General features: G+C 59.3%; 38 protein-coding genes, 1 tRNA gene and 2 pseudogenes. 21 read left to right on the forward strand and 20 right to left on the reverse strand.

The features are described 5' to 3' along the window. Positions 1–236 precede the first annotated feature (236 nt). Entirely contained in the window at positions 237–1322 is a 1086-nt protein-coding gene (locus CKW32_RS27730; RefSeq protein ID WP_095186508.1) for a DUF1615 domain-containing protein, read from the forward strand. Here the strand turns inward: CKW32_RS27730 and CKW32_RS27735 are convergent, their stop codons facing one another. Continuing rightward, positions 1323–2162 (reverse strand): DUF4349 domain-containing protein, encoded by an 840-nt coding sequence (locus tag CKW32_RS27735; RefSeq protein ID WP_095186509.1) that lies wholly within the window; start codon positions 2160–2162, stop codon positions 1323–1325. Between the two features lie 155 nt (positions 2163–2317). Between CKW32_RS27735 and CKW32_RS27740 the strand changes: the two genes are divergently transcribed. Next, positions 2318–2740 carry a PaaI family thioesterase gene (locus tag CKW32_RS27740; RefSeq protein ID WP_032886656.1) on the forward strand — a complete coding sequence of 141 codons (423 nt, stop codon included), beginning with the start codon at positions 2318–2320 and terminating at the stop codon, positions 2738–2740. A gap of 41 nt (positions 2741–2781) precedes the next feature. On the opposite strand, the gene CKW32_RS27745 is transcribed toward CKW32_RS27740, so the two are convergent. Genes CKW32_RS27745 through CKW32_RS27755 form a run of 3 tightly spaced genes read right to left on the reverse strand, consistent with a single transcriptional unit; the run spans position 2782 to position 5369 of the window. Beyond that, positions 2782–3963: an acetyl-CoA C-acetyltransferase gene (locus tag CKW32_RS27745; protein WP_095186510.1), complete on the reverse strand. Its 1182-nt coding sequence runs from the start codon at positions 3961–3963 to the stop codon at positions 2782–2784. 11 nt (positions 3964–3974) lie between these two features. Further along, the gene (locus CKW32_RS27750; RefSeq protein WP_032886654.1) at positions 3975–4634 is read right to left on the reverse strand and encodes a CoA transferase subunit B; all 660 of its coding nucleotides are present in this window, start codon (positions 4632–4634) and stop codon (positions 3975–3977) included. A 36-nt stretch (positions 4635–4670) separates the two neighbouring features. After that, on the reverse strand, positions 4671–5369 hold the full coding sequence (locus CKW32_RS27755; RefSeq protein WP_032886653.1) for a CoA transferase subunit A: 699 nt from the start codon (positions 5367–5369) through the stop codon (positions 4671–4673). Positions 5370–5501: 132 nt separating this feature from the next. Here CKW32_RS27755 and CKW32_RS27760 point away from each other — a divergent pair, with 132 nt between their 5' ends. Then, positions 5502–6407, forward strand: a complete 906-nt coding sequence (locus CKW32_RS27760; RefSeq protein ID WP_095186511.1) for a LysR family transcriptional regulator — start codon at positions 5502–5504, stop codon at positions 6405–6407. A 61-nt stretch (positions 6408–6468) separates the two neighbouring features. Here the strand turns inward: CKW32_RS27760 and CKW32_RS27765 are convergent, their stop codons facing one another. The 6 genes from CKW32_RS27765 to CKW32_RS27790 form a co-directional block, all read right to left on the reverse strand. Further along, a complete protein-coding gene (locus CKW32_RS27765; RefSeq protein WP_032886651.1) occupies positions 6469–6798 on the reverse strand; it encodes a hypothetical protein in 330 nt (109 codons plus the stop codon). 508 nt (positions 6799–7306) lie between these two features. Further along, positions 7307–8152 carry an NAD-dependent protein deacetylase gene (locus tag CKW32_RS27770; protein WP_095186512.1) on the reverse strand — a complete coding sequence of 282 codons (846 nt, stop codon included), beginning with the start codon at positions 8150–8152 and terminating at the stop codon, positions 7307–7309. A 9-nt stretch (positions 8153–8161) separates the two neighbouring features. Then, positions 8162–8602, reverse strand: coding sequence for a CBS domain-containing protein (locus tag CKW32_RS27775; protein WP_032886648.1), 441 nt, complete (start codon positions 8600–8602; stop codon positions 8162–8164). Between the two features lie 130 nt (positions 8603–8732). Then, on the reverse strand, positions 8733–10682 hold the full coding sequence (locus CKW32_RS27780; RefSeq protein ID WP_095186513.1) for a DNA topoisomerase III: 1950 nt from the start codon (positions 10680–10682) through the stop codon (positions 8733–8735). 226 nt (positions 10683–10908) lie between these two features. Beyond that, positions 10909–12531: an MFS transporter gene (locus tag CKW32_RS27785; protein ID WP_032886646.1), complete on the reverse strand. Its 1623-nt coding sequence runs from the start codon at positions 12529–12531 to the stop codon at positions 10909–10911. Positions 12532–12596: 65 nt separating this feature from the next. Continuing rightward, positions 12597–14243: a GMC family oxidoreductase gene (locus CKW32_RS27790; RefSeq protein WP_095186514.1), complete on the reverse strand. Its 1647-nt coding sequence runs from the start codon at positions 14241–14243 to the stop codon at positions 12597–12599. Between the two features lie 129 nt (positions 14244–14372). Here CKW32_RS27790 and CKW32_RS27795 point away from each other — a divergent pair, with 129 nt between their 5' ends. After that, complete coding sequence (locus tag CKW32_RS27795; RefSeq protein WP_095186515.1) at positions 14373–15266, forward strand: LysR family transcriptional regulator; 894 nt, start codon at positions 14373–14375, stop codon at positions 15264–15266. A gap of 136 nt (positions 15267–15402) precedes the next feature. Here the strand turns inward: CKW32_RS27795 and CKW32_RS27800 are convergent, their stop codons facing one another. The 3 genes from CKW32_RS27800 to CKW32_RS27810 are packed head-to-tail and all read right to left on the reverse strand — an operon-like array spanning position 15403 to position 18438. Then, on the reverse strand, positions 15403–16500 hold the full coding sequence (locus CKW32_RS27800; RefSeq protein WP_095186516.1) for a DNA alkylation repair protein: 1098 nt from the start codon (positions 16498–16500) through the stop codon (positions 15403–15405). Positions 16501–16522: 22 nt separating this feature from the next. Continuing rightward, a complete protein-coding gene (locus CKW32_RS27805; protein WP_095186517.1) occupies positions 16523–17869 on the reverse strand; it encodes a glutamine synthetase family protein in 1347 nt (448 codons plus the stop codon). A gap of 11 nt (positions 17870–17880) precedes the next feature. Further along, positions 17881–18438 (reverse strand): helix-turn-helix domain-containing protein, encoded by a 558-nt coding sequence (locus tag CKW32_RS27810; RefSeq protein WP_032886635.1) that lies wholly within the window; start codon positions 18436–18438, stop codon positions 17881–17883. A gap of 166 nt (positions 18439–18604) precedes the next feature. Between CKW32_RS27810 and CKW32_RS27815 the strand changes: the two genes are divergently transcribed. Together CKW32_RS27815 and CKW32_RS27820 are read left to right on the forward strand one after the other, a co-directional pair. Next, the gene (locus CKW32_RS27815) at positions 18605–18913 is read left to right on the forward strand and encodes an RcnB family protein (protein ID WP_032886633.1); all 309 of its coding nucleotides are present in this window, start codon (positions 18605–18607) and stop codon (positions 18911–18913) included. 76 nt (positions 18914–18989) lie between these two features. Beyond that, positions 18990–20183 (forward strand): MFS transporter, encoded by a 1194-nt coding sequence (locus tag CKW32_RS27820; protein WP_095186518.1) that lies wholly within the window; start codon positions 18990–18992, stop codon positions 20181–20183. Here the strand turns inward: CKW32_RS27820 and CKW32_RS27825 are convergent. Both CKW32_RS27825 and CKW32_RS27830 read right to left on the reverse strand, forming a co-directional pair. Further along, entirely contained in the window at positions 20146–20418 is a 273-nt protein-coding gene (locus CKW32_RS27825) for a DUF1652 domain-containing protein (RefSeq protein WP_095186519.1), read from the reverse strand. The two genes, CKW32_RS27820 and CKW32_RS27825, sit on opposite strands and share 38 nt — an antisense overlap. 103 nt (positions 20419–20521) lie before the next feature. Beyond that, on the reverse strand, positions 20522–22018 hold the full coding sequence (locus tag CKW32_RS27830; protein ID WP_095186527.1) for a PAS domain S-box protein: 1497 nt from the start codon (positions 22016–22018) through the stop codon (positions 20522–20524). 195 nt (positions 22019–22213) lie between these two features. Here CKW32_RS27830 and CKW32_RS27835 point away from each other — a divergent pair, with 195 nt between their 5' ends. The 8 genes and pseudogenes from CKW32_RS27835 (at position 22214) to CKW32_RS27870 (ending at position 33248) form a co-directional block, all read left to right on the forward strand. Further along, positions 22214–23182, forward strand: a complete 969-nt coding sequence (locus CKW32_RS27835) for a hypothetical protein (protein ID WP_032886629.1) — start codon at positions 22214–22216, stop codon at positions 23180–23182. 144 nt (positions 23183–23326) lie between these two features. Then, positions 23327–23671, forward strand: coding sequence for an FKBP-type peptidyl-prolyl cis-trans isomerase (locus CKW32_RS27840; RefSeq protein ID WP_095186520.1), 345 nt, complete (start codon positions 23327–23329; stop codon positions 23669–23671). A 15-nt stretch (positions 23672–23686) separates the two neighbouring features. Beyond that, positions 23687–24280 (forward strand): annotated as a pseudogene (locus tag CKW32_RS27845) (GNAT family N-acetyltransferase). 442 nt (positions 24281–24722) lie between these two features. Continuing rightward, entirely contained in the window at positions 24723–27428 is a 2706-nt protein-coding gene (gene mgtA / locus CKW32_RS27850; RefSeq protein ID WP_095186521.1) for a magnesium-translocating P-type ATPase, read from the forward strand. Between the two features lie 16 nt (positions 27429–27444). Beyond that, entirely contained in the window at positions 27445–28161 is a 717-nt protein-coding gene (locus CKW32_RS27855; RefSeq protein WP_032886625.1) for an MgtC/SapB family protein, read from the forward strand. Between the two features lie 281 nt (positions 28162–28442). Further along, complete coding sequence (locus CKW32_RS27860; RefSeq protein ID WP_032886624.1) at positions 28443–29072, forward strand: response regulator transcription factor; 630 nt, start codon at positions 28443–28445, stop codon at positions 29070–29072. 1 nt (position 29073) lies between these two features. Beyond that, positions 29074–32691: a transporter substrate-binding domain-containing protein gene (locus tag CKW32_RS27865; RefSeq protein ID WP_095186522.1), complete on the forward strand. Its 3618-nt coding sequence runs from the start codon at positions 29074–29076 to the stop codon at positions 32689–32691. Positions 32692–32825: 134 nt separating this feature from the next. Continuing rightward, complete coding sequence (locus CKW32_RS27870) at positions 32826–33248, forward strand: hypothetical protein (protein ID WP_032886621.1); 423 nt, start codon at positions 32826–32828, stop codon at positions 33246–33248. Here CKW32_RS27870 and dkgB read toward each other — a convergent pair. The 3 genes from dkgB to CKW32_RS28705 form a co-directional block, all read right to left on the reverse strand. Next, positions 33245–34063, reverse strand: coding sequence for a 2,5-didehydrogluconate reductase DkgB (gene dkgB, locus CKW32_RS27875; RefSeq protein WP_095186523.1), 819 nt, complete (start codon positions 34061–34063; stop codon positions 33245–33247). The two genes, CKW32_RS27870 and dkgB, sit on opposite strands and share 4 nt — an antisense overlap. Positions 34064–34234: 171 nt before the next feature. Continuing rightward, positions 34235–35299 carry a 3-deoxy-7-phosphoheptulonate synthase gene (locus CKW32_RS27880; protein ID WP_032886619.1) on the reverse strand — a complete coding sequence of 355 codons (1065 nt, stop codon included), beginning with the start codon at positions 35297–35299 and terminating at the stop codon, positions 34235–34237. A gap of 341 nt (positions 35300–35640) precedes the next feature. After that, positions 35641–35775: a hypothetical protein gene (locus tag CKW32_RS28705; RefSeq protein ID WP_256585361.1), complete on the reverse strand. Its 135-nt coding sequence runs from the start codon at positions 35773–35775 to the stop codon at positions 35641–35643. Between the two features lie 146 nt (positions 35776–35921). On the opposite strand from CKW32_RS28705, the gene CKW32_RS27885 reads away from it, so the two are divergent. Beyond that, positions 35922–36671 (forward strand): carbon-nitrogen hydrolase family protein, encoded by a 750-nt coding sequence (locus CKW32_RS27885; RefSeq protein WP_032886618.1) that lies wholly within the window; start codon positions 35922–35924, stop codon positions 36669–36671. Then, on the forward strand, positions 36672–37097 hold the full coding sequence (locus CKW32_RS27890) for a GNAT family N-acetyltransferase (protein WP_095186524.1): 426 nt from the start codon (positions 36672–36674) through the stop codon (positions 37095–37097). Positions 37098–37132: 35 nt separating this feature from the next. Here the strand turns inward: CKW32_RS27890 and CKW32_RS27895 are convergent, their stop codons facing one another. Beyond that, positions 37133–37372 (reverse strand): DNA-binding protein, encoded by a 240-nt coding sequence (locus CKW32_RS27895; RefSeq protein WP_095186525.1) that lies wholly within the window; start codon positions 37370–37372, stop codon positions 37133–37135. Positions 37373–37454: 82 nt separating this feature from the next. On the opposite strand from CKW32_RS27895, the gene CKW32_RS27900 reads away from it, so the two are divergent. The 5 genes from CKW32_RS27900 (at position 37455) to CKW32_RS27920 (ending at position 41167) form a co-directional block, all read left to right on the forward strand. Then, positions 37455–37820, forward strand: coding sequence for a helix-turn-helix domain-containing protein (locus CKW32_RS27900; protein WP_032886614.1), 366 nt, complete (start codon positions 37455–37457; stop codon positions 37818–37820). A gap of 151 nt (positions 37821–37971) precedes the next feature. Further along, positions 37972–38613 (forward strand): UvrY/SirA/GacA family response regulator transcription factor, encoded by a 642-nt coding sequence (gene uvrY / locus CKW32_RS27905; protein ID WP_032886613.1) that lies wholly within the window; start codon positions 37972–37974, stop codon positions 38611–38613. 1 nt (position 38614) lies between these two features. Next, on the forward strand, positions 38615–40438 hold the full coding sequence (gene uvrC / locus CKW32_RS27910) for an excinuclease ABC subunit UvrC (protein WP_095186526.1): 1824 nt from the start codon (positions 38615–38617) through the stop codon (positions 40436–40438). 32 nt (positions 40439–40470) lie between these two features. Continuing rightward, positions 40471–41031, forward strand: coding sequence for a CDP-diacylglycerol--glycerol-3-phosphate 3-phosphatidyltransferase (pgsA, locus tag CKW32_RS27915; protein ID WP_032886611.1), 561 nt, complete (start codon positions 40471–40473; stop codon positions 41029–41031). A 60-nt stretch (positions 41032–41091) separates the two neighbouring features. Next, positions 41092–41167: transfer RNA gene (locus CKW32_RS27920), tRNA-Gly, on the forward strand. A 249-nt stretch (positions 41168–41416) separates the two neighbouring features. Here the strand turns inward: CKW32_RS27920 and CKW32_RS27925 are convergent. Next, positions 41417–41664, reverse strand: a pseudogene (locus tag CKW32_RS27925) (acetyl-CoA carboxylase biotin carboxylase subunit); the annotation flags it as partial.

Below are 41664 nucleotides of genomic sequence, written 5' to 3' on the forward strand. Positions count from 1 at the left end.
CATCAGTTGGGGCCTTAACGAAAAAAACCATCTGCAATCCCTCGCACTGTGTATTCAGGCGAGGGACTTTGCAGGCGTTTTCCGCAGCGGGGAGTAGCGCTTATCCGGCGCTTGCGTGGGAAGTTTCCGCGGCGTTTCCCCCCCCTTCGGTCATACAGCAGGCAGGGACGCGAACCCGCGTTGGACTTACCGGTCAATATCCGCAACGCTTGGCCCATCGTCCTCAAGGAAGCCCCATGTCCCCACGCCGCCTGATCCTGTGCCTCATCCCCTTGCTGGTGCTGGCCGGTTGCTCCACTTCACGCGGTCCGCAGCAACCGGAGCGCAGCGAGGCCGAGGTGAAGGCGCAGATCGTACGTCTGCTTCCAGCCAAGGTGGCGGATCGCAATGGTTGGGCCCAAGACATCTACACCGCTTTCGACACCCAAAAGATCTACCCCAGCACCGAGAATATTTGCGCTGTGCTGGCGGTGACTGAGCAGGAGTCCACTTATCAGGTGGACCCACCCGTACCCAATATGGGCAAGATCGCCCAGGACGAAATCCTGCGCCGCGCCGGCAAAGTGCATGTGCCGGCCTTCGTGGTGCGCAGCGCGCTGCAATTGAAGTCGCCCACCGGAAAGTCCTACGCCGACCGGTTGAGTGCGGCACGTACGGAGAAAGACCTCAGCGCCATCTTCGACGACTTCATCAGCATGGTGCCCTTGGGCAATACGTTGTTTGGTGGCTTCAACCCTGTGCACACCGCTGGCCCCATGCAGGTCAGCATCGATTTTGCGCAGAAACAGGCGCGGGGTTATCCCTACACGGTGGACGGCACGATTCGTCGGGAGGTCTTCACTCGGCGTGGCGGCATGTACTTTGGCATCGCCCACTTGCTCGGTTATCCGGTGAATTACGACCAGCCGCTGTATCGTTTTGCCGACTTCAACGCGGGCTGGTATGCGAGCCGCAATGCGGCGTTCCAGGCAGCGGTCAGCCGTGCTTCAGGGGCTGAGTTGGCGCTGGATGGGGACTTGATCCGCTATGGATCACTGCTGCCGGGCACCACCGAACTGGCGGTGCGCTCCCTGGGCGCCAAGCTGGACATGCGTAACCCCAGCATCCGCAGCCAACTGGAGCAGGGCGAGCAGTTGGATTTCGAGGACACCACCCTTTACAAGCGTGTATTTGCGTTGGCTGACAAGGCTGCTGGTAAACCGATGCCTCGGGCGATCCTGCCGGGCATCGTGCTCAAGAGTCCAAAGATCACTCGCAACCTGACCACGGCATGGTTTGCCAAGCGGGTGGATGAGCGGTTTCAGCGCTGTATGAAGCGCTGATCACCTTTGTGGCGAGGGGGCCAGAGGACGCTCACTGGCCACAGGACGCCTGCCCCTCACGACAAACTTACGCCACAGCCAAACCCACAACCACACCACCGGGAACGCCAGGATCACGAACGGCAGCACATAGCTGGCGCGTTCCAAGGCATCTGCGGTGCCCTCTACCAGATTAGTCCCCAGGTTGCTGAACATCCGGCTGAAGCGTGAAGCTTGGTTAGCGCCATCGGATGAGCGGAAGTTCAAGGTGACGCGGTTGGTGTCGAGACGACGTTGCTGGCCGGCGGCAATCTGGGCAAGTTCCTGCAGGTCGTTTTCAATGCCGGCCTGTTCCTTGCTCAAGGCGATCAGGTCGCTAACGGTGATGTCCTTGCGCTTGGCCAGTTCGTCGAGACGTTGTTGCTGGGCCTGCAGGCGGGCTTGGCGGCGGTTTACATCGGCAACTGCGTCGGCCAGGTCTTCGGCGGTGGTGATGCGCTGGCCAAGTGTGCCGCCTTCAGCCGCCATGGCGACTATCGGTTCCACACCCGTTGGTGCGATGCGCAAGATGATCTCGCCACCGCTACCGTCTTCGGTGATACCCAGGATATTGCACGCGCCAAACCTCGCTGTTTCACACGCCTCACGGGTGGCCTGCATCCTCGGCGCGAGCAGGGCGCCGGGCAGGGCCAGGGTCAATTCATGCTCATAGGCCAATTGGGCACCGGCTTTGCCTTGTTCACCGTTGATCACCGTGGCGCGAGAGTTATCCTTGGGCGAGCAGCCGGCCAGGGCCAGGCCGGTCAGCAAGATCAACAGTGGCACGCGAAGCGATTTAAGGTTGCCGTCCGGATGGCGCATTGCAGTTCCTTGAGGTGTGCGGGGAAATTGGCGGCGATTAAAGCGGGTCTGGCGGATTAACGCAAAGCATCGCGCAAGATTTGCGCAGTTGATGGTGATGGCTACCGTTTGGAGCGTGGCGTACATGTCGAACCTGACGCCAAGGAAGAACTGCCATGATTGCTCGCGCCGTGCCTGAAGGTTTTGCCCCTCTGCCTCGTAGCAGCCCATTGCTCGACCTGCTTGGCCCTGCGTATTGCCGGGGGGAGGGATTGCAACTGGAAGTCGGCCTGCGCGCCGACAATCGCCACGCCAATGGGCGCGGCACGGTGCATGGCGGGGTCTTGGCAACCCTGGCGGATATCGGCATGGGCTACGCGATGGCGTTTTCCAGTGAGCCGCCGTTGCCGCTGATTACTGCGAGCATGACCGTGGATTACCTGGGGGCGGTGCAGGTGGGCGAGTGGATTACCGTGCGCTTGGAGCATCACAAGCGTGGGCGGCAGATGGCGTTTGGGACGGTGAGTTTGCAGGTGGGGGAGAAGGTTGTGGCGCGGGCGAATGCGGTGTTTGCGGTGCCTCAGTCTGACACCCAATGAAGATCTGATGTGGGAGGGGGGGCAAGCCCCCTCCTGCATTATCAGCCGCGTTCGAGGGCGAGGGCTACGCCTTGGCCGCCACCGATGCACAGCGTTGCGAGGCCTTTCTTGGCGTCGCGCTTGATCATTTCATGCAGCAGGGTCACCAGCACGCGGCAGCCTGAAGCGCCGATGGGGTGTCCGATGGCAATGGCGCCGCCGTTGACGTTGACCTTTTCGGCGTCCCATTCCAGCTCTTTGCCCACCGCCAACGCTTGAGCGGCGAAGGCTTCATTGGCTTCGATCAGGTCCAGGTCACTCAGTTTCCAGCCAGCTTTATCCAGGCATCGACGGGTGGCCGAGACCGGGCCGATGCCCATGATCGCCGGGTCGACGCCGGCGTTGGCGTAGCTGGCAATTCGCGCCAATACCGGCAGGCCGAGGGCCTTGGCTTTGTCGGCACTCATCAGCAGCACCGCTGCGGCGCCGTCATTGAGGCTTGAGGCGTTGCCGGCCGTGACACTGCCGTCTTTCTTGAACGCTGGTTTGAGCTTGGCCAGGGATTCGGCGGTGGTGCCGGCGCGCGGCTGTTCATCCACGGCGAAGGACACGGGGTCGCCCTTGCGCTGGGGGATCAGGATCGGTGTGATTTCGTCCGCAAAGCGCCCGGCTTCGATGGCCGCGCTGGCTTTTTGCTGCGATGCGGCAGCGAACGCGTCCTGGGCTTCACGGCTGATGTTGTACTTGTCCACCAGGTTTTCGGCGGTGATGCCCATGTGGTAGTCGTTGAACGCATCCCACAGGCCGTCGGTGATCATGCTGTCGACCATTTTGGCGTGGCCCATGCGCAAACCGGTACGTGCCGCGGGCAATACGTACGGGGCAAGGCTCATGTTCTCCATGCCGCCGGCGATGATCACGTCCGCGTCGCCGCAACGGATGGCTTGGGCGCCGAGGTGAAGAGCCTTGAGGCCTGAGCCGCAGACCTTGTTCAGGGTCAGGGCGGGCACGGCGTGGGGCAGGCCGGCGAGGATCGACGCCTGGCGCGCCGGGTTCTGGCCTGAGCCTGCGGTAAGTACCTGGCCAAGGATCACTTCATCCACTTGAGCCGGGTCCAGGCCGGTCTGCTCCAGCAGGCGACGGATCACGGCGGCGCCCAGTTCCGGCGCCGGGATGCTGGCCAGGGAACCTTGAAAGCTGCCCACGGCGGTGCGGGTGGCAGCAACAATCACGACGTCTTGCATGGAATCTGTCCTCACTGGAAGTGCATTTCTGGAACGTGGTCCGGGACGATCAGTTTACCGGCGGTCTTGCTCACAATCTCTTCAACGCTGACGCCTGGTGCGCGTTCCTTGAGGACAAAAGCGCCATTTTCGATTTCCAGGTACGCCAGGTCGGTCAGGACACGCTTGATGCAGTTGGCGCCGGTCAGCGGCAGGCTGCACTGGCTGAGCAACTTGGATTCGCCGTCCTTGGACGCGTGAGTCATGATCACGATGATGTTTTCCGCGCCTGCCACCAGGTCCATGGCGCCGCCCATGCCTTTGACCAATTTGCCAGGGATCATCCACGAGGCGATGTTGCCGTGTACGTCGACTTCAAACGCGCCAAGCACGGTGAGGTCGACATGGCCGCCGCGAATCATCGCGAAAGACTCGGCAGAGGAGAAAATCGATGCGCCGATACGCGCGGTCACGGTTTGCTTGCCGGCGTTGATCATGTCGGCATCGATGGTTTCTTCGGTAGGAAACGGCCCCATGCCCAGCAGGCCGTTTTCCGATTGCAGCATGACTTCCATGCCTTCGGGAATGTAGTTGGCCACCAGGGTCGGAATGCCGATGCCGAGGTTCACGTAGAAACCGTCCTGCATTTCGCGGGCGACGCGTTGAGCCATTTGTTCGCGGGTCAGAGCCATGGTTGTGTTCCTCTTATTCTTAGGGCTGGAGGCGGATTATTTGCGCACGGTGCGCTGTTCGATGCGCTTCTCGAACGTGCCGCAGATGATCCGGTCGACGTAGATGCCAGGGGTGTGGATCTGCGCCGGGTCCAGCTCGCCCGGTTCGACGATTTCCTCGACTTCGACCACGGTGATCTTGCCGGCAGTGGCGGCCAGCGGGTTGAAGTTCTGGGCGGTGTGGCGATAGATGACGTTGCCGAAGTGGTCGGCTTTCCAGCCTTTGACGATGGCGAAGTCGCCGGTGATGGATTCTTCCATCAGGTACGGACGACCATTGAATTCGCGGGTTTCCTTGCCCTCGGCGACGGGGGTGCCAACACCGGTGGCGGTGAAGAAGGCCGGGATACCGGCACCGCCTGCGCGCATTTTCTCTGCGAGGGTGCCCTGGGGGGTGAGGACCACTTCAATTTCGCCGCTGAGCAGTTGTTTCTCGAACAGAGCGTTTTCACCCACGTAGGAGGCGATCACTTTGCTGATCTGTTTTTCTTCCAGCAGCACGCCCAAGCCGAAACCGTCGACACCGCAGTTGTTGGAAACGACGGTCAGGTCGCGGGTGCCTTTGCGCTTGATCTCGTTGATGAGGTTTTCTGGAATGCCGCACAGGCCAAAACCGCCGGAGAGTACGGTCATGCCGTCTTCCAGGCCTGCCAGCGCTTCTTCATAGGACGCTACGCGTTTATCGAAACCTGCCATATGCACCTCTTTTATTGTGTGTGGTCCAGCCAGTGAACCGAGTGTTGCGCTGACGGATTGATTTGTTAAGTTGTTTTTTAAGGTTGATTGATTTAAAAAACAGCATAGTTCATTCCCCCTCGGAGCAGCGTCATGACCGTTAAGCAGATGCGGGCGTTTCTCGCCGTGGCCCAGAGCCTGAGTTTTGCCGCCGCTTGCGAGCGCTTGCATCTCTCTCAATCGGCGCTGAGCCTGACGATCAAGGGCCTGGAAGAAGGATTGGGTGGCCGTTTGTTCAGCCGTAACACCCGCAACGTTGCACTGACCCCGGAAGGTGAATCCCTGTTGCCCCTGGCGCGCCGGCTGATTGCGGATTGGGACAATGCCGACGATGAGCTGCGCCAACGGTTCACGCTGCAACGCGGTCGGGTCACGGTGGCGGCGATGCCATCGTTTGCAGGCAATTTGCTGCCGCCGATCCTGAAGATATTCCGTGCACGTTACCCCCAAGTGAATGTGACAGTGCATGACTTGATCAATGAGCAAGTGCTGGAGATGGTTCGCGACCGTCAGGTGGAGCTGGGCGTCGCATTTGAGCCGTCGGAAGGCTCGTCTTTGGCATTTACACCGTTGTACTTGGATCGCTTTATTGCCGTGGTGCCGGGTGATTCGCCTTTGGCGCAATGTGCCGAGATCGATTGGGCGACGTTGCTGGAGCAGCCGTTCATCACGTTGCAGCGACCGTCCACGGTACGAGTGATGCTGGAAGAGCACTTGGGCGCCTTGCAGATGAAACTGCCCGTGGCGCTGGAAAGCCATCAACTGGCAACGGTTGGCAAGATGGTTGCCAATGGCCTCGGCGTCAGCGCCGTGCCTGCGTTGTGTGCCCAGCAGATGGAAGAGGCTGGCGCTCATTGCATCACCTTAAACAGCCCGGTGATTGAGCGGCCGATTGGTGTGCTGACCAAGCCTGGGCATGAGCTGTCGGCGGCGGCGCAAGTGTTGTTTGATATTTTTCGGGATGAAGCGGGGAAGGGGCGGTTTCCGGCGTTGTTATAAGGCAGTAATTAAAAAGCCCGCTCGAACTAACGAGCGGGCTTTAATATTTAATGCTGAGTGATCAGCAGTATCTATCAATCACTTTTACCTGCGATTGGCCTTTAAGGTTCTGCCATTCGGTATTGAGTGTATGAAAGACCTGTTCGATAAAGTTGCGATCAGCCGCGGCCTTCTTGCCGACATAACCCTGGCCACGGCGGTACACCTTCAGGCGCGCTGCCAGTTCACGGTTATTGCGGTCAAACTCGGCTTCTTCGGTATTGGGCTCCAGGCAGTCAAGTTGCACTTCGCCCGATTTGCCAATCCACAAGATATGGTCGTCGAGTGTGTCTTTCTGCGCTGCGAACATCTCAGCCAATTCATCGATAGTTGGTTGGTTGTTCAGATTCATGTGTAAGCCCCTTGACCAGTTGGCGATCTATCAGTTAATTCCGTTAAAACTGCTTAGTTGTCTCCGGTTCTGAAAACCGGGCGTCAGTGACGGTCTGCCGAGTACGGGCAGGGTCTTGAACCTGATGCATGTAGTCTTGCTGATGAACTGCTACGCAATGGTTTCATAACGAAGACAAGCAGCGTTTGAGCTCCTTGTACCCATCCCTCCGGGGTGGGTCAGCTTCATCAATCTGCCTTGTGGGCAGTGCACATCCGGAAAAAACAGCTCGGCGGTCAGACGAGCTCTTTCAAAACGCTTGTTACCAACGCTCCCGATCCGGGAGACGTCTCGATAATGCAAGGACAAAAAGGTTACGTCAACGGTTATGTAGTGATTATTTTTACTCACTACATAAATCATTGTAGGGACGGGGAAATGCGGGATAACGTGACTTGGGCGTCACTTTTTGGAGGTTTGGTTCGATCTTCGAAGGCTTGGCGAGCATCCAGGGTGAGCGTTCCACACGTCAGATAAGCCGTTCTGCCAGCAAGGGCAGTAATACCTCGCACGATGCTTGGACCTTCATCTGCAACAACTCATCCCCACGGGTCTTGCCCAGGTTGATGGCGATCACCGGTTTGCCTTGCTCGACCATTGCCTTGCACAGACGAAATGCCGAATAGGCCATCAGCGACGATCCCACTACCAGCAACCCCTCGGCATGTTCCACCGCAGCCATCGCTGCGGCGGCCGTTGCCGTGGCGACGTTTTCACCGAAAAACACTACGTCCGGCTTCAGTCGTTGACCGTGGCAATAGGGGCATCGGGGAACTTGGAAGCGCTCTTCAAACGCAGGGTCGAGGAGGGTATCGCCATCGGGCGCTTGAACGGCATCAACGCCCGCCAGATAGGGATTCTCGGCTTCCATCAACCGTTGGATGACGTTGCGATCACTGCGCTGCTGACAGTCCAGGCATAGCACCCTGTGCAGGCTGCCATGCAGTTCGATCACGTCGTGGCTACCGGCTTGGTCATGCAGCGTATCGACGTTTTGCGTGATCAGCCCGCTGATGCGCTGGCGTTGCTGCAGCGTCGCCAGCGCCATGTGCGCCTTGTTCGGCGTGGCAATGCGTACCCTTGGCCACCCCAACATCGCGCGTGCCCAGTAACGGCGACGAGCCTGTGGCGTGGCCAGGAATTCCTGGTACATCATCGGTGCCTTGCCTCGGCGCACGCCCTCGCTGTCGCGGTAATCGGGAATTCCCGATGACGTACTGATCCCTGCACCGGTCAGCACCAGAAAGCGCCGTTCGGCCATGGCCCGGTGCAGGATGTCGAGGTGGTCTTCCTGGTGTTCCTGGCTGTCGAGCATGGGGTCTCCCTATTCGCCGCGGATGTACTGCTCCAGCTGTTTAATCAGGTCTGCCTGGTCAGCAATGGCTTCCTTCACCAGATCGCCGATGGACAGCAGGCCCAACAGCTGACCTTCTTCGACCACAGGCAGGTGGCGAAGGTGACTGTCGGTCATGATATTCATGCACTCATCGACCTTTTTGTGAGGGTCGACGCATATCACCGGCGAACTCATAACTTCATCGACCCGCGTCGTTACCGACGATAGACCTTTGAGAATGAGCTTACGTGCGTAATCGCGCTCGCTGATGATCCCCACCACCACGCCTTCCTTGACGACCGGCAAGGCCCCGACGTTTTTCTCCGACATCCGCACCAGCGCTTCAAACACGGTGTGGTCCCATTGGATGGTGTGGACGTCCTGGTTTTTAAGATCCTTGGCTTTGAGTACTTCTGCGACAGTTTTCATGGCGGCCACTCCGGTGTTGTTATCAGGTAGTCAAGGTGCCCTAAAGAATCCTAGACGGCCTGCGCGGGAGCAAGGTCCAAAGCGGCGTTAAACCCGTCGAAAAACGTCATTCGCCGGATTTTTTTGCGGTTTACCCCGCAGTTGTCGGCTTTTTGGCGCGCTTTGGTCCGGTAGCGGTCTTGCGGGGGGCGCTCTTGCGTTTCTTTTTCCACGGGGCTGTGTCTCGACCTGCGGGGCTCGCCGGACCAGTGATGGTCATGCGCATACCATTGCATCGCGCCACTTGTTTGCTCATCCAGGCCGCCTGCTTGGCGACGAACTCTTCCAGGCTCATTTCGCCGCTTTGCACCATGTCCAGCGCTTGTTCCCAGATTGCGGTGGTGCCGGGGTCGGCGATGGCGCGGGGCACTGCGTCGATCAGGCTGAACGCCGCCGGGGTAGCCGACAGCGCCTTGCCGTTCTTCACCAGGTAACCTCGATCAAGCAAACCCTGGATAATCCCGGCGCGGGTCGCTTCAGTGCCGATACCAGTGGTGTCCTTGAGTTTTTGCTTGAGGAGCGGGTCTTCCACCAGTTTGGCGACGTTTTTCATTGCCTTGATCAGGTCGCCTTCGGTAAAGGGTTTGGGCGGCTGAGTCCACAAATCCTTGAGGTTGACCTTGTCCACTGCGTAGTCCTGGCCCTGCGTCAGCGTCGGTAAGGCCTGTGGCGCAGGTGTCTCACGGCCTTTGGTCGGCGCCAACGCTTCGGGCAGGGCGCGCTTCCAGCCTGGCTCTATCACGACTTTGCCGACCGCGCGCAATGCGAAACCTGCGCAGTCGAAATCCGCCTGGGTGCGATCGTATTCATGGTTGGGCAGGAACTGCGCCAGGTAGCGCGCACGAATCAGCGTGTACACCGCGCGATGTTTACCGGTGAGTTGCCCGACGTCCTTGCCAGCGCCCGTGGGGATGATGCCGTGGTGAGCGCTGACCTTGGCGTCGTTCCAGGCCCGTGAGCGGCGTTGGGGGTCGATATGGGGCATCAGCTCGTTGACTGCCGTATCGGCACGGCCCAGTGCGGCGAGAATCTTTGGTGCGTCGCTGTGTTGGCTCACCGGCAGGTAGCCGCAGTCACTGCGCGGGTAGGTGATGACTTTGTGGGTTTCGTAGAGGGATTGGGCGATGTCCAGGGTTTCCTGGGCGCCGAGGCCGAGCTTCTTGGAGCAGATCTCCTGCAAGGTGCCCAGGTCGAAGGGCAGGGGCGCCACTTCGCGCATGCGTTCGGTTCGCAGTTTTACCAGGCGTGCGCTGGAGGCGCGGGTCATGGCATCGGCGGCTTCTCGCGCAAGTTGCGGGTTCAGACAGCGGCCTTGGTCGTCGCAGGCATCTTCGGCAGCCCGCCATTGGGCGGTGAAGGTCATGCGTTCGTGGCGCAGGTCCACATCGATGGCCCAATAAGCCACGGGGACGAAATCGGCGATGCTGCGATCGCGGTCCACCACCAGACGCAAAGTCGGGGTTTGCACCCGACCCACCGGCAGCACACCTTGATAACCGGACTGACGCCCAAGGAGCGTAAACAGGCGACTCATGTTCATACCGATCAGCCAGTCGGCGCGGGAGCGGCCCAGGGCCGAGTGATACAGGCTGAAGGTCTCTGCACCCGGCTTGAGCGCCGCCAGGGCTTTGCGAATGGAGGCGTCATCCAGTGCCGACAGCCACAAACGCTGGATCGGCCCGCGATAACGACAGTGTTCCACCAGCTCCCGGGCGATCATCTCGCCCTCGCGGTCGGCGTCGGTGGCAATCACCAACTCCTGCGCTTCCCCCAGCAGGCGCTTGACCGCCTTGAACTGGCTGGCGGTCTTGGGCTTGACCAGCATCTTCCATTTTTCCGGGACGATGGGCAGGTCGGCCAGTACCCAGCGCTTGTACTTGGCGTCATAGGCATCAGGCGGAGCGGTTTCCAGCAGATGGCCGATGCACCAGGTGACGGTGACCCCATTGCCCAGCCAGCAGCCGTCGCCCCGGCGACTGGCGCCGAGCACGGCCGCGATGTCCTTGGCCTGGGAGGGTTTTTCACAGAGGTACAGCCGCATGGTCAGCCCATTCGTTACACAGATGAATGGGGAGCAGAATGGGCAAAAGAAGGGATTTGATCAACCTTTATCTGGATGGATATACAGCAAATTATGTGAGCACTGCGAAGCCAGTGTGCGAGGGGGGTTGCTCCCGATTGTGGTCTATCAGTCACTGCAACGGTGACGGAACCACTGCTATCGGGAGCAAGTCCCCTCCCACAGGGGACCGTCGCCGTTCTGTAGATCAGTTGTTATCGATATCCACATGCCGCGTTTCTTTAAGGAAGAACAGCCCGACAATCAGGCTCACCCCGGTAATCACCACCGGGTACCACAAGCCGTAGAAAATATCCCCTGTGTACACCACCAGCGCAAACGACACGGTCGGCAGGAACCCGCCAAACCAGCCGTTACCGATGTGGTATGGCAGTGACATCGAGGTGTAGCGGATACGCGTCGGGAACAGTTCCACCATCAGGGCCGCCAGCGGGCCGTAGCACATGGCCGCGATCAGGATCAGCGCAACGATCAGTACCACCACCATGACTTTGTTGACCTGAGCCACATCCGCCGAAGTCGGGTAACCGGCCAGGGTCACGGCGCCACGCAGGGCTTTTTCGTCAAAACCGTCGATACGCACGTCGCCCACGCTCACCTGCACCGGGCTGCCGGCGGGGGCGGCGGCGCTGCTGTAGGGCAGGCCTTGCTTGACCAGGAAGGTCTTGACCTTGTCGCACGGGCTGTCAAATTTTGCCTTGCCCACGGGGTCGAATTGGAAGGTACAGGTGGCTGGGTCGGCCAGTACGGTGATCGGGGCCTGGGTACTGGCCTGGTCCATCGCTGGGTTGGTGTAGTGCGCCAGGCTCTTGAAGATCGGGAAGTACAGCAAGGTAGCCAGCAGCAGGCCGAGCATCAGCACCGGCTTGCGCCCGACTTTGTCCGACAGCCAGCCAAAGAAGATAAAGAACGGCGCGCCGATCACCACGCTGATGATCAGCAGCATGTTGGCCAATGCAGGGTCCATCTTCAGGAATTGGGTGAGGAAGAACAGCACGTAAAACTGCGCCGCGTAGAAGGTCACCGCTTGCCCGCCGTTAATGCTGAACAGCGCAATCAGCACGACCTTGAGGTTTTCCCATTTGCCGAAGGACTCGCGGATCGGCGCCTTGCTGGCCTTGCCTTCCTCTTTCATCTTCAGGAAGGCCGGCGACTCGTGCAGGCTCATGCGGATCCATGTGGAAATGCCCAGCAGTACGATGGAAAACAGAAACGGGATGCGCCAGCCCCACACTTCGAACTGGTCGCCGGTGAAGTAGCGGCAGGCCAGCACCACCAGCAGCGACAGCAGCAGGCCGAGGGTAGCGGTGGACTGAATCCAACTGGTATGGAAGCCACGTTTGCCGGCGGGTGCATGCTCGGCCACATAGGTCGCCGCGCCGCCGTATTCACCGCCCAACGCCAGGCCTTGCAGCATGCGCAGCACGATGAGAATGATCGGCGCCGCAATGCCGATGCTGGCGTAGGTCGGCAGCAAACCGACGCAGAAGGTGGCGACACCCATCAGGATGATAGTCACCAGGAACGTGTACTTGCGCCCAATCATATCGCCCAGACGGCCGAACACCAGCGCGCCGAACGGGCGCACCACAAAGCCTGCTGCAAAGGCCATCAAGGCAAAGATAAATGCCGTGGTGTCGTTGACCCCGGCAAAGAACTGCTTGCTGATCACGGCCGCCAGCGCGCCGTAGAGGAAAAAGTCATACCACTCGAACACCGTCCCAAGGGACGAGGCGAAGATGACCTTCTTGGAGTCGTTGCTGGCGCTCGCGTCTCTCGTCGAGCCCAGGGTTTGAGCGTGTTCTGACATCGGGTAGCCCTCACAGTGATTATTTATTGTTGTTCCACTGTCGGCGCCAGGTTTGGCGCCGCTATTCAGATTGCATGAACCAGTTCTTTCTCCGGGGCGAGACTCCTTGTGTTCGGCGAAAGGATCAGCTGCGCGGCCTTTTCCGCGATCATCAGCGTCGGTGAACAGGTATTGCCGGACGTAATGCGCGGCATGATCGAGGCATCGGCGATGCGCAGGCCGGGCACGCCATGCACCCGCAGTTGCGCATCGACCACGGCGTCTTTGTCGCTGCCCATGCGGCAAGTGCCCACCGGGTGGAAAATCGTGGTGCCGATACGGGCGGCGGCTTCGTGCAGTTCCTCTTCGGTTTGCAGCGAGTCACCGGGCAGATACTCCACCGGCTTGAACTGGCTCAGGGCGGGGGCAGCGACGATGCGTCGGGTCAGGCGAATCGCGTCGGCGGCCACGCGCAAGTCTTGCGGATGGCTGAGGTAGTTGGGTTGTATCAGCGGCGCATCCGCCGGGTTTGCCGAGCGGATATCAATACGGCCACGGCTTTGCGGACGCAGATCACACACCGAGGCGGTGAATGCCGGGAATGCGTGCAGCGGCTCGCCGAAGCGCTCCAGGGATAGCGGCTGCACGTGGTATTCGAGGTTGGCCGAGGTTTGTTCCGGGCCGGAGCGGGCAAACGCGCCGAGCTGACTGGGCGCCATCGACAGCGGGCCGCTGCGGTCGTACAGGTAGCGCAGTCCCATGCCCATTTTGCCCCACACGGTGCCGGCGATCTGGTTCAGGGTGCGGGCTTTTTCCAGCTTGTAGATCAGCCGCAGTTGCAGGTGATCCTGCAAGTTGCCGCCAACGCCAGGCAGTTCATGCAGCACATCAATGCCCAGAGGCTTGAGTACGCTGGATGGGCCGATGCCTGAACGTTGCAGAATGCCTGGCGAGCCCACGGAACCGGCGCACAGCACGATCTCCTTGCACGCTTTCCAACTCATCTGCTGACCGTTTTGACGCCCGACCACCGCCGAGGCGCGACCGTTTTCCAGGACCACACGGTCGACTTCGACTTCTGTCAGCACGGTGAGGTTGGGACGTTGGCGGATAGGCTTGAGAAACGCCTTGGCCGCGTTCCAGCGCACGCCGGCTTTCTGGTTGACCTGGAAGTAACCGCAGCCTTCGTTATCGCCCTGGTTGAAGTCATTGATAGCGGCGATGCCGCTTTGCGCCGCCGCCTCACGAAATGCATCCAGGATCGGCCACGACAGGCGCTGCTGCTCGACCCGCCATTCACCGCCGTCGCTGTGGAATTCCGAGCCACCGGTAAAGTGGTTTTCGCTCTGCTTGAACAGTGGCAGCACATCTTTCCAGGCCCAGCCCGGGTTACCTTGCGCCGCCCAGCCGTCGTAATCCTGGGCCTGGCCGCGCATGTAGATCATGCCGTTGATGGACGAGCAGCCGCCCAGCACCTTGCCGCGCGGGTAACTCAGGGCACGGCCTTGCAGGCCTTCCTGGGCTTCGGTCTTGAAGCACCAGTCGGTGCGTGGGTTGCCGATGCAGAAGAGGTAGCCGACGGGGATGTGGATCCAGGGGTAATTGTCGCGGCCACCGGCTTCGAGCAGGAGCACGCGGTGGGCAGGGTTGGCGGACAGTCGATTGGCCAGCAGGCAGCCTGCGGGGCCGGCACCTACTACCACGTAATCGTATTGTGCAGCTGCAATGGGCATCTGAGGCCTCGCTTGTTTTTCTTATTGGTTCCATCCTAGTTGTTAGTTTTCGTCTTAAAAATGTTAGTTTTTACCCAGCTGCTGTGCGTTTTTAAACAGCGTTGCCCTGGCTGATTGAATGGAGGCGATATGTTCGACTGGAATGACCTACGGTTCTTTCTTGAACTCCAACGCAGTGGTCGTCTGCTTACTGCCGCGCAGCGCCTGAAAACCACCCACGCCACCGTGGCCAGGCATATCGAGGCCATCGAAAAAAGCCTCGGCACCGCGCTGTTCGTGCAGCACGCCCAGGGCTACGAACTGACGCCTTCCGGCGAGGCCCTGCTCAAACACGCTGAAGCCATGGAAAACGTTGCGCTGCTGGCCGAAGACGAACTCACGCATTCCGCCGCGCCGCTGGGCAAGATCCGCCTCGGCGTGGCTGAAGGCCTGGGCGTGATGTTTCTCGCCAGTCGCATGGGCGGGCTGTTTGAACGTTATCCGGGATTGGAAGTGGAACTGGTGGCGGTGCCGCGCTTTGTCAGCATCCTCAATCGCGAAGCGGAAATCAGCATCCACCTAGAACGCCCCAGCGTCGACCAACTGGTCACCCGCAAACTCACCGATTACCGCCTGGCCCTTTACGCCAGCCGCGCTTACCTGGACCGCAACCCTGCCATCGAAAAACGCGAAGACCTCGCTGCCCATTCCTGGATCGATTATGTCGACGACCTGTTGTTCAGCCAGGAGCTGAAATTCCTCAGCAGCTTCTGCCGTAACCCCAAAGTGGTGTTTCACAGCACCAGCGTGATCGCACAACACCAGGCTGCGCGCTCCGGATTGGGCATTGCGGTGTTGCCGTGCTTCATGGCTGCCGGCGATCCGGAGCTGGTGGCGTTGCTGCCGGGGGAGGGGATCCAGCGCAGCTACTGGATCAGCTCGCGCAGGGAGCTGCACAAGTCGGTGCGGCTGCGGGTGTTGTGGGATTACGTGGTGGAGTTGTGCGCGCGGGAGCAGCGACTGTTGCTCGGCGAGTCGACCTGAAGAAACCGAAGCAAAACTGTGGGAGTGGGCTTGCTCTCGGTAGCGGTGGCCCGGTCGCCAGATGGGCTGGCTGATACACCGCTATCGGGGGCAAGCCCCTTCCCACATTGATCGGCGGTGTTGGCTAAACATCGGGTTAATCGCGCAATTCGAATTCAGCGCTGCCGAGCCTTTCTCCATTCACCATGACATGCACCCTATGCCGACCGGGATAGTGCTTGCGTGTAGTCAGTTCACGAATATGTTGCTCGCGGCGCAGGCTGTGTCGTTCTCCCGCGCCCAGCGTAAACGCCTTGAGCTTGAACACCTTGCTCGCGCTATGCCCGGCGCTTTTTACATAGTCGATGGCGTAATCCACCACCAGTTTTTGCGCACTGGCCGCGGTGGATTCCAGGCTGAACGACAGGTTAATCCGCTCGCCCAGATTGATCACCGCCGGCGTCACGCTCAAGTTATGGAGCGTCACCTCGGCCCTGGCGCCGGCGCCCATGATGGTCAGCGCACGGGTGTTGCCCTGTTTGATCAGGCTGCGCAGCGCATGACGTGCAATCCAGGCAGTGTGCGGGTTATCCAGGTTCCAGCCTTCGATCAGGTTGAGCACCCATTCCGGATGGTCCTTGGTGATGTCGTTGAGGTGATTGGCCACGGACTTGCGCACATAAAGGCTCGGATCGGCCTTTAGGTTGTCGAGGATCGAGGCGCATAACGCGGGGTTGGCCTGCACTTCGGTCAGGCGAAACGACCATGGCAAACGGGGCCGCGAGCCTTCGCTGGCCAGGCGGCGTACGTGGTCGTTGTCATCCAGGGACCACGCCTGCATCACTGCCAGGGAGCGTTCGAAGTCGTGCAGCAAGAAGTGTCTTATCGCGAACTCGGCCGAGCCAAAGGTGGTGAAGTACTTGAGCGCCGCCATGGAGCGCTCGAAGTCAGCCAGGCCGTAACTTGCCACGTAGTGCGGTAGAAACAGGCTGACAAATCCACTGTTCAGGCGTGGCGCCAGGGCGTAAAGCAGCTTGAGGCTTTTGGGGTAATCCAGGGGGATCACCGTGTGCAGGCTTTCGCTGACCCGTGCCATGCGCTGCATCACCGACAACTCGTCCAGCCCGGCGGTGGCGTGTTTGAGGAAACCTTTGGCGTCGAACGCGGGATACACCGCCGTCATTTCAGTGGCGATGTGTTGCAGGCGTTCGACGTTGAAGATTTCCTTGAGGGCCGGGGCGCTTTGGTCGGTCATCGGTGATTCCATGGCGGTTGAGTCAGAGAAACCAGCGGTATTCCCGCGCGTGGATCTCTTGCTGGAAGGCCAGGTGATCCTGGCGTTTGTTCTCGCAGTACACGTCGACAAATTCGGCGCCCAGCTTATCGCGCAATACTGGCTGATGCTGCATGGCGCGCACGGCATCAAGCATTTCCACTGGGAAGTCGGTGCCGCTGGCGCGGTCCTCGTTCAGTGGCGCGATGGGCTCCTGTTTGGCTTCCAGGCCATGTTCCAAACCGACGAGGATCGCCGCCAGCACCAAATACGGGTTGGCGTCGGCGCTGGCCAGGCGATGTTCGATGCGCAGGTTGCGTGGGTCAGACTCAGGGATGCGCACGCACGCGTCGCGGTCCTCAAACCCCCAGCAGGCGCGGGTGGCAGCGTTGACCGTGCCGCCCAGGCGGCGGAAAGCGTTGTGGTTGGGCGAGAAGATCGGCATGCAGTGGGGCAGTAATTTCAGGCAGCCGGCCACCGCATGGCGCAGCGGTTGTTGCTGATGCGCCGCCAGCAGGTTGTTGCCCGCGCCGTCGTAGAGGCTGACATGCACGTGCATGCCGCTGCCGGGAAATTGCAGGTAGGGCTTGGCCATGAAACTGGCGCGGTAGCCGTGTTTGAGCGCCACGCCCCGGGTGCTGCGACAGAACAGGGCGGCCCAGTCGGCGGCGCGCAGGCCGTCGTCGAGGTGGCCGAAGTTGATCTCGAACTGGCCGGGGCCGAGTTCGGCAGTGATCACCGTGATGTCGATGCCCTGGTCCTTGGCGGTCTGGGCCATATCGTCGAGTACATCGTTGAAGCGTGACAGCCGTTCGATATGCAGGTTGGGCTGGTCGTCGGCGTCATCGCTCAGTGGGTCACGGGCAAATTGCGGCAGGCCGTTGTCGAGTTTCTTGTCGAATAGATAGAACTCCAGCTCGAAGGCCACCACCGGGTGAATACCTTTGTGGTGCAGGCGTTCCAACACCTTGGCCAAGACTTCGCGAGGTTCGAACTCGATCGGCGCGTCGGTACCGTCCGAGGTGATCAACATCTGGCCCAAAGGCTGCGATTCCCAGTTCACCGGCTTGAGCGTGCCCGGCACCAGGCGGCGGTTGGCGTCTGGGTCGCCGTCGTTGAAGCAGTAATCGCCGATCTTGAACAACCCGCCCTGGGCACCCAGCAGCACCGCGTTCTGTGGCAACTTCAGCGGGCTGCCGGAGGCGACCTTTTCCAGCATTTCTATGGGATAACGCTTGCCGTAGAAATGCCCGGGGATGTCCAGAGCGATCAAATCGACGTAGCGCACGTCGGGGTGGTTCTGGCGAAAGGTCCGTACTTCGGCCAGTAACGTGGCGGCATGGCTTTTCACGGGTGCAGCTCCTAGTTGTAAACCCACAACACGCGGGCGGGCAGGTCAGTCAAGTTGGCGTAGCGGCAATGGGCAAAGCTGGCGAGGTGGAAGCTGTCGCCAGGGCCGAGGGTGACCGAATCGGCCTCGCCTTCGACCCACAGTGTTAATTCACCCTCCAGCACAAAACCGGCCTGCTCGGCGCGGTCGCTCATGGTCTGCTCACCACTGTTGGCACCGGGAGCAAGCAGGCTGTCGAGCATCGAAAACGCACCGTTCATGCTGGGGGAGACCAGGATGTCGGTGATGCCATTGGCGTAATACACCGTGCGCCGCTCGTTGGGGCGCGTGATCCAGTCAATGGCCTTGGGTTTGGGCTGGCTGTAGAAATACGTGGTGGGCACGTCGAGGGCGTGGCTGATGGCAGTGAGGTCCGCCACGGTCGGACGTGACAGGCCGCGTTCCACCTGTGACAGAAAGCCTACCGAACGCTCGATCTTTTGCGCGAGTTGGGCGAGGGTCAGCTTCTTGTGCTTGCGCAGGTCGTGGATCAGGATCGCCAGGGCGTCGAGTTCTTCTTGCTGGTTCATGAAATTTATATCGAGAAATTTCATGAAAAATTACAGGTTTTATTTCATGGAGGCAATGGGGGCGGTGAAGTCGTCGGTAGATGTCTTTAAGCCGCGTTCTTTGCTGAATGATTGCGAACCCTCGCGGTCCGAACCTGGGTACGTGTCATTAATTGAAGGAGCACCCATGAAGTCTAAAACCCTAGCTGCCTGCCTGTTGGTCGCCGCCAGCCTGTCCACCGCCAGCTTTGTGGTACAGGCCGGTGATACGCCTCAGGAAACTGTGCAACCTTCCAACATCAACACCCGTGATCTGAAAGAAGGCGATCGCGCGCCGGATATTCTGATGCGCAAGGAGTCGGCCGTGAGCGACTGGAAAAAGCGCGGTCTCAAGCAGCCCGAGGACGAAAGCCAGTGGGCGCGGGTGGGCGATAAATACGTACTGCTCAAGACCACCAACGGCACCATTCTGGAGATCACACCCGTCAAGAAGTGACCCTCCTTTTTGCCTTGTTCTTGCGTTAAGGTAGCCGACCGCAATGGTCGCGTTACCTTCAAAGAATGAGAGCAGGATGCTTGCCACAATAAGAAACTACCCCCGCACCGTTAACCTGTTGCTGAGCGCCACGTTGCTGCTGACGCTGGCCAAGGCGATTACGTTTCCCTACTTGGTGATCTACCTCACCCATCATTTCACCCTCGACATCACGCAAGTTGGCCTGGTGATCGGCAGCTCGTTGATCGTCGGCTCGCTGCTCAGCGTGTATGGCGGTTTTCTGGTCGACCGCATCAACAGCTATCGGTTATTGCTCTGGATGAGCGTGCTGTTTGTGCTGGGGTTTATTGGCACGCTGCTGGCGCAGAACATCTGGACGTTTTATAGCTGCCTGATCCTGATCAACCTTGCGTACGCGGTCATCGATATTGCGGTGAAGGCCGGCTTTGCGAGTCTGCTGCCGGAAGACGCGCGCAGCGAAGTGTTTTCCATCAAGTACACCCTTACCAACATTGGCTACGCGGTCGGGCCGTTTTTCGGTGCGATGGTGGCGAAGATGGATATCAGTCTGCCGTTTATGTTATCGGCCCTGCTGGGGGCGGGGTTTTTCCTGCTGTATTGGCGCTGGGGCGATCGCACGTTAACCACAGTGGACGTGGCGCAAAAGTCGGTGTCGTTTCTTGCCGTTGGCCGTGTATTGCTGCAGGACCGTCGGCTGGTGTGCTTCACGATGGGCGGTGTGCTCAGTGCAGTCGTGTTCGGCCAGTTCACGGCCTACCTGTCGCAGTACCTGGTGATCACCACCACAGCGCAACACACTTACACCGTGATCAGCGCCGTGCTCACCACCAACGCGGTGATGGTGATCGCTTTGCAATATGTGATCGGCCGGCGGATATCACACCGTTATTTGAGCCAGTGGCTCATCTTCGGCTTGAGCATGTTCATGTTGGGGGTGATCGGCTTTGCGCTGTCCACCAGCGTGCTGTGGTGGGTGCTGGCAATGGCGGTGTTCACGGTGGGGGAGATTATCGTGTTCCCGGCCGAATACATGTTTATCGACCGGATTGCCCCGGACCATTTTAGGGGCATGTACTACGGCGCGCAGAACCTGTCCAACCTCGGCGCAGCCCTGGGGCCGGTGTTGTGTGGGCTGGTACTGGCCAACCTGCCGGCCCACATGATGTTCTACATGCTGGGGATGTTTATCGTGGCCGGCGGTGTGTTCTATTTCATTGGTTCGTCGTTGAAGGGAAGTCATTCAGCGTGAGCTTGCCCATGGTGTTGCTCTGCAGTTCGTAGCGCAGTTCTTCCACCATTTTTTCCACTTCTATCGGGGTCTGCAGCCGGTTGGTGCTGATCCCGGTTACCACCAGATCAACCCGGCCGGTATCGGCGTCGTAGACCTTGAGGGTCAAGGACGCATCCCGGCACAGGGTGAACTCGCAGGTCAGTGGCGACAGGCCTTCTTCGATGCAATTTCGCAGTTGGGCGAGGGTAAACATGCGTGTTCCTTCAGGGCATCCAGTTAGATGCCTTGAAGGTTATTGCTTACGCCGCCCCGCCATAAGTTGAATTCGCACTAGCTGCACTAGTGCATTTGCACTGTCAGGGCTTGTTTTTCAGACGCAGTTCACTCGCGAACAGCCCGCGTTCGCGGGCCCAAACGATGGCCGCGCTGCGGCTGTGCACCCCCAATTTCGAGTACACCGTGGCCACGTGGTTGCGCACGGTGTTGGGCGCCAGTTTCAGGCGTGAGGCGATCTCTTTGTCGGCCAGTCCTTCACAGATCAAGCCCAGCACATCGCGCTCGCGGGCGGTGAGGTCGGTGAAGTTGACATTAGGCAGGTTGGGGCTGTTGACGCTCTTGGCGTTAGCCAGCTTTTCGATCAGGGTCTGGCTGAACCAAGAGGCGTCCTGCATCACTTCCTCGATGGCCGCCACCAACTCCAGTTCCGAGCGCTTGCGTTCGGTGATGTTCATCAGCACCAGCAGGTAGCAGGGCACGTCTTGGATGATCACGGTGTCGGCGGAAACCACGCAGTCGATCACTTCGTTGCCCTTTTTGCGCACCTTGAGGTCCTGGCCATCCAGGTTGCCGGCTTTTTCCAGGGTGGTGAACAACTGTGTGCCTGCCTGGGGGCTGTCGATAAAGTCGATGTCTTCGATGGACTTACCGATCAGTTCTTCGCTGATATAGCCAGTGATGTTCATAAAGGCTTCGTTGACGTCCACCACCTGGCGGTTAGCGGCGTTACACACCAACGTGGGCACCGGCGTGAGGCGGAACGATTTGGCGAAACGTTCTTCACTTTGGCGCAGGGCCACTTCGGCCTTGCGTCGAGGCTCAAGGTCGGTGAACGAAAACAGCATGCAGTCTTCTTCGTTCATGTCCAGCGGCTGGCCGGCGACGATCACCAGTTTGCTGCCGCCTTCGGGCAGTTTCAGTTCGGCCTGCATCTGCGGGATGGTCGCGCCTTCGCCCAAGCGCTGGATGGCCAGGTCTTTGCGCTCTGCCTGCTCCAGTACATCCAGTTCATACACGGACTTGCCGATGACCTGGTCGCGGTTGTGGCCGGTCATCTCCAAAAAGCCCTGGTTGACCTTGATGTAGCGCAGGTCGCTCAAGCGGCAAATCACCGCGGGCGCGGGGTTGGCGTTGAAGGTTTTTTCGAAGCGCTGCTCGGCGCTGGCCCATTCGGTGGCGTCGCTGAGGATCAACACCAGTAACTCCGGCTCGCCGTGGGAGTCAGTGATCACAAGGCTGCGCAGGCGGTGGACCCAGGTTTTGTCCGGCTCGGCGATGGGCGTGACTTCCACCACCACGTCGCTGAATTCATCGCCTGCCGCCGCGCGGGCCAATGGGTAACTATCCGGCTGTACGGGATGGTTATTGCGATAACGCAGGGTAAAACGCTCGGCGTAGGCCTGGGCGTTCGCACCCAGTGCCTCCACGTCATCCACACCGTGCATGGTCAGCGCGGCTTCATTGGCCCACAGGATGGTCTGGTCGACTTCCGCGAGGATAATCCCATCGGAGAGCCCGGAGATAATCTGCTGCAGTTGGCGGCGGTTGGTTTCTTTGGCAAGTACATCCTGGGTCATGATTTCTCCGGTGTAGGGGCGCATGGACGTACGACATCCTGCCTTCACGATAGTGCAAAGAAACTGAGTACGGGGGAGTGCGAATGCACCAGGCGCACTGGTGCATTTGGGCCATGACTGAACGTATGTCGTTTCGCCAGACTCCATCCATCAAGGCATTTCGCCTTGCCTCAACAACATGTGAAGGACCTCTGTATGACCACTGTCTATGAAACCAATCGCTCGTTGTTTCGTGTGTCCTGGAGCTCGGTGCTCGCCGGTAGTGCAATTGCCCTGGTGACCTACCTGGTCCTCAGTGTGTTGGGCACTGCCATCGGTGCCAGTGCGGTTAACCCGATGCAAGCCGGTAACCCGCTGAGCGGTTTCGGCACGGGGGCCGGGATCTGGCTGTTTGTCTCCACATTACTTGCCATCGGTGTGGGTGCCTTCGTCGCCGGCCGCACGGCCCCGGATCGTGGCGGCCTGCACGGCGTGCTGACCTGGACCGTCACCACCTTGCTTACCACCTGGCTGTTGGCAGGCTTGGCCGCCAGTGTGGTTGGCACCGCCGGTAACGTGGTTGGTAAAGGCTTGTCTGCTGCCGGTAGCGGGATTGCCGCCGCCGCGCCTGGCATCAGCGATAGCGTCAAGCAGCAACTGAACGAGCAGGGCATCCAGCTGGACTGGAAAAGCCTGCAAGGCGAACTGGACACCTTGCTCAAGCAAAGCGGCAAGCCTGAGCTGGACCCGGCCAATGTCGAGCAGAAAACCGACCAGGCTGCCGCCGATGGCAAGCAGACAGCGACTACCGCAGCGACCGATCCTGCCCAGGCCGGCGATGCGCTGAAGCAGTGGTTTGAGCGCGTCAAAGCCTCCGGTGAGCCAGCGCTTAACGCGGCTGACAAAGAAGCCTTGGTCAATATCGTTGCTGCCCGTACCGGCAAGAGCAAGGAAGAAGCCACACAGATCGTCGACAACTATGCCCAGGCTTATCAGCAAGCCATGCAGAAGGTTGACGAGCTGAAACAGCAGGCTGAGCAGAAGGCCCGTGAAGCAGGTGAAGTCGCGGCCAAGCAATTGTCCCGCGCGGCCTGGAGTACGCTGGCGATGCTGTTGCTGGGTGCGGCGTTGAGCTTCTTTGTAGGGCGCATGGCATTGACTAACCGTCGCGTGCCGTTGGCTTAAGGCTATGTTGTGGCGAGCGAGCAAGCTCGCTCGCCACAACAAGCTCGCTTGCCACCAGGAGTGATGGGTATTTGGGCGTTGGCACTTGCCAAGTCCCGCTGATTCTGGGAAAACCCGGCCCTTTCGCCTTCAACGAGAACCCCCATGAGCAACAACGAACTCCAGATCACCGACACCCGCCCTGGCACCGGCAAAGCCGTCGTCAAGGGCGCGCTGATCACCACTCAATACACAGGCACCTTGGAAGATGGCACGGTGTTCGATTCGTCTTGGGAGCGGGGCAAGCCGTTCCAGTGTGTGATCGGTACTGGTCGTGTCATCAAAGGTTGGGACCAGGGCTTGATGGGCATGCAGGTGGGTGGTGTGCGTACGTTGTACGTGCCGGCGCATCTGGCTTATGGCGAGCGCTCCATGGGCGCGCATATCAAGCCCAACAGCAATCTGCGCTTTGAGATCGAGTTGTTGGAAGTACTGACGCGGGATGAATGAGAAGAGTCGAGCGATATGGATATCAACTGCACCATCAAGGACGTTTATATAGTTGAACTGGGGACCGGCGATGAGGCTTAGCTCCAGCGTTTTTTTGAGCGGGCGCCGGATTACTTCATGGCGGTTAACGGCGAGCCTGCCAGGCCAACCGAAGCGCACGAAGCGTTGCAGAACCAGCTTCCCCCGGGCTGGCGTTGCAGCCGGATCTACTGGTTGGGTTATCGCGGTGCGGACGGGCAACTGGTCGCCGTGGTGAATATTGCGGCCGATTTGCTCGCAGATGGCGTATGGCATATCGGTCTGCTGCTGGTGGATGCCCGTTTTCATGGCACTGGACTGGCGCAGCAGGTGCATGCGGATCTTCAAGCGTGGGCGATCGAAAATGGCGCTCGGTGGCTGCGGCTGACAGTGGTTGTTGGCAATTCCAAGGCCGAGCGTTTCTGGCCGAAGCTCGGCTATGTCGAGGTGCGCACCCGCGAGGGAATCAGGATGGGCCGCCAGGTGAACCATGTGTCGATCCAGGTCAAGGTTCTGGCCGAAGGGCAGCTTGATGGGTATCTGGCATTGGTTGCCCAGGATCGCGCCCTCCCACATTTTGATCCTCAGTGAGCTCAGGAAAACGCCTACCTGAACCCATCCTGAAGAATCTTCTTATTCATCATGCGGAAACTTTCCTACGGTTTACTCTCCTGAAGTCGGGGCGTAAGCTTCGCGCGTTTTCATCAATAGCGGAGACCCTCAGTGGGTACTTGTTCGAGTGACAGTAGTCGGCCGGTTTCGGTAACCGGCATAGGCTTGGCAAGGTAACGCGCATTTATCCGATGCCGTTGTCTCGCCATCAAAGCGAGAAGCGGCATCCCGACAGCGGCCAGTTCTGGTGCTGTCTCGATCCTCTTTCATCGACGCTGACCAGCACCTGAGTGACCTCAGGATGCTACGGACGCGCCTGCCTTTTGCGGTGGGCGGGCCAAGCTGACTGCGCCTGTCTGACAGGCGTGGTGCGCAGCGGCAGTACCTGCACGACGGTTTTTCCTCGCGCAGGAGTAACACCATGAACCTCACTCTGTTGAAAGAGTTCTTCGCCGGCTTCCTGCGGACCCGGCACATCGCCCGGCACTTCCGTCGCCTGGCCATGCTCGAAACCGTCACCGACGCCAGCGTCAGCCGCGAAGTGCCGCCGACCCTGGCGCAAACCCTGGTGGCCGCGGCCAATAGCAGCACCACGCAATTGCTCGGCACGTTGGGCAGTCATGCCGAGGGCTTGAACACCCAGGAAGCCGATGCCCTGCGTGTGCAACACGGCCTCAATGAAGTCGAGCACGAGCAGCCGCTGCCGTGGTGGGTGCATCTGTGGCACTGCTACAAAAACCCCTTCAACCTGTTGCTGACCTTGCTGGCGGTGATCTCCTGGCTGACCGAAGACATGAAGGCCGCCACGGTGATTTTCTCCATGGTGGTGCTCTCGACGCTGCTGCGTTTCTGGCAGGAGGCCAAGTCGAACAAGGCCGCCGATGCCTTGAAAGCCATGGTCAGCAACACCGCCACGGTGCTGCGCCGTGATGAGGCAAAGCGCGTCGAGTTGCCGATCAAGCAGTTGGTGCCCGGCGACCTGATCGTGCTGTCGGCCGGCGACATGATTCCCGCCGATTGCCGCGTGCTCAGTGCCAAGGACCTGTTTGTGAGCCAGGCGGCGATGACCGGTGAGTCGATGCCGGTGGAGAAGTTCGCCCAGCATCAGGACGCCAATACCCGCAATCCTCTGGATCTGGACAACATCCTGTTCATGGGCACCAACGTGGTGTCCGGTGCGGCGACGGCGGTGATCCTGACCACCGGCAATAACACCTACTTCGGTGCCCTGGCCCAGCGCGTGACCGCCACTGATCGCGCTACCACCTCGTTCCAGCATGGGGTGAACAAAGTCAGTTGGTTGCTGATCCGCTTTATGTTTGTGATGGCGCCGTTGGTGCTGTTTATCAACGGCTTCACCAAGGGCGACTGGACCGAGGCGCTGCTGTTCGCGCTGTCGATTGCCGTGGGGCTGACCCCGGAAATGCTGCCGATGATCGTCACGTCCACCCTGGCCAAGGGCGCGGTGTTTTTGTCGCGCAAGAAGGTCATCGTCAAGCGCCTGGACGCGATCCAGAACTTCGGCGCGATGGACGTGCTGTGCACTGACAAGACCGGCACCTTGACCCAGGACAAGATTTTCCTGGCGCGCCATGTGGATGTGTGGGGTGAAGAATCCGACGACGTATTGGAAATGGCCTACCTCAACAGCTACTACCAGACTGGCCTGAAGAACCTGCTGGACGTGGCGGTGCTGGAACATGTGGAGGTGCATCGCGAGCTTAAAGTCGGCACCGCCTTCCATAAGGTCGACGAGATCCCATTCGACTTCAACCGCCGCCGTATGTCGGTGGTCGTCGCCGAGCAAGGCTTGCCGCACCTGCTGATCTGCAAGGGCGCCGTGGAGGAGATCCTCTCGGTGTGCAACAGCGTGCGCCACGGCGACACCAACGAAGCACTCACCGATGAGCTGTTGGCGCGCATTCGCCAAGTGACCGCAGCGTTCAACGAAGAAGGCCTGCGTGTGGTGGCCGTGGCTGCGCAACCGATGGAACCTGGGCGCGACACCTACAGCTTGGCAGATGAGAACAACCTGACATTGATCGGCTATGTGGCCTTCCTCGACCCGCCCAAGGAAAGCACCGCGCCTGCGCTGAAAGCCCTGAAAGCCCACGGTGTTGCGGTCAAAGTACTGACCGGTGATAACGAACTGGTCACTGCAAAAATCTGCCGCGAAGTGGGATTGGAGCAGCAAGGTCTGTTGATGGGCAACGACATCGAAGACATGACCGATGCTGAGTTGGCCAGGGCCGTGGAAACCACCAATGTGTTCGCCAAGCTGACGCCCAGCCATAAGGAGCGCATCGTGCGCCTGCTCAAGGCCAACGGGCATGTGGTGGGTTTCATGGGCGACGGCATCAACGATGCACCGGCGCTGCGCACGGCGGACATCGGTATTTCGGTGGACAGCGCGGTGGACATCGCCAAGGAAGCGGCCGACATCATCCTGTTGGAAAAGAGCCTGATGGTCTTGGAGGAGGGCGTGCTGGAGGGCCGCCGCACTTTTGCCAACATGCTCAAGTACATCAAAATGACCGCCAGCTCCAACTTCGGCAACGTGTTCTCGGTGCTGGTGGCGAGTGCGTTTATCCCGTTTCTGCCGATGCTGCCGATGCACCTGCTCGTGCAAAACCTGCTGTATGACATTTCCCAGATTGCGATCCCGTTCGACCACGTCGATGACGAGATGCTGGCCAAGCCGCAACGCTGGCAGCCTGGGGATGTGGGGCGCTTCATGCTGTTTTTCGGGCCTATCAGTTCGATCTTTGACATCACCACGTTCGCACTCATGTGGTACGTGTTCGATGCCAACACACCAGACCATCAGACGCTGTTCCAGTCGGGCTGGTTTGTGGTGGGGCTGCTGACCCAGACGCTGATCGTGCACATGATTCGCACCCCGAAAATCCCGTTCCTGCAAAGCCGTGCGGCGATGCCGTTGATGGTGATGACGGGCGTGATCATGGCCGTGGGGATCTTCCTGCCAATGGGCCCGCTGGCGCACTACTTCAAATTACAGGCGCTGCCGTCGCTGTACTTTGTGTTTTTGCCGGTGATCCTGCTGGCGTACATGGCGCTGACCCAAGCGGTGAAGGGCTACTACATCCGTAAGTTTGGCTGGCAATGAATAGGGAAGCTCTCCTATGCAAGCAATCAACAACATCAACCTCAACTCCCTGATTGACACCCTGGTCAGCCTCACCGCCGCGTTTATCCTCGGTGGCCTGATCGGTTTCGAGCGCCAGTACCGGCAGCGCACGGCGGGCCTGCGCACCAATGTGCTGGTGGCGGTGGGGGCAGCGATTTTTGTCGACATGGCCAACCGACTCGGTGGGGCGGAAGGCGCGGTGCGAGTGGTTGCGTATGTGGTGTCGGGCATCGGCTTTCTTGGTGCTGGCGTGATCATGCGCGAAGAAGGCAATGTGCGTGGCCTCAATACCGCCGCCACGCTGTGGGCGTCGGCGGCCGTGGGGGCGTGTGCCGGTGCCGACCTGGTGCTCGAAGCGTTGCTGGGCACGCTGTTTGTGCTGGCGGCCAATACCTTGCTGCGGCCAATCGTCAATAACATCAACCGCCAGCCGCTGGATGTGGTGTCGGCGGAAGTCACCAACATCCTGTATGTGATTGCCCGACGTACCCAGCAAACCGCGGTATTGGCGTTGCTGGAATCCGAACTCGCGCGCTGTAACTACCCTGCCAGTGATGTCGATGTGCGTCCGTTCGGCACCGAGGAGGTGGAAATCGAAGCCACACTGGCGGTGACGTCGGTCGACGGTGACGAGTTGGACGCCCTGGTGGTGCGGATTTCCAGGTCGACGCTGGTGGTACAGGCCTTCTGGAGCCCGAGTACCACCGAGTAACGTTCGATGACTCAACCTTGCTGTGCCGAGGAAAAGTCCTACATTTAGTCGAGATTATCCCTTCATTGGAAAAAACAGTCGGTTGTTAAGGTTGCGCGCTTGCGCCTGCTCAGGAATCAAGGCGCGGCTTTACGTGTTTACTGTTTTTTTCAAAAGGAGGGGCCTTTACTGCCTGAGTTGTTGTAGGGAGTAATCAGCACCGTTTGTCGGAACTGTTACTTTTCACAGGTAGTTGGGTCTCGCGTGATATGTAAGCGTACTGATCTTCTCAGGGGAGTCTTATGAGCAACAAAGCTTTAATAGTGGATGACCACCCTTTTATACGCGCCACCGTCAAATATCTGCTGAAGCAGGAGGGCTTCGACAAAATCTACCAGGCGGGTAACGGCGCTGACGCCATGCAGATTGCTCGCGAAACCCGCCCTGACCTAATCATTCTTGACCTGGCGATGCCTAAGCTCGGTGGGTTGGAGGTGATCAGCCGGATCAAGGCGCTGGAGCTGCCTTGCAGGATCCTGGTGCTGACCTCTTATCTGGCGGTGTTCTTTTCGACTCGTTGCATGCGCGCTGGTGCGATGGGGTTTGTCGCCAAGACAGGTGAACTTGATGAGCTGCAGAAGGCGATCAGGGCGATCAGGTCTGGCTACAGTTGCTTCCCCAGCCTGCCCACCAGTTCGGTGCGTCGCGACGATCTGCAGTCCACTGAGCAGGAGTTGGTGGCGGCGCTGTCTGACCGCGAATTGACGGTGTTGCAAAAGCTGGCGCTGGGCCTGGGTAACAAGGAGATCGCCGAGGACATGCTGTTGAGCCATAAGACCATCAGTACCTACAAAACGCGGCTCAAGGAGAAGTTGCGCATGTCCTCGGTGGTTCATCTGTCCAAGTTTGCCCAGCGCAATCATCTGATCTGAAATGATTACCTCCCGGCTGGCGAAACACGCGGCCATCCTGCTGATGGGGCTGTTGCCTTGGGCGGCGATGGCCATCGAAGCACCCCGCGACCTGAAACTGCTGGGTCACTCCACTTTTGCAAACCCTTCTGTAGTGTTGGACGAGGCCGACTGGCGCTGGCTGCGCGAGCGGCGCACGCTGTCGATGGGCGTGTCGGCCCCTGATTTCGCCCCCTTTGACCTGAGCAGCAACAACGATGAATTGGAGGGCATTACCGCAGACTATGCGGCACTGGTCGCCCAGGCACTGAATGTCTCGATCGACGTGAAGCGGTACGACACCCGCGATGAGGTGATCGATGCCCTCAAGGCCGGCGAGGTAGATTTTGTGGGGTCGGCCAATGGCTATGAGGCGGCTGACTCGGAGTTGGTACTGTCCCGTTCTTACGCTAATGACCAACCTGCGCTGGTAACGCGCGCAGGGGAAAGCCAGGCGCTGAAAGCTGACCTTTCGGGTAAGCGCGTGGCGATGCTCTACCACTACATGCAGCCCGACGCCGTTCAGACGTTTTATCCCAATGCACAGTTGCTCTTATTTGCCTCGGCCTTCGAAGCCATAGGTGCTGTCGCGTTCGGCCAGGCCGATGTGTACCTGGGGGACGCTATCAGCACTCGTTATCTGATCAACAAGAACCACCTCAACAACGTGCGCATGGCGGATTTTTCCGCACTGGAGGTCAACCCTTTCGGGTTCGCATTCGCCAAGGACAATACACGCCTGTTGGGCATCATCAACGCTGCTTTGGCCGACGTTCCGGCCAGCCAGCAGCTGGAAATCCTACGTCGTTGGAGTGCCGGTGGCAGCGGGTTTCTGGAGGCGGATCAGCTGCGCTTAAGTGAAAGCGAGCAACGCTGGCTGGAGAAGAACCCCCGGGTGAAAATCGCGGTGCTCGACAAGTTTGTGCCGCTGTCTTTTTTCAACGGGCAGGGGCAATTCGAAGGGTTGAGCGCCGAAGTGCTGTCGCGCATCAGTTTGCGCACAGGCTTGAAGTTCGATGTAGAGCGCGGCAGTTCGCTGCCCGTGCAAATTGATCAGGCCAGCGCGGGTCGTGTGGACATGCTGGCGGTCGTCACCCCGAGTGCCGAGCGGTCCGAAAAGATCCGTTTTACCCGACCTTACCTGTCCAACCCCTATGTGTTGGTGGTGCGTGCCGACGACGAGCAACTGGTGACCCTGGAAGATATGCCCGGCAAGCGCCTGGCAATCGTTAGCGGCGACAGCCTGGTCGCGCAAATCGCCAAGGACTATCCCAATATCGGGTTTGTCGACGCTCAGAACCCTGAGCAGGCAATGGAATGGGTGGCCAATGGCAGCGTCGATGCGACGGCGGTTTCGCTGATCAGCGCGCGCTACATGATCGCGCGCCATTACCTTAAGCGTTTGCGTATCACCAGTACGGTCGGGAGGGAGCCTGCGCGGATTACGTTTGGAGTCAACCGCAGCGAACTGGAGTTGTACTCGATCCTCGACAAGGCGTTGTTGAGCATTTCACCCGAAGAAATGGATGAGCTGACCAACCATTGGCGCAGCGAGATCATCATCGAAGACAACTACTGGATGCGTCACCGCAATATGATTATCCAAGGGTTCGGCTTAGCCGCGCTGCTGTTGCTGGTGACGCTGGGCTGGGTGTTCTACCTGCGTAATCTGATTCGCAAACGCGCCCAGGCCGAACGTGCTTTGAGCGACCAGATGCGTTTTATGAGTGTGCTGATTGATGGCACGCCGCACCCCATTTATGTGCGTGATCGCCTGGGTCGCTTGATGGCCTGCAATAACGCCTATCTCGATGTATTCGGGTTCAAGTTGGAAGACGTCATCGGTAAGACAGTGGTGGAAACCGATACAGGTAACCCGCCCCAGGCCCGTTCGTTTCATGCCGATTATTTGCGTTTGATGGAGTTGGGTGAGCCGCAGATCCATGACCGCGTGCTCAAGGTGCCGGGTGGTGGCGTTCTGACCATTTACCAGTGGATGCTCCCGTACCGCGATAGCAATGGCAGTGTCGTGGGCATGATTGCGGGCTGGGTGGATGTCAGCGAGCGCCAGCGCCTGTTGCGCCAGTTGCAGGAAGCGAAGGAGGAGGCTGACGCGGCCAATCGTGCCAAGACTACGTTCCTGGCGACCATGAGTCATGAAATCCGCACTCCCATGAACGCAGTGATCGGCATGATCGAGCTGGCGCTGAAGAATGCCGAACAGGGCAGGGCTGACCGGGATGCGCTGGAGGTCGCGTCGGTGGCGTCCCGGGGCATGCTGGAGTTGATCGGCGATATTCTCGACATTGCACGGATCGAATCCGGCCACCTTTCCCTTAGCCTGGAGCCAGCCAATCTGCACGAACTGTTGGCCTCCGTGGCGCGGGTGTTTGAGGGGTTGGCGAGGGACAAGGGCCTGTTGCTGCGAGTGGAACTTGACCCGTTGATAGATCGACCCGTGATCGTCGACCCGCTGCGCTTCAAGCAGGTGGTGTCCAATTTATTGGGCAATGCGATCAAGTTCACCGCCTCCGGTCAAGTGTCGCTGGGCGCCCAGGGCGTACCTGTGTTGGACAGTGACCAACTGAACGTGCGGTTGTGGGTGGAGGATTCGGGCATTGGCATCAGCGCCGAAGACCAGCAGCGCTTGTTCAACCCCTTTATCCAAGGCAGTAATAATGAGCAGCCAGGGCGAAGTGGGTCGGGTCTGGGGTTGGTGATCAGCCGTAACCTGTGCGAGATGATGGGCGGTCAACTGCATTTGAGTAGCGTGCTGGGCAAGGGCACGCGAGTGGACGTGACATTGGCGCTTGCGATGACCACCGCCGTGCCGGTCTCTGCACCGGTCCCGCATATACCGCCCGCCCGTGGGTTAAACATTCTGGTGGTGGATGATTACCCAGCCAACCGCTTGTTGCTGGCTCGACAACTAAGTTTTCTGGGGCATCGCATCACTTCGGCAGAGGACGGTGCACAAGGATTTGCACTGTGGCAGGCCGGACATTTTGATGGCGTGATCACCGATTGCAATATGCCCTTCAAGGACGGTTACGCGTTGGCGCGTGACATTCGTGCACAAGAGCACCAGCTTGGGTTGACGCCGTGCCTGTTACTTGGGTTCACCGCCAACGCACTGCCGCAAGAGGCTGAACGCTGCCGGCAAGCAGGCATGGACGGTTGCCTGTTTAAACCTACCGGTCTTGAAGACTTGCGCTTGGCCTTGGCACCACGGACCGCCGGAGTCGCCACGGATAACGCCGGAGCAGCGTTTGATTTAAGCCCGCTGCTCACGCTGACGCAGGGCGATGACGATGCTCTCAGCGAACTGCTGACGCCTTTGCTGGACAGCCTCGAAGAGGACCGTGCTTTGCTGTCGACGCTGAAAGGGCAAGGCGCTTTCGCCAAGCTTCACGACCTGGCTCATCGTGTCAAAGGAGGCGCGCGCTTGGTCAAGGCTGAGGTGCTGACCTCCTGCTGCGAGACCTTGGAGGGCGCATGTGAGCGGCGTGATAGGGGGGCGTTGGACGCTGCAGTTGAGTCCGTAGACGCGGCCATCGAACAGTTGCAGCACGGCCTGAGTCGTTATGGCAATCAGGCTTGACTGAGGAGGAGGGCCATTCGGTTGATTTGGGAGAACTCCTACGCGAAGCGGGAATATGCCTGATTTTGTCTTCGGGATATGTCTGGAAAATAGGCGGCGCTCACTGACGAGCGCTGCCTGCCCAGGTGTTTGCCATGCCGAACAAAGCACTGACCATCCTGATTGCTGATGAACAACACCTGCAACGGTTGTACATCGAAAAAATGCTCAATCAGTTGGGGTACCACCGGATCGTGCCGGTACAAACCTTCGAAGAAGTCCAGATACTCACGGCTATCCCAGCCGAACCCTTTGACGTGCTGATTATCAGCGCGGGTTTGATAACCCATGGCTGCGGGCCCCAGCCCCAGGTGCGCCATGTACTGGTCTACGATCACCTGGATTTGGGGGCACCCTGCGGCGCAACATCGGCGGTGGTGGTACGGCTTCCCGGTGTGCCGGACAACGTCAATCTCGAACATTTCATGGACATTATCGACCCACCCGAGGCCACGGTCGGCCTGCGGGTGTTGCCGTGGCTGCGCGAATTATCGCGCAAAACGGTGGCCGGGGTTTAGTCCCACTTCGGCGCGATGCCCTTGGGGCTGGTCAAGCGGTGGCCACGTTCCAGCCCGGCAATCTGCGCCATATCGGCAGGGCTCAAGGTCAGCTGCATGGCCTTGAGGTTGCTTTCCAGATTGGCGTGTTTGGTTGACGATGGGATGACCGCGTAACCCAACTGCATGGCCCAGGCCAGGGCGACTTGTGCCGGGGTGGCTTGGTGGTGCTTCGCGATCTGCTGGATCACGGGGTCTTTGAGCACTTCGCCGTAAGCCAGAGTCATGTATGAGGTGATCTGGATACCGTTGGCGGTGGCAAAATCCACGACGTGCTGGTTTTGCAGGTAGGGGTGCAGTTCGATTTGGTTGGTAGCGATGTGCTCGGCGCCCACGGCTGCGATGGCCTGCTTCATCAGGTCGATGGTGAAGTTGGAAATACCAATCTGGCGCGTCAGGCCCATGCGTTTGGCTTCCAGCAACTGCCCCATGAACTCGGCGACGGGCACTTGGTCTTCCGGCGATGGCCAGTGGATCAGGGTCAGGTCCAGGTAATCGGTCTTGAGCTTGCGCAGGCTTTCCTTGAGGCTTGGGATCAGTTGGCCTTCGGCGAAATTGGCGATCCAGATCTTGCTGGTGATAAACAGCTCATCCCTTGGGATGCCACTGTCGGCGATAGCTTGGCCGACATCTGCTTCGTTCTCGTAGATTTGCGCGGTGTCGATGGCGCGGTAGCCCAGTTCAAGGCCGGTGCTGACGGAGTCGATCACCACTTGGCCTTGCAGGCGAAAGGTGCCGAGGCCGAAGGCGGGGACTTTTTGCGTGAGGATAGACATCAGTAACTCCATTAGGGCTGTAGGCAATGGAGTCAAGTATCCCCTCGTCGTTCCTTTGCAAACACAGTCGAATCCGAAAAGGACTCTTGACTGAATGTCACGAATGGCAAGTGTGTGGGGCTGGGGCATGAGGCGCTGTACCCACTGTAGCAGCGCCTTGAACGATCAATCTTAAGCGCGCAGGCGCTCGGCAGCCGCTCGCAACAACTGCTCGGTGGCGGTCCAGCCCAGGCAGCCGTCTGTCACTGACACACCGTATTTCATCGAAGGGCTCAACGGCTGGCAGCCTTCGAACAAATGGCTTTCGAGCATCATGCCGATCAGCGAGGTGTCACCCTGCAAGCGTTGCTCCAGCACGTCATTGAAGACGGCCGGCTGACGCAGCGGATCCTTGCCGCTGTTAGCGTGGCTGCAATCGACCATGATCCGTGGCATGACCTTGGATTGGGTCAGGCCGTGCTTCACCTCTGCCACGCTCTGAGCATCGTAGTTCGGCCCACGGTGACCACCGCGCAGCACCAGGTGGGTATCGGGGTTACCTGAGGTCTGAATGATGGCCGGGTGGCCCTGGCTGTCGACGCCGAAGTGGCGGTGCGGATGGGACGCCGAACGCATGGCGTCACAGGCAATCGCGACGCCGCCGTCGGTGCCGTTCTTGAAGCCCACGGGCATGCCCAGGCCGCTGGCCATTTCGCGGTGGATCTGCGATTCCGTGGTGCGCGCGCCAATCGCCACCCAGCTGAGCAGGTCATCGAAGTAGCCGGCGGCCATGGGTTGCAGCAGTTCAGTGGCGACGGGCAGGCCCAGGCGTAGCATCTCGCGCATCAATTCGCGTGACAGGGTTAAACCGGCGGCCATGTCATCACTGCCATCCAGGCGAGGATCGTAGGCCAGGCCTTTCCAGCCGATCGTCGTGCGTGGTTTTTCGACGTAGGCGCGGATCACCAGCAACATCTGGTCACTGACCTCAAGGGCCAGTTTCTTCAGGTTGCGGGCGTATTCCATGGCCGATTCCGGGTCGTGGATCGAGCATGGGCCGACGATCACCAGCAAGCGGGAATCTTCGCCATTGAGGATGGCGCGCACGGCTTGGCGATGGGCGTGGATCTGTTCAGTGAGGAACGGGCTGAGGGGCAGTTGGTGCTTGAGCTCAAGGGAGCTGGGCAGACGCTGGGTCAGGGTTTCATTGGCGCAAGTCAGAGCGGCAACGGGTAGAGCGGCGACGGAGGAATTCATATTCAAGGCTTCCTGGTCAAGCGGCGGGCTATTCCCGCGCGCTTGGCCTACTGGGGTGTTCGACAATTGGCCGTATCGGCTACGTGTGTTGGCTTGCCACCAATAGGTGACCGATCGGAGGCGGCAGGCTGTCCCGAGCGGAGCTTGCTAAATCGCCATGCAGTGCAAGTGTCGTAGCGGTAATAGGTGGCGTAGTTCATGTCGTGATTCCTTTAAGTGTTCTTGACCAAGTTGAAAAGTGTATGGAGGCCTGAAAAACAAAACCCCCGGTCGGGGAGCCGACCGGGGGTTAGATTTCTCTGGTAGGCGACCCCTTGAGTAGTGGGCGCCGATTTCAGGTATCAGGCGCGCCAGTGGCTAAACCAATACCCAAAATAAAAGCTGACCAGTGCGCTCGAACCGTTCACACGGGTAGCCGACACCGAGCGCTGGGCGCTGGCAGCAGGGCAAACCTGAGTGTGGGTGAGTTGCAACATGGTGTGTCTCCAAATGATGGTCGGAGCTTACTAGAGGCAAGCAGGGAGATTCAATCAGTAATTTCTATTGTATGGGGGTACTTACGGCTATGGGGTGAGTGCCGATATGCTGGTCACACTCACATACCGATTGCTTGGACGCGACCATGACTGCCTTCAGCCTTGCTGCTGCTCAATCCATTTCCATTGCGGGCGATGTGCCGGCCAACATCGAACGCCACCTGGCATTTATGCGTGCTGCAGCGGAGCAGGGGGTGCAACTGCTGGTGTTCCCCGAGTTGTCGTTGACGGGCTATGAGCCGTCGCTGGCCGCTGAACTGGCGATTGCGCCAGAGGATCGGGTGCTGGCGCCCTTGCGTGAAATGGCGCAGGAGCTGCGACTGACGGCGGTGGTGGGTATGCCGATCCGACTGGCGCCAGAGGCGGGTGTGTTGATCGGTGCTCTGGTGCTGGGCGCGGACGGCTCCCTGGCGGTCTATACCAAGCAACATCTGCATGACGGCGAAGAAGCCGCGTTTGTCCCAGGGCAGGGCGGTGCTGTTGTTGAATTTGGGGCTGACCGGATTTCACTGGCGGTGTGTGCAGACTTTTCCCACGCCAGTCATCCGCGTGCTGCGGCGCAAGTGGGCGCCACTGTCTATGCCGCCGGTGTGCTGATCAGTGAAGGCGGCTACGCAACTGACAGTGCGCTGCTCCAAGGCTACGCCGCTGAATATGGCTTGCTGGTGTTGATGGCGAATCATGGTGGGCCTTCGGGTGGCTGGGCCTGCGCGGGTCGCAGTGCGATCTGGGCCGCCGATGGCAGTTTGCTTGCTGTTGTGCCCGGGGTAGGGAATGCGCTGCTGATCGCGAGTCGCCACGCCGAGCGTTGGACCAGCCAAGTGATAGCTCTGTAAATGGCCTTTCACCTGCGCGCTGCGACCGACCAGGACCTGTCCTTTGCACGAACGCTGACCCAACAAGCCATGGCCCGCTATTACGTTCAGTACGGGTTGTGGTGGTCCAACGATGGCTTCGACACCGCGTGGGCAGGTCGGGAAAACTGGCTGATTTGCCGGGACGACACCGTTTTGGGGTTTATCAGTCTGAGCCGTGATAGCCGGGCGCTCTACATTCGGGAGTTGCATCTGCTCGAAGACTGTCGCGGGATCGGCGCCGGGAGTTGGGTATTGGCGCAGATGACGCTCAAGGCGCAGGTGCTGGGCCTGTTGCGCCTGACCGTGTTCAAGACGAATCCGGCCAAAAAACTCTATCTGCGTATGGGATTCAATATCGTGGGCGAAGAAGACTACTTCTTGCGTATGGAGCGTGTCTGCAGCTAAACCATGCGTTCGATTCTAATAAGCGCATACTGGCTTCAGGAGTTGACTTCCTGATCGGCGTTTTGGCCATCAGTCTCAGAAAGGATAATCCCTTCTTTCATACCCAAAAGGACCGCTACCTTGTGGGCCTCCCCACGCCGTCCCTTTTTGCGCCCAGCGAGCACTTGATAGGTGGTTGCCGGATCGACGCCATGTTCTCGAGCGAACGCTTGAACTGACTTGCCTTGGTGTTCCAGCCAGGCCTTGGCTTGTGCTGCGGTACGGATTCCGGGCATAGTTCAAAACCGTTCAAGTTTGTTTAAATAAGGGATGAGAGTGTCACCTCTTGGGGTGTGCCAAACAGGATCATACATCCAAATGAGTGGAATCGGTTTGCGTTTGAGGCAAGAAAGGGAGCGACTTGGTCTGTCGCAAAAAGTATTTGGTGAAATCGGAGGCGTTGAAGCCAACGCACAAGGTAAATACGAAAGTGGAGGACGTGCACCTAAAGCGGACTACTTGTCTCGCGTCGCCGCGAGAGGTGTGGATGTGCTGTACGTTTTGACTGGCGCAGCCACGCCGATTCAATTGGAAAACCTGAGCCACATCGAAGAGAAGGTACTCGGGGATTACCGCGCAATGTTCAAGGAAGACCAGGCTGCGATCCGTCGCCTGACCTCTACTTTGGCCGAGCATTCATCGTCGATGAATGGAAAAGCCAAGCCAAACCCCCAGGATTCCTGACGCTTCGCCCAGCAAATTGAGCCATCCGCCTCCCGGCGGGTGGCCGTCGCTTAACCAAACTCCATATATATGACGCGTGCAACTAGGTCTGCGCCTTGGTTTTTTGCTAAGGTGTTCGGCAACCTATAAGACCATTTCGCGAGGTGTCTGCTTGATTAGGGTGCTAGTAGTCGATGACCATGATCTCGTTCGTACAGGCATTACACGAATGCTGGCTGACATCGATGGCCTGCAAGTAGTCGGCCAGGCCGAGTCGGGGGAGGAATCCCTGATTAAGGCCCGGGAGTTGAAACCCGATGTGGTGTTGATGGACGTCAAGATGCCTGGGATCGGCGGTCTTGGTGCAACGACCAAATTGCTGCGCAGCCATCCGGACATCAAAGTCGTGGTGGTGACTGTGTGCGAGGAAGACCCGTTCCCGACACGTCTGCTGCAGGCTGGTGCTGCGGGTTACCTCACTAAAGGGGCAGGCTTGGCGGAAATGGTCCAAGCCATTCGCCTGGTGTTTGCCGGCCAGCGCTACATCAGCCCGCAGATTGCTCAGCAGTTGGCCATCAAGTCCTTCCAGCCTGTCAGCGACTCGCCGTTTGATGCACTGTCGGAGCGGGAAATCCAGATCGCCTTGATGATCGTCGGTTGCCAGAAGGTGCAGACGATTTCCGACAAACTGTGCCTCTCACCCAAGACCGTTAATACCTACCGCTATCGCATTTTCGAGAAGCTCGCCATCAGCAGTGATGTTGAATTGACCCTGCTCGCGGTGCGCCACGGCATGGTGGACGCCAGCGCCTGACATGACCACACCGTTTGATCCGAGTGCCTTTCTCTCAACCTGCAGTGGCCGCCCTGGCGTGTACCGCATGTTCGACAGCGAGGCCCGCCTGCTTTACGTCGGCAAAGCCAAGAACCTGAAGAATCGTCTGGCGAGCTATTTTCGCAAGAGCGGTCTCGCGCCGAAAACTGCCGCCCTGGTAGCGCGCATCGCCCAGGTCGAAACCACCATCACCGCCAATGAGACCGAAGCGCTGTTGCTTGAGCAGACGCTGATCAAGGAATGGCGGCCGCCCTACAACATTCTGCTGCGTGACGATAAATCCTACCCCTATGTGTTTTTATCGGACGGTAATTTCCCGCGCCTGAGCATTCACCGCGGGGCGAAGAAGGCGAAGGGCAAATACTTCGGGCCTTATCCCAGCGCTGGGGCAATTCGTGAAAGCTTGAGCCTGCTGCAAAAAACCTTTTTTGTGCGCCAGTGTGAAGACAGTTTCTACAAGAATCGCACGCGGCCTTGCCTGCAATATCAGATCAAACGCTGCAAGGCGCCCTGTGTGGGCCTGGTGGAGCCCTCGGAGTACGCCGAGGATGTGCGCCATTCGGTGATGTTCCTAGAAGGACGCAGCAATGCGCTCACCGATGAGCTATCGGCAGCCATGGAGCAGGCGGCGAGTACCTTGGATTTTGAGCGGGCTGCGGAGCTACGCGACCAGATCTCCTTGCTGCGCCGTGTCCAGGACCAACAAAGCATGGAAGGTGGCACCGGCGACGTTGACGTGATAGCGGCCTTCGTCAACCCGGGCGGCGCTTGTGTGCACCTGATCAGCGTGCGCGGCGGGCGAGTGCTCGGCAGCAAGAACTTCTTCCCGCAGACCGGTATCGACGAGGAAGTAGCCGAAGTCATGGCCGCCTTCCTGGGCCAGTACTACGTGAGCAGCCCTGAGCGCGACCTGCCGTCGGAGCTGATCGTCAACGTAGTGCACGAAGACTTCCCCACCTTGATCGAGGCGATCCACGAACTGCGTGGCCGCGAGCTGGACATCAGCCACCGCGTACGCGGCACCCGCGCGCGTTGGCAGCAATTGGCGGTGACCAATGCCGAGCAGGCCCTGAGTGCGCGCCTGGCCAACCGGCAGCATGTGGCCGCACGGTTCGACGCCCTGGCCGAAGTCCTCAATCTGGACGAGCCACCACAGCGCCTGGAGTGCTACGACATCAGCCACTCCAGCGGCGAGGCCACCGTAGCCTCCTGTGTGGTGTTTGGTCCGGAAGGGCCGATCAAGTCCGACTACCGGCGCTACAACATCGAAGGCGTGACCGCCGGCGATGACTACGCCGCCATGCACCAGGCTCTCACGCGCCGCTTCAGTAAGTTGAAGGACGGGGAGGGCAAGTTGCCGGATATCCTTCTGGTCGACGGCGGCAAGGGGCAACTGTCCATGGCCCGCGACGTGCTCAACGAGCTGGCGGTACCTGACCTGATCCTGCTCGGCGTGGCCAAGGGGGCCACACGCAAAGCGGGTTTCGAGACGTTGTACTTGAATGATGCCGCCCATGAGTTCACTTTGAAGGGCGATTCGCCCGCGCTGCATTTGATTCAACAGATTCGCGACGAAGCTCACCGTTTCGCCATTACCGGCCACCGCGCCCGCCGTGGCAAAACCCGGCGAACCTCAACTCTGGAAGGGGTGGCCGGGGTCGGCCCGACGCGACGTCGCGACTTGCTTAAACATTTTGGTGGCTTGCAGGAGCTGTCCCGTGCCAGCATTGACGAGATAGCCAAAGCACCCGGTATCAGTAAAAAGCTCGCTGAGCTGATTTATGCGAATCTGCACAGCGAATAGAATGCCTTTCCACCTCGTAGCCAGTTGTGCCGATGAATATCCCTAATCTGATCACCGTTCTACGCGTCTTGCTTATCCCGATTTTCATTTTGTTGTTCTATCTGCCGTACGAATGGAGCTACTTGGCCTCCAGTTCGGTGTTCGCCTTTGCGGCTGCCACCGACTGGCTTGACGGCTACCTGGCCCGCCGCTTGGAGCAGAGCACGCCTTTTGGCGCGTTCCTGGACCCCGTGGCCGACAAGCTGATGGTGGCTGTCGCTCTGGTCCTGCTGGTGCAGGAGCACGGTAATCTGTGGCTGACACTGCCGGCCGCGGTGATCATCGGTCGTGAGATCGTCGTCTCGGCTCTGCGCGAATGGATGGCCGAAATTGGCGCCCGCGCCCACGTAGCCGTGTCCAACATGGGGAAATGGAAAACTGCCGCGCAAATGCTCGCGCTGGTCATCCTGCTGGCGAACCCGTCGGATTTCTCCTTTTGGGTATTGCTGGGCTACGCCTTGCTGCTTATCGCCGCCGGTCTGACCCTGTGGTCGATGCTCCAGTATCTGCGCGCTGCCTGGCCACATCTGCGCACTACTGTTGAAAAGAAATAAAACTTTTTTGAATCAAGAGGTTGACGGGTGCTCAGGATTCTATAGAATGCGCATCACCAAGCGGGAATAGCTCAGTTGGTAGAGCACGACCTTGCCAAGGTCGGGGTCGCGAGTTCGAGTCTCGTTTCCCGCTCCAAGCATTACGAAAAAGCCACTCAATAGAGTGGCTTTTTTTTGCCTGTGGTTTATGGAATGGACGCTTCGGCGTCTTTTTTCGTTTCTGCGCAAAACCACTGTAAACCAGGGTAATCCCGTACGTTTGAGTAGTGTCTTATGGCGTTTTTACGGGGCGCCTGGAAATCGTATGTTGGCTTGCCTCTTCAGGTTATCGGAGGAGTATTGGGTGCTGACTCTTTAACAGGAACTCAGCAACTTTGACGGCTTGTCACCCATGCTGATCCGCCAGTTTGTGTTCCAGGTAGTGAATGTTCACACCACCTTCGCAGAAGCCTTCATCACGAACCAGGTCCCGATGCAGCGGGATGTTGGTCTTGATGCCATCGACCACGATTTCGTCCAGGGCGTTACGCATACGGGCCATGGCCTCGTCGCGGGTGGCGCCCCAGGTGATCAGCTTGCCGATCAGCGAGTCGTAGTTGGACGGAACCTTGTAGCCGCTGTACAGGTGCGAAT

The organism is Pseudomonas sp. Irchel 3H9 (assembly GCF_900187495.1).
GTDB lineage: Bacteria > Pseudomonadota > Gammaproteobacteria > Pseudomonadales > Pseudomonadaceae > Aquipseudomonas > Aquipseudomonas sivasensis.

What these genes read in the sequence shown, in the direction of transcription:
- CKW32_RS27730 (WP_095186508.1), top strand. Translation starts at nt 237, where the DNA reads ATGTCCCCACGCCGCCTGATCCTGTGCCTCATCCCCTTGCTGGTGCTG.
- CKW32_RS27735 (WP_095186509.1), bottom strand. Translation starts at nt 2,162, where the DNA reads ATGCGCCATCCGGACGGCAACCTTAAATCGCTTCGCGTGCCACTGTTG.
- CKW32_RS27740 (WP_032886656.1), top strand. Translation starts at nt 2,318, where the DNA reads ATGATTGCTCGCGCCGTGCCTGAAGGTTTTGCCCCTCTGCCTCGTAGC.
- CKW32_RS27745 (WP_095186510.1), bottom strand. Translation starts at nt 3,963, where the DNA reads ATGCAAGACGTCGTGATTGTTGCTGCCACCCGCACCGCCGTGGGCAGC.
- CKW32_RS27750 (WP_032886654.1), bottom strand. Translation starts at nt 4,634, where the DNA reads ATGGCTCTGACCCGCGAACAAATGGCTCAACGCGTCGCCCGCGAAATG.
- CKW32_RS27755 (WP_032886653.1), bottom strand. Translation starts at nt 5,369, where the DNA reads ATGGCAGGTTTCGATAAACGCGTAGCGTCCTATGAAGAAGCGCTGGCA.
- CKW32_RS27760 (WP_095186511.1), top strand. Translation starts at nt 5,502, where the DNA reads ATGACCGTTAAGCAGATGCGGGCGTTTCTCGCCGTGGCCCAGAGCCTG.
- CKW32_RS27765 (WP_032886651.1), bottom strand. Translation starts at nt 6,798, where the DNA reads ATGAATCTGAACAACCAACCAACTATCGATGAATTGGCTGAGATGTTC.
- CKW32_RS27770 (WP_095186512.1), bottom strand. Translation starts at nt 8,152, where the DNA reads ATGCTCGACAGCCAGGAACACCAGGAAGACCACCTCGACATCCTGCAC.
- CKW32_RS27775 (WP_032886648.1), bottom strand. Translation starts at nt 8,602, where the DNA reads ATGAAAACTGTCGCAGAAGTACTCAAAGCCAAGGATCTTAAAAACCAG.
- CKW32_RS27780 (WP_095186513.1), bottom strand. Translation starts at nt 10,682, where the DNA reads ATGCGGCTGTACCTCTGTGAAAAACCCTCCCAGGCCAAGGACATCGCG.
- CKW32_RS27785 (WP_032886646.1), bottom strand. Translation starts at nt 12,531, where the DNA reads ATGTCAGAACACGCTCAAACCCTGGGCTCGACGAGAGACGCGAGCGCC.
- CKW32_RS27790 (WP_095186514.1), bottom strand. Translation starts at nt 14,243, where the DNA reads ATGCCCATTGCAGCTGCACAATACGATTACGTGGTAGTAGGTGCCGGC.
- CKW32_RS27795 (WP_095186515.1), top strand. Translation starts at nt 14,373, where the DNA reads ATGTTCGACTGGAATGACCTACGGTTCTTTCTTGAACTCCAACGCAGT.
- CKW32_RS27800 (WP_095186516.1), bottom strand. Translation starts at nt 16,500, where the DNA reads ATGACCGACCAAAGCGCCCCGGCCCTCAAGGAAATCTTCAACGTCGAA.
- CKW32_RS27810 (WP_032886635.1), bottom strand. Translation starts at nt 18,438, where the DNA reads ATGAACCAGCAAGAAGAACTCGACGCCCTGGCGATCCTGATCCACGAC.
- CKW32_RS27815 (WP_032886633.1), top strand. Translation starts at nt 18,605, where the DNA reads ATGAAGTCTAAAACCCTAGCTGCCTGCCTGTTGGTCGCCGCCAGCCTG.
- CKW32_RS27820 (WP_095186518.1), top strand. Translation starts at nt 18,990, where the DNA reads ATGCTTGCCACAATAAGAAACTACCCCCGCACCGTTAACCTGTTGCTG.
- CKW32_RS27825 (WP_095186519.1), bottom strand. Translation starts at nt 20,418, where the DNA reads ATGTTTACCCTCGCCCAACTGCGAAATTGCATCGAAGAAGGCCTGTCG.
- CKW32_RS27830 (WP_095186527.1), bottom strand. Translation starts at nt 22,018, where the DNA reads ATGACCCAGGATGTACTTGCCAAAGAAACCAACCGCCGCCAACTGCAG.
- CKW32_RS27835 (WP_032886629.1), top strand. Translation starts at nt 22,214, where the DNA reads ATGACCACTGTCTATGAAACCAATCGCTCGTTGTTTCGTGTGTCCTGG.
- CKW32_RS27840 (WP_095186520.1), top strand. Translation starts at nt 23,327, where the DNA reads ATGAGCAACAACGAACTCCAGATCACCGACACCCGCCCTGGCACCGGC.
- mgtA (WP_095186521.1), top strand. Translation starts at nt 24,723, where the DNA reads ATGAACCTCACTCTGTTGAAAGAGTTCTTCGCCGGCTTCCTGCGGACC.
- CKW32_RS27855 (WP_032886625.1), top strand. Translation starts at nt 27,445, where the DNA reads ATGCAAGCAATCAACAACATCAACCTCAACTCCCTGATTGACACCCTG.
- CKW32_RS27860 (WP_032886624.1), top strand. Translation starts at nt 28,443, where the DNA reads ATGAGCAACAAAGCTTTAATAGTGGATGACCACCCTTTTATACGCGCC.
- CKW32_RS27865 (WP_095186522.1), top strand. Translation starts at nt 29,074, where the DNA reads ATGATTACCTCCCGGCTGGCGAAACACGCGGCCATCCTGCTGATGGGG.
- CKW32_RS27870 (WP_032886621.1), top strand. Translation starts at nt 32,826, where the DNA reads ATGCCGAACAAAGCACTGACCATCCTGATTGCTGATGAACAACACCTG.
- dkgB (WP_095186523.1), bottom strand. Translation starts at nt 34,063, where the DNA reads ATGTCTATCCTCACGCAAAAAGTCCCCGCCTTCGGCCTCGGCACCTTT.
- CKW32_RS27880 (WP_032886619.1), bottom strand. Translation starts at nt 35,299, where the DNA reads ATGAATTCCTCCGTCGCCGCTCTACCCGTTGCCGCTCTGACTTGCGCC.
- CKW32_RS28705 (WP_256585361.1), bottom strand. Translation starts at nt 35,775, where the DNA reads ATGTTGCAACTCACCCACACTCAGGTTTGCCCTGCTGCCAGCGCCCAG.
- CKW32_RS27885 (WP_032886618.1), top strand. Translation starts at nt 35,922, where the DNA reads ATGACTGCCTTCAGCCTTGCTGCTGCTCAATCCATTTCCATTGCGGGC.
- CKW32_RS27890 (WP_095186524.1), top strand. Translation starts at nt 36,672, where the DNA reads ATGGCCTTTCACCTGCGCGCTGCGACCGACCAGGACCTGTCCTTTGCA.
- CKW32_RS27895 (WP_095186525.1), bottom strand. Translation starts at nt 37,372, where the DNA reads ATGCCCGGAATCCGTACCGCAGCACAAGCCAAGGCCTGGCTGGAACAC.
- CKW32_RS27900 (WP_032886614.1), top strand. Translation starts at nt 37,455, where the DNA reads ATGAGTGGAATCGGTTTGCGTTTGAGGCAAGAAAGGGAGCGACTTGGT.
- uvrC (WP_095186526.1), top strand. Translation starts at nt 38,615, where the DNA reads ATGACCACACCGTTTGATCCGAGTGCCTTTCTCTCAACCTGCAGTGGC.
- pgsA (WP_032886611.1), top strand. Translation starts at nt 40,471, where the DNA reads ATGAATATCCCTAATCTGATCACCGTTCTACGCGTCTTGCTTATCCCG.